Here is a 57,671-nt window from a genome sequence, read left to right on the forward strand (position 1 = left end):
GGCATTTTTTCGAATTGTTCCAAAGCTTTCAAGCGGAATTCCAACATCCATTCCGGCTCATCTTTCATGCGAGAGATTTCCATTACGATCTCTTTGTTCAGTCCTTTACCGGATTGAAAAATAGACTTGTGATCATCACGGAAACCATATTTATATTCTTCCATTTCTGGTGCTGTTTTAGCCATTTGTGTAGCCTCCCCATCTAATTTGTGAAGATTTTAGTTGTCTTCTGTGGCAATTCCCTTGCGTAGGGCATTCCAGGCCAACGTAGCACACTTGATGCGAGCAGGGAATTTATTTACTCCAGATAGGGCTTCGATCTCTTCGTATTCTTCAAATTCCACATCTTCGCCCTTCATGAGAGCAGAGAAGCGGTCTGCAAGTTCAAGTGCTTCTTCATAAGTTCTGCCTTTTACAGCTTCTGTCATCATTGAAGCGGAAGCCATACTGATTGAACAACCGTCTCCAGAAAATTTGGCATCTTTCACTTTGTTATCTTCCACCAAAAGTTGTAGAGATATTCGGTCACCACAGGTTGGGTTGTTCAGTTCAACCGTCATCGCTCCGTCTTCAAAAGCACCGCGGTTACGTTGATTTTTGTAGTGATCCATAATCACACGGCGGTAGAGATCATCAAGTTTCATCGCCAAAATACTCCTTCGTCTGAACCAACGCATCGATCAAACGATCTACGTCTTGTTCATTATTATACAGGTAAAAGCTTGCGCGTGCCGTAGAACTTGCTCCAAGCCATCTCATTAATGGCTGACAGCAATGATGTCCAGCACGAATAGCTACCCCGAACGTATCAAGTACAGTTGCAAGATCGTGAGGATGAACACCATCCAGATTGAACGTTACAATACCGACTTTACGCTTAGCAGGTCCATAAATCGTCAAACCTTCGATCTGAGACATACGTTCCATCGCATAATTGGCAAGATGCGCTTCATGCTTTTCGATTTCATCCATTCCAATTTCAGTCAGGAAATCAATCGCTGCTCCCAGTCCAACCGCTCCAGAGATAATCGGCGTACCGCCTTCAAATCTCCACGGAGCGTCTTTCCAGTCGGATTCGTATAATCCCACATCATTAATCATCTCACCACCGAATTCGATCGGCTCCATTTGAGCAAGCAATTGACGCTTACCATATAGAGCTCCAAATCCAGTAGGTCCACACATTTTATGACTGGAAAATGCGTAAAAATCACAATCCAGATCTTGTACATCGACTTTCATATGCGGTGTACTTTGTGCACCATCTACGACCATAATCGCACCATGACGGTGAGCAATCTCAGCAATTTCTTTGACTGGATTGACGACACCAAGCACGTTAGATACATAGACGACCGAGACAATCTTTGTTTTGCTGTTAATTACTTTTTCCACGTCAGCCAGATCAATATTACCATCTGGTTGTAGTGGAATATATTGAAGTGTTGCTCCTGTTGCCTTGGCTAATTGTTGCCATGGAATCAGATTACTATGATGTTCCATCGGTGTAATCACGATTTCGTCCCCTGGTTGTAGACGAGGACGACCATAAGAAGAAGCCACTAGATTGAGTGCTGTTGTTGTACCACGCGTAAAGATAATTTCTTCACTGCGTCCTGCATTAATAAAGCGAGCAATCTTTTCACGAGCGCCTTCATAAGCGTCAGTCGCCCGTGTTCCCAGTGTATGAACGCCGCGGTGTACATTGGAGTTATCGTGCTCATAATAATGATTGAGCGCATCCAGTACAACCTGTGGCTTCTGAGAGGTTGCTGCATTATCTAGATAGACAAGCGGATGTCCGTTTACTTCCTGATGTAAAATCGGAAACTGCTCGCGGATAGCTGGGTTCACTGACCTAGCTTCCTTTCAACCAGTTCCTGCAAACGAGTCTGCAAACGTTCCAAAGGAATATCCGATACGACTGGAGCCAGGAAACCGTAGATAATCAGTCGCTCTGCTTCTGGACGAGTAATACCACGCGACATCAAGTAATGAACTTGTTCAGGGTTAACCTGACCTACAGATGCTGCGTGTCCTGCCATAACATCATCTTCGTCGATCAAAAGAATCGGGTTCGCGTCACCGCGAGCTTTTGGACTCAACATCAATACTTTTTCAGTCTGCTCACCATTCGAACGAGTTGCACCATGTTCGATTTTGGTAATACCATTAATGATAGCATTCGCAGATTCGCGCATAACAGCACGAGTGATCATTTGGCTTGTTGTATCTTTACCAAAATGAACCGCTTTGGTTGTATAGTTTAAACGTTGAGAACCAGAACCTACAGCAATGATTTTGGCATCAGAAGTTGAACCATTTCCTTTAAGCACTGTTGCTGTATCTGTAACTGTGTTGCCATCGTTCATTTCACCGATGATCCATTCAATAGAAGCATCGTTTTCAGTGATTGCGCGACGGTAACTCATATCTGTCGTACTGCCACCGAATTGGTGAACTGTTGCATAGCGAACTTTAGCGCCTGCTTTAGCAACAATTTCAACTACACCGTTATGGACACGAACATCGTCTCCTGCGGAAATATAGTTATCTACATACGTTACAGAACTGTTTGTATCAGCGACAACTAGAATACGAGGTGCAAAAGTAGCACCAGCATTTTCAGTTAAAAAGATCGCTTGTACAGGAATATTAACTTCTACGTTTTTAGGAACGTACAAGAATGCTCCACCATTCCACATTGCTGCATTAAGAGCTGTCAATTGATGCTCGTCAGGTGCAACGACTGTTGTTAGATAAGGCTTCACCAACTCTTCGTGTTCACGAGCAGCTGTTTCCAAATCTGTAAAAATAACACCTTGTGCTTTCAATTCATCAGATAGACTAGAGAAAATCGCACCTGAATCTTTTTGTACAATCAGGTTATCGGATTCATTGCCTTCAACCAGTGCACTGATCAATGTAGGCAACTCTTCTAATGTTGATACTTTAACAGGTGCCTGATAAGTTCCATAATCCGAAAGATCCCATTTGTCGATCTTGGTTTTTTCCGGTTTAGGAAGTTCAAGTTTGGAAGCAAGTTCAAGTGCTTTCAAACGGTTCTCAGTCAACCATGCTGGTTCGTTCTTTTGTTGAGATAATGATTTAAGAGCTTCCAGATTTAATGGAAGTATCGTTTGCAATGTCATGTTATTAGCTCCTCCTTCCGTACAGTGTTTTACGCTTCTTGACCTACAGTTTCGTCTGTAATACCAAGTTCTTCTTTAACCCAATCGTAACCTTCTGCTTCAAGACGAGCAGCTAATTCAGGGCCACCGGACTTCACGATACGACCTTGCATCATTACGTGTACATAGTCAGGAGTAATATAATCAAGTAGACGTTGATAGTGAGTAATGATTAAGAATCCACGATCTTCATTACGCATTTTGTTTACGCCGTTTGCTACAATTTTAAGAGCATCAATATCAAGACCAGAGTCAATTTCATCTAGGATAACTAATTTTGGCTCAAGCAATAACATTTGCAAAATTTCGTTACGTTTTTTCTCACCACCGGAGAAACCTTCGTTCAAGTAACGGTGTGCGAATTCAGCATTCATGTCTAGCTCTTTCATGCTTCCTTCCATTTGACGGATAAATTTGATCAATGAAATCTCTTTACCTTCTTCACGACGTGCATTGATCGCACTACGCAAAAAGTCAGAGTTTGTTACGCCTGTGATTTCACTTGGATATTGCATCGCCAAGAACAGACCTGCACGAGCACGCTCATCTACTTCCATTTCCAACACATCTTCACCATCTAAAGTGACTGTTCCTTCAGTTACTTCATATTTAGGATGTCCCATCAAAGCAGATGCTAGTGTACTTTTACCTGTACCGTTAGGTCCCATGATTGCGTGGATTTCTCCACCTTTCATTGAAAGGTTAATCCCTTTAAGGATTTCCTTATTGTCGATTGTTGCTTTCAAACCTTCAATGACGAAATTCGTTGCCATAATAGTTTTGACCTCCAGTGAAATAAGTAGTTTGGTTGGATCTATATCTGTCAACAGAGAGTATAGTGACACAACTTCTCTGATGTACGAAACATAAAAAGACATTTAGATAAAGTCTAAGAATAAATCTCTCTTAGAACCATTCTAAACTGATTCTCAACGATTCTCAAGTTATTTTATAATAAATTTGAAGTAGTCGCAATGAAACGCGTAATCTTACACCATGCAAAAAAGACCTGACCGATCACTCAGTCAAGCCTTGTAGAATGTCCCGCCTGTTGCAAAGCTTGCAAAATGACAGTTCTCATTCGCTCAAACTCCGCAGCGTCCAGCACCGGCGTCAATTCGCTCGTCACCAGACCACTTGGTATAGAAATCCATGATTTGCAGCCCAGGTACTGGTCCTGCACAGGGATCTCTATCGGTCGTTCAAGTATATATACCCGCACAATCAGTAAATGAAGCGGACTTTTTCTTTTCCAATGCAAACGTTCTTCGGCAAACGTATCTGTCCAGATATGCTGGTCCAGTAAAGCATCTAGCTGGTCTTGCTCGAATATTTCCAAATCATCGGTCACTTCTGCATACAGACGAATACCAGCTGATCTCGTATCAGGAGACCAGCCGTTAAGTGATTCGTCTACCAAATGATTATATTGAGATTTGAGCAATTCACGACGTTGGTGCTCATAAGTTGGATATAAGTAAAAGGAATGATCTTTCAATTCAAAGTGGCGTGTTTCTTCAACAATGCCACCTTTGCGCATCAAAAGTATCTGTGTTCCTTGCTCCAACGCCTGAATAACCGAAGCCCATTCTTTTAAAGCCAATACTGATTCCGCCATCCATCGTCGCCCTCACTTTCTGTAACGGTTTGTTATCACCTATTATATCGCAGATGTGAAGGACTTCAATGTAGCAGGGTGACACTTATGCAGTACATCTGAGAGGGGATTAGTTACCCAAGAAAGAACGAAGCATCCACATGTGTTTTTCAAGATCTGCTTTGAATGCAATCAACATATCTGCTGTTGGTTGATCATCAGCCTCTTCTGCCAATTCGATTGTTTCTTGGAATTGCTCATTCACTGTAGCGAAGTCTTCGATCAATGTTTGTACCATTGTACGCGCATCTTCTGTTCCGTTCGCTTCTTGAATAGTAGCTAGTTCCAAATATTCTTTTAACGTTGCAGCTGGTGAACCTTTAAGAGTCAATAGACGCTCAGCGATTTCATCCATTTTCAACGTTACTTCGTTGTACAATTCTTCGAATTTGATATGCAATGTATAGAAGTTTTCACCTTTTACATACCAGTGGAAATTATGAATTTTTACATATAATACATTCAGGTTAGCAACCTGTAAATTTAGAAGTTCTTCAACTTTTTTAGTTTGACCTTTGTTAGTTGTATTCGTCATGATTAGTTATCCCTCTTTCTTCATTTAGGTTTAAGTATGGAGACTTTCTATCCTCAGCCTCGTCTGTTTACAAATTACCCTTGTATTTCATTTACGAAACAAATAGATATTGAAAAAAGACTGTGCAAATCCTTTCTTTTCCGATATCCTATATTTTAACGTTTACTATTTAAGTGTTGGTTATGAATAAGATGTATGTTTGACGATATATAGGACAAGGAGTGTTTCTTTATATGAATCCATCATTTTCAACTTCGGATGAGAATCCAGTTAAAGCGCCATTTGAACCTCTATTATCATTGCGTTGGGATAACGATAAATTACTAATGCTTGATCAACGGTTATTGCCGGATGAAATTATAATGCTTGAATTATTTACGTCCGAGCAAGTCTTTGAATCTATTCGCTCGATGAAAGTACGCGGAGCACCTGCTATCGGTATCTCTGCGGCGTATGGCGTTGTTCTAGGCTCATGGGAATATAAAGGCGAAGATGCAGACCACTGGCTCAAACATGTGCTCAAAACGGCTGCTTATCTGGCTGAGTCTCGTCCCACTGCTGTTAACTTGTTCTGGGCTTTAGATCGTATGAACAAAAAAGCTCATCAATTAGCAGAACAAGCCAGTACAACTGCTGATCGCAATGCAGGTCTTTTAGAAGAAGCAATAGCTATTCATGTGGAAGATGAAGAAGTATGCCGGATGATTGGTGAACATGCACTGCCTTTATTTAGCGATGGTATGGGTGTATTGACGCACTGTAATGCAGGTGGACTGGCTACTGCCAAATACGGTACAGCACTTGCTCCTATGTATCTTGCTCATGAAAAAGGAATCAACTTAAAAGTCTATGCCGATGAGACTCGTCCTGTGCTTCAAGGTGCTCGTCTAACAGCATTTGAATTGCAACAAGCAGGTATTGATGTTACGCTTCTCTGTGACAATATGGCAGGTATGGTGATGTCTAAAGGTTGGATTCAAGCGGTTATCGTAGGTGCAGACCGTGTAGCTGCTAATGGTGATGTAGCGAATAAGATCGGTACGTATAGTGTTGCTGTTTTGGCGAAAGCACACAATATTCCATTCTATGTAGCTTGCCCTTTATCTACTATTGACCTATCAACTGCCAGCGGTGCTGAAATTCCGATTGAAGAACGTTCTGCGGAAGAAGTAACTGAAGGATTTGGCAAGCGTACTGCTCCACAAGATATCAAAGTGTTTAACCCGGCATTTGATGTAACACCTAACGAATACGTAACTGCAATTATCACTGAAAAAGGTATTGTTTATCCTTCGTATGAAGAAGGTCTAAGAAATATATTTGAAGTGTAATCCATACTCATATTATGTCCGTATAATGTGATATCTGCTTTGCATCACGTATGATTTTGTTGAGCCGACCGGGTCCGATAGGATACCGGTCTTTTTGCCCCGAAATACAATATATTTTTGTAACATATTTCGACAACCCATCCGATAAAAGGTATAGATAAGGCTTACATTTCTATGGTTCATATGTGTTTGCTTGTTGATACAATAATAATAGGTTCCGAAGTATTTACACATGATATGCTTCATTTTAAAAATGCTAGGTTATAATGAATTGTAAAAAAATTTTAATATTCTGATAGGATAAGTGAGATGGGAGAATCATGGATAAAAAGCCAACTAACGACGAAGCCGAATTTTTATTTAACGTTGACCTGATGATCTCTGGTCGAAACAACGCTGTTGCTCTTCAAAAACTGCTTGAAATTCTCAATAATCACGAAGAATTGGCGGATTTTAGAGTCGTTTCTGGCATCAAACTTGGACAAAAGATTGAAAGTTCTTTGAAAGATAAAACTAAACAACAAACGCCTTTAGATATCTCAAGTATATCTGAAAGCAAACAAACGATTACAGCTCAAACCGCGTCACTGGTCAAAAAACTTGAAAAACAAAAACAAGAAGCGAAATCAGCGGCTATCTTGCATGAAAAAATTGAAAACGATATGAACAGCTGGTTAGCTCTTTACATCAAAGATAATACATTGGTACGCTTAACGATTAACAATCGTGGTGATCGTTTCTCGATACCTTGTCGTATCTTAAATTTTGATAATGAAAATCAAACGATTAGTGTATATCATGTAGATGAAAAACAAGTGTATACTTTCAAATTGAATGAGATTGATGATTTTCAACATACTTAAATCGTTTTCTTGCACATGTATTCTTTTGGTAAAGACAATGATCAAAAAAAAGCGTTCTTCTCTTTTACAGAGAAGAACGCTTTTTTTGATTACTTTATGATTTGACTATCTTACGATTAGAAGTAATTATTTGAAGCAAATGCTAGTATCTATACCTTTTACGCACGTTTGCCGTATTTAGCACCGACTAGCGCTAGCATGAACCAACCGGCGATAAAACATAATCCACCTATAGGTGTAATCGCCCCTAACACTTTGATTCCAGTGATACTCAATACATATAGACTGCCTGAGAAAATAATAACACCGACCGTAAACAATCGACCTGCCCAGCGTAATAGACTCGATTCACCAATCACTCCTGCTAAAATAGCGACCAGAATAATCGCTAATGTATGTACAAAGTGATATTCTACCCCTGTTTTGAATGTCTGCATTAATTGTGCGCCAATAATAGGTTCTAATAAATGAGCACCAAAAGCGCCGATCCCTACTCCAATCATTCCTAGAATAGAGCCGATAATTAAATATGTGCGTTGCATGAATATGCCTCCTGCTAATCTGTTTATTTTGATTATACCTTACTCAAATACTTGCATTTGTGAGGAAATTATGAAAAAGTAACGGTACATACATATACTGTAAAGGAGATTACATTTATGGACCCTTATGATCCAAAACGCAATTCATCATTTCCTAACTTGAAAAAAGATACGGATACGAATTCTGATCCAGCTCAAGATAATGAATTTAGAGATCCATTAGTATCAGAGCCTGTTAGAGAAGATTATGCTTCAACTACCGCTCCACCGCACTATCCTGATTATAACCAGTATAACGTGAATGATCCATATGCGTTGCCACCCGGTCAAAAATGGCCTCATTCCAAATTAGGCGTAGCTTCTTTTGTGATTGGACTATCTACGATTGTGATCAATATTATTTTGGTAGTTATTGCTGTCATTATGGTTGCTTCTGCTGTTGGAAGTACAGGGACTTCTTTGGAAATGTTAGATGAAGAAAATATTACCGCATGGATGTCTGGCATGTTAGGCGGACTGGTTGTACTTATTTTGATCTGGGGATTTATGATCTTTGCTAACTTTACCGGGCTTGTATTAGGTATTGTTGGTTGTTGCATCAAGCAACGTCGCAAAATTTTTGCAATCCTTGGCGTAGTGTTAAATGCTCTTCCAGCCGCATTCCTATTACTTTCGTTGCTTCTTGGTATCTTTTCAGAAGGTAATTATTAAAAGCGGTGTGTGATTAGAGTAAGTGATCAGTACTATTAGTAGCAGGTAGTAACTTCTATTCTTGTGGATAGCAGTCACTATCTGCTTTTTTGTATACTGTGAATCATGATATACTATTAGAATGTATGCTTATAGGTATATAGAATAATTGGATTCGATTGAAAGACAGGAGATTATTATGACATCTATTCGTATGTTTGTAGATAGTACTTGCGATTTGCCGAAAACATGGTTACAGGAAAATCAGATCGGTGTCGTACCTTTATATGTGAATTTTAATGATGAAGTATACAGAGATGGTATAGATATCACCCCAGCCGAATTGTATGAAAAAGTAAAACAGACCGGACAAACACCCAAAACGTCTGCACCTTCCCCGGCTGATTTTATTCAAGCGTTTCAGCCTGTTATTGACAATGGTGACACGATTATTTATATTAGTCTGTCCTCTGCGCTCTCTTCTACGTATGCGAATGCACATCTTGCCGCAAATACATTTCCCGCAGGTGCGGTCACTATCGTTGATTCTTTAAATTTATCCAGCTCGATCGGCTTATTAGTTATGAAAGCTGTTCAAGCGATCCATCAACAGCAATCGGTTACAGAGATCGTACAGTTACTTGAATACATGCGTTCACAAATAGAGACCGAGTTCGCTATCGACTCTTTAGAATATTTGTACAAAGGTGGACGCTGTTCTGGAATGCAAAACTTGATTGGTAGCTTGCTCAAAATTCGTCCGGTTATTCAAGTGACTACACAGGGTACACTTGTGCCAGCTTATAAAATACGAGGCAAGCGTGAAAAAGCAGTCGAACAACTTCTTCGCAATACACTGGCTCATCGACATGCTATCGATCAAGATGTTATTTTTGTAGTTCACTCATTTGCAGAAGCAGAAGCAAGACATATGCAAGCTGTATTGCGTGAACAAACCGATGCTCGTCAAGTTATGATTACTGAAGCTGGATGTGTGATTTCCAGTCATTGTGGCCCTCAGACTATCGCTATTATGTATGCTAGAAAAATGGATTGATTCAGTACTAGACGCTAACTGTTCATTAGTTATATGCAAAAAACCTGTTAAGAAGCATCGTTGATGGTATGCCTCTTAACAGGTTTATTTATATTTAATTCAGTTGTAATGGAATACTAAAATAGAATGTAGATCCATGATGTTCTTGACTTTCGACTCCAATCGTTCCATTCATCAGCTCGATCAGATTTTTGCAAATAAACAATCCTAGTCCTGTTCCTCCATAACGCCGATTCATAACCGGATGTACCTGCGAGAATGAATGAAATAATTCATTTAATTTATCTGCTGGTATGCCTATGCCTGTATCCGTAATGCGGAAGTGCAACATCATTCCATCATCTTGCGACATATAAGAAATGCCAGCGCTAATCCGAATATTTCCTTTTTCTGTAAACTTAATCGCATTACCGATAATATTGACCAGTACCTGCTTAATGCGAGGCATATCGCCGCGAGCGAGTTTGGGAACTTCCTGCTCTATATTTTTTTCGAATCGCAGATGTTTACTTTGGGCTGTAGGTAAAAACCATTGATAAACTTCATTGATTAACTCATGAAGATCGAATACATTTTGTTCCAGTTCTACATTTCCATTTTCCAGTCGATGCACATCCATAATATCATTAATAATCTGCATCAATTCATTACCACTCTGGCGAATAATATGAATATAACTGGCTTGTTCTTCATTGAGATCAAGATCAAGCATCAATTCAGCCATACCGACAATCCCGTTCATCGGTGTACGAATCTCATGGCTCATCATCGAAATAAATTGTGACTTCGCATAAGCAACCCGCTCTGCCGATTCTTTTGCTTCGATAATTGCTTTCTCATTCGTGCGATCGCTAAACACAACCACTACACCTATAATCTGATCTCGATCTCGCAACGCATTGGTCTGATAAGAAGCAAAAAAGCTAGAACCATCGCGGCGAAAAAACACATCTTCTGTTACCCGTCTTGAAATGCTGTCTTGCATCGTTAACTCTACTGGATGATGGGCAAGAGCATACGGCTCTCCATCTGCTCTGGTATGCATTAACACATCGTGTACAGGCGATCCTATAAATTCTTCTTTGGACACGCCTAACATAGAAGATGCTGCTGCATTCAAAAAGATACCATTACCTTCAGTATCTACTCCATAAATGCCCTCTGAGACAGAACTCAAAATTAAATTGTACTCATCACTGATCTTTTTAATCTGTTCGACATACTTTTTGCTTTCTGTAATATCTGTCGCTATTCCGAATACACCTGTAATCTCGCCACTTACGATAATAGGTACATTTGTAATATTCACTTCTATTTGATGACCGGTATGATGTACTAAAGTCGTCTCGTAATTTTGTGGTAATCCCATTTTGGCTTTGTTGAAATGATCTAATGCTTGCTCACGTAGATCAGAATGAATCAACTCGGCAAAGTAGATATTTTTTAGTTCTGTGCGATCATATCCACTTTGAATTTCGGCAACAGGATTAAGATTAAATAAACGACCTTGTAGATCAAATGTATAGACACCCGAAGGATTGTATTCGACAAGTGATTTGTAACGCTGTTCGCTTTCTTGTAGACGCTGTTCAGCTAATTTCCGATCGGTTACATCTCTGGATACAGCGATCACTGTGCCCTTGATTCCTTCAACCTGACTAGGAGTGTACGTTGCTGTACTCTCTAACCAGATATAATGACCTGCTTTGTGTTGAAAACGATAATGTACCGTCTGTTGCTCATTGTGCTCTGTGACCGTTGTAATCCCGTTGATATAATCGCGTACATTTTGAAAATCTTCAGGATGATAAAAAAGATAAGCACTTTTGCCGATCAGTTCTTCGCCTGTATAACCAAGTAACTTTTTCACAGAAGCAGATGTATATACAAAACTCAAATGTTCGTCTGCGGTATGCGAAGAAATCAAGTCCAATGTATTATTGGACAGCATACGATATTGCCGTTCACTTTCACGAATCAGATCTTCCATTAGACGACTTTCTGTTATGTCTTGAATAGTACCTACGATTTGGCGTGTACCATCTTGATCATCGGTCACCAGAGTTCCCTGAATATTCACTGTTTTGATCTGATTAGTGCGATCGACCAGTCTACATTCGATATTGATATGTTCTTGAGCAACCGATTGCCGAAAAGCAGTCCGTACTTTATCACGATCATCATAATGTACCATTGCCAAAAAATGACGATATAACAATTTAGCAGATGGAGATTCTAATCCTAAAATAGCTAGAAATTGCTCTGAACAGATTAATTCCTGTGTGTCCAAATTCCAATCCCAGTATCCAAAGCCTGCGATACTTTGTGCCAGCGCTAATCGTTCTTCACTTTTGCGAAGTTCTTCTTCCGATTGCTTACGGGCAGTAATATCGCGTCCTATCCCCATATATTGACATATTTCTCCATGCTCATCTGTAATCGCTTTGACTGTAAGTTCGATCCATTTATACGTTTTGTCTTTGCATATACAACGAATCTCAACCGCTTTGCGAGATTGAAATGGAGGTTCTAACTGCAAAATATCTTCTGGATAGATTAAATCGGTAGATAACATTTGTATTAATTCTGAAGGTAAATACCCTAGAATCTTTTCTACAGAGGGTGAAATATATGTAATTCTACCTTCTGCATCCGAGCAAGTAATCAAATCATCTGCATTTTCAGAAATTAATCGATACATCCGTTCAGCTTCTTTGAACTTTTGTTCGATATTGTTGCGTGAAGTAATATCTTTGGCAATTCCATAAATCCCTACAATTTCTTCCTGAATTACGATCGGTGTATATGTAACATCTAGATCAATCAAATGCCCTTCTCGATGGTAAATTTGAGTCTGAAATTGAACAGATTTGCCCTCCAATACTTCTGCAACATAGGGAGAACGTATATCAGTACGTTCTTCTCCAAAAATTCTATTGTTATCAACATGTTTTAGCATATCTATGGTATAACCTGAAATCTTCTCTACACCTGGATTGATATAAATGTAATTTCCCTTTTTGTCCATAACGTATATCGCATCAGGGTGGTATTCAAAAAGAGATCGGTACGCACCACTTTCAGATATCAGGTTTTGAAGAATTTCATGTTCATGATTGTCCAATGGTCTATCCCTCTCAATCTTTCTTATGCCCTTAATGTAAAGCAATGATGAACTGTTTGGACTGGTGATGATGGCCTACTTTACTATTAACCTATATTGGTCATGATCCTTTCAAATGTAGCGCAAAAAATTCACTTACAATTTCAAGTACATCATTTCGAGTCATAAAAGTAGTCGAAGAATGACCGACACCTTCCAAAATATATAGATCCACTTCCGCAGACATCGCTGCTAACGCATCATACAAAAACTGACTTTGACGTAGTGGTACCACTTGATCTTGATCTCCATGCATAATCAAAAACGGCGGTACTTGAGCAGGAATATGAGAAGCAAGATGATGAATCGGATTGGATTGATCTGCTGTGTCTATTTTATGTCGTAAAGGTCCACCCATCAGTAACGAGATTACAGGCAATTCGTATTCACTCTGGAAATCTGCCTGAATATCAACCGGACCTGCAAAATCGACTACCGCTTTGACATTACTGGAATAACCTTGCCATTGTCCTTGTTGATCCCATTCGGATTGGTCTCCAGTTACACCTACTAATGCAGATAAATGAGCACCTGCGGAGTGTCCCCAGATGCCGATATGTTCTGGATCGATATGATAATCAAGCGCATGAGCACGTAAAAAACGAATCGCTGTTTTGATATCTTCTAATTGCGCAGGAAAAGGAGCTTTGTTGACTGTTCGGTATTCTACACAAGCGATCACATATCCTTGACGGGCTAATTTGGAAAGAGCAGGAATATGTTTGTAAGGATCGATATCTACCCAAGCTCCACCGACCACCCAGACGATTAATGGCAACGGTAAATGAGAAACCGGACGCAAGATATTCATTTTTAATGATTGTCCATTTGCAAAACGAGCAAATTGAACGTCTGGAATCAACTGAACAAAATAACCGTCCTCGGTCTGATGAGCTAAATGTTTGATTTCTGGCACAATGTTTCCTCCTTGAAAATGATATTGTATAATTTAGACAACAGAACCATTTCTTTATATAGCAATAGAGCCAAACTCGAAAGTGGGGAGACGAGAGATTGATTACAGTGACAGGGATACATCTGCCTGATTTATTATCGTTAGAAGATATGGATAGGTTACGTAGTAAAGTATCATCTGCAAGAAAAGAAGCTTCTTTGAAATTTGTTCGACAGCAAGATGCTCAGCGTGGATTAATAGGAGAACTGCTTATTTTATATAGATTACGTACCCATTATCATTTGCAAGATGATCAGATTCAGTTAGACAAAAATAAGTATGGCAAGCCTTACTTACGCAACTATCCCCATATTCATTTTAATGTATCCCATGCAGGTAACTGGATTGTATGTGTTGATGGTGATGTTCCCGTAGGTATTGATATTGAACAGGTACGTCCGATAGATTTTGGAATAGCCAAGCGATTCTATACTCCTGATGAATATCAATTGGTATTGAATGCACCGGAAGATCGACAGCTACAGACTTTTTATGAATTATGGACATTAAAAGAAAGCTACATCAAATTTGTAGGCAAAGGGCTTTCGATTCCGTTAGATTCATTCTCTATTTTGCAAGATGATATCCAAAACTATCAAGTGACTTCTACGAAACCAATCGACACCCCAAGTTTTTTCCGTCATATTTCTATCGATTCACAGTACAAATTAGCCGTCTGTGCAGCAGAACCGTTAGGTCCTCTTCCGCTCGTGATGCTAGATTGGACTGAACTAATTCCGTAATTTTATACATATGGGAGCATTTAGTTCAAATTTAAGTTTATTTTTATGCAATTTGTATAACTATGTATTATACACTTCTATAATCATAACATCTAATTCCTATGATTTAAAAGGATCTTTGTGATATATCCTCTATAACAAAGGTCTTTTTTTTGTTTTCTATATGTAATCATTTACACTTATATTTACGTATTTATTCTTATATTGTCACTTTATGTAAAAATGATTACGCTGTATAGGTGGTTAGAAAAAAGTACCCGGGCTTTCTTTTTAACCTCATCTGCTTATTCACTTGTCGCGCTTACTATTGTCTTGCTTATGATATTGATACGATTGTATATACTCAAGGAGGAATAAGATGTATGCATAAAAAATGGAGTATAGGATTAGCTACATTATTAATGTTCTCATCAATAGCAGTCTGGAATCCTTCGGTACAAGCGGCTACAGATATAGGCAAAGAAACATTAGGAACTAAAAATGGCTGGGCAGCTTATTCTGGTGGAACTACAGGCGGTGCCAAAGCAACCACTGCGAATATATTCACTGTAACTAATCGCAAACAGTTAGTGGATGCGCTTGGAAGTGCTACTAATACTACTCCTAAAATCATTTATGTAAGCGGTACAATTAATATCAATGTAGATGATAACAACCAACCACTCGGTGCCAATGATTATAAAGACGCTGGCTATGATTTTAATGCTTATCTCAAAGCTTATGATCCGGCAACATGGGGAATGTCTAAAGTTCCTTCCGGTACACAGGAAGACGCTCGTAAAGCTTCGCAAAAAAATCAAGCTAGCCGAATAAGTATTACCATCCCTTCCAACACTACGATTGTAGGTAAAGGTACCAATGCTATCATCAATGGTGTTAATTTTCAGGTGAAAAGCGGTACAGACAATATTATTATTCGTAATATTGAATTTCAAGATGCTTATGATTATTTTCCATCATGGGACCCTACAGATGGCAGTACAGGCAATTGGAATTCTGAATATGATAGTATCACGATCAAAGGGGCTACTCATTTATGGATAGATCATTGTACATTTGACGATGGTGCTCATCCTGATAGTGGCAATGGAGAATATTATGGTCGTGAATATCAACATCATGATGGTGCTGTAGATATGAGTAATGGTGCTGATCTATTAACTCTGTCTTATAACTATTTCCATGATCATGACAAAACTACGATTATCGGTTCAAGCGATAGTACAACCAGTGATGAAGGTAAACTACGTGCTACTTTGCATCATAATTATTATAAAAATACAGTTCAACGTACCCCTCGCGTACGCTATGGACAAATTCATGTGTATAACAATTATTATCAAGGCAGTACTACAGGCGCTTATGCTACCCTGTATATCTGGGGTATTGGCAAATCTTCCAAAATCTACGCTCAAAATAATGTGATTGATGTAACAGGTCTAACCGCAGATCAAGTCGCAAGTCCGCTTAAAGGCACCGCACTGTATGATACAGGCACTTTGTTAAATGGAGTCGCTATTAATGCTGCTACCAGTGCAGGTCTGAGTACAGATGTAGGTTGGACGCCTACGTTGTATGATGCAATTGCTGCTTCTACGACTGTCAAGGCTACTGTGACTGCTCAAGCAGGCGCTGGTAAACTCTAATCTAAGTTGTATCTATCAAATAAGCCGTAGGATTCTCTTAATGATTAGAGAGTCCTACGGCTATTTATGATTTCATGTCAATAATCTGAATTATTCTATACACTTGATGATTTATTGAGAACGAATAGCAGTCATCGTCGTATGCCAGTACTCTAACTGGGCTTTGACTTGCTCATCTTGCGTCACCTTCTGCATTCGCTCTACCACATTACGTAATGTATCATATTGACTGGCTACCCACGGCTTGGTTTGAAGCAATTCACACCAGAAAGCGATCAGACGATCTGTTCGTACTGAATCAGTCTGAGCTAACTGTTCCCATAACTGTTGATCGATAATCAGCATAATTTCTATCCATTCATTAGGATGATCTAGCTTTTCTAATTGATCGAAGATTATCAATCGGTCTTCGACTGTTTTGCGTAGCTGACGATCTACGACACGCCGTTTTAATTCACGAGATTGCTCCAATACAGATACAGGCTGAATACTTTGCTTGAGCACAGTGAGCATCATTTGCAAGGCTACTTCTTCCTCACCACGCATCGTATAGAGCATTTGCGACGCGCGCTCCAAGCTAGCTATATTGTGACTTCGATTGTATTTGAGCAATAGATTACGAATAATCGTTGCTTTACGAGTTAGTTCTTTTAACGCTGGCATCAGTGTAGGATGCTGATCTACGATCGCTTGTAAGCCTGTTACATTTTGCGTCAAATACGTTAATCGTTGCTCCATCGCTTCTTTGTGTTCGTACCAGATATGGAATGCCCGAATATCGGCTTTGATATGATTATCGATAAAGTTCTGAATACTATTTTGTAAAATATCATAGATTTCCATACCATAAAAGTGGGCGCTGGCTTGCTGAATATCATTACGTCTCCAAGATGACGGGCAAGAATCTACATAGTCTTGCAACTGTTCAATCAGACCCTCTAATGTAACAACTACAGCGATCACTTTGGGAGAATGTACAGGTGCTTGCTGATAGCGAATCGTAATAAGACGCTTATGCGATTCTTGAAATGAGAAATGAGCTGCTAGCACTTCTTCGATAGGAATAGAATACTCTCCATATTGAAAATCACGATTGTATCCGCTTGCCCAGAATATACCCTGCTCCAAGTCATATCCGTGTAGCATAATATCATGAGAATAATGCTCTTCTTGATAAAAAGCAGTATGGGACAAATAAAATTCATCAATAAACATCACCAGATACTTTTCTTCATTAATAAGCTGTATCCATGTATGAATCAATTGCTCTGCATTCAGATCTGCACAATCGGTCTCATTCGTCTCCAACCAGGGGTAGTCGCTAAAGTCATGTGGATGGTAAAAATCAACCCACTGGTAATTAGGAGAACTCAACTGGATAAATTGATGATATACCCACGGCAAACACTCTTCATGAGTCATAATAACAGATAGAGCATATCCCAAGTACTGATATCCTTTAACAAAAGGTTTGGCTAAAGGCAAGATTTTCTGCGAATCAGACGGAATAGGTTGACGGGCTAACGATGCTTCGTAATGAGTATAGGAATACGTACTAGAATTCATCATGGCACCGCCGTCCATTCTGTAGAAGGTACGATATTTTGCTGTCGCAGTAACAAATCTTCAGGATCGCCTTGTTCACGAATCAAATACGATTTGCCTTTATAATACAGCACTTCAGCAGGAGTAGCATGCCCTAAAAATTGAATAGGGCTGTATGTTAATCCATACGCACCGGATTGCAGAATACATATGTAATCACCAGCATGGATAACAGGCAACTCTACATTTTTGAATAAACAATCATCCGGCGTACACAGAGGCCCTACAATACTGGTAACCTGCGTCTGCTCTGCATCTGGCGTATGATGTCTTGGAATAATTTCAATCGGATAATTGTTGCGTGGTCGTCTACCTCGAAATGTAGCTCCTGCATGATGATGCATCCCACCGTCCACAATAACAAAATGTTCGCCTTTGGATACTTTGGTATATTGCGCCTGACAGACATAGATTCCCGCAGCGGCTAATAAATAGCGACCACTTTCGATAATAAAAGAACTATGAGGCAAATGAACACTATATTCATCTATGAGCAGTGTCAGTTGTTGCATCACATATTCTATATCCAGTGGACGTTCATGAGAAAAGTAAGGAACTCCAAATCCACCACCCAGATTTACAATATCCAGTTGAACCGGATATCTAGCCTGAAGTTGGGCTGCCAAAGATAAAGTATATCTAAAATTACTCAGCAACACCTCTGCATCCATAATCTGTGTACCCGCATAGACTTGAATACCGATCACTTGAATATGTGACATCTCAGCCGCACGCTGAAATACTTGATCAAGTTGAGACTCATCAATCCCAAATGGTCGGGCTACCCCTGCCATCTGAATGGACGATCCCCCGATCCCTTCTCCATCTGGATTCACCCGGATACCGACTCTTACATGGCAATCATATTCTGTAGCAATCTGATGAATCGTTTCTAACTCTGCTAGTGATTCGATATTGATACAATAAATCTGATGCGCTATCGCTGTCCGTAATTCTTTTTCACTTTTCCCCGGGCCTGTATAAATAATCTCTTCTGGTAAATACCCTGCCGCTTCAGCCAGACGCAATTCTCCTAAAGAAGCAATCTCAATATGACAGCCCCATTCACGTAAAAGGCTAGCTAGCGCTATATTGTTATTGGCTTTTAACGCATAATGCAATTGAACTTTGGGATGTAGCATTTGTTGAAAAGAGTGAATATGATCAGCTAATTGATCTCCATTGTAATAATAAAAAGGCGTTGGATACTGCTGTAACGCTTCATATAAAGGATTATTTTCTGATAAATGACTCATCCATGTTCATCTCCTAACCATTTGGCATTACACATGCAACCACGTTCAACGAGAAAAAGATTTTGATAAGAAAAAGATGTTTGCTAAGCCACATATCTGTACGGATAACTCAAGATATAACACTTTTGGATTTGGCAGTCGCATGAATATGAGATAGCAGGTGGATACGTTCTACCGATTCATCCAACGAATGATGATTGGACGGATGATGAACCGTATCACGAAAAAAGCGTAATTGATTTACATAATAATTCATTGGCTCAAAGGTATGATAACGAACTTCACCTGTTTCTTGCCCATTTTCCAGCAAAGCAATCTTTAACTTCAATTTATAAAAGCCTAGATTACAGCGGAAAAAGTCATTAATCGTTATCGTTGCGTGTTCAAGGTAAACAATATGACGGCTACTATACGGCTTCTCAAATGAGAATATCGCTTCTGCTGTTACTCCATGAGCAAGTCTGGCTTGCGCTTCAAATGTCCAATCGCATCTATTCGGCCCATCAAATAGAGAATGTCCATCAAACTCACCATGTTGTATACCAATCACCTGTTGTAAAAATTGGAGCCAATAACAACCCAAATCCCAAAAACATCCTCCACCTTGCTCTGGATGGCTTCGGTAATTATCCTGATGATTGTCTTTGGCAGGTATCGTAAGCTGGGTCACTGTACTTATCAAGTCTCCATATTCACCAGACTGAATCAACTCACGCAATGTATGTTGCCACGGATGATGTGCTACCATAATCCCTTCGATCAATTGCAATCCATAATGCTGTGCCGCGGCACCCATCATCGGCAATTCTTCTGGATATAAACAAAGTGGTTTTTCGACCAGTACGTGTTTGCCTGCGGATAATGCTTTGCGAATCCATGTTGCATGCAGTTCATTACTCAGCCCTATATAGACAGCATCCAGTTGAGGATCAGCTAACAATTCGTCCAAACTGTTATAAATCGTTGCAATTCCATAATGTTCTGCTAGCGATTCAGCTTTGGATAAAGTGCGATTAGCAACACCTACAATTTCCAGTCCATCGACATAAGGTGCAGGATCAAGAACAGCACGTGGCACAATTCCTGAACAGCCTAGAATACCTAATTTGACAGTTGATTCTGGATGGTGACTCACTTGAGCCGAAAGAATATGTTCATCTGCGTCTGTGGTGGATTGCCTGATACTCATTTCCGAAGATTTCATCATAATGTACCTTTAGCCATCGTAGGATGAAGAAGCTGCATATGACGTTGAATATACTCATCTGCGTACGCTGGAAATTGTTGACGGGCTTGTAGTAACTGCTGATGCATCTGTTCCAAAATATCGGTACCTCCACCATATTCACTCATCCAGCGTTCGTAAGATAATCCAAATCCGTATTTTTCCCATTGAGCTGCATTCTGAGCTTCATGTTCACCAAAAGGATCTAAAAAGATAATCGGCGTACTGAGTGCAAAAGAATCTGCTAATGTCCCTCCACCGGGCTTGCTCACGATCGCTTGTACATTGCGTTCAATCTCGCACAAAATATGATACTCTGCTCGTGATTCATACTGAACAGACTGATCTGCTTGCACTTCTCCTAATGGCGGAAAGGTATGCTTACCCTGTTCATTTTGTTGCCATGTACGCCATTCTGGATTCATTCGATAATAGCGTTGCCCTTGTTCTGAAGTGCCTCGTTCATCTTGATCATATAGAATAATATCCAGTCCATAGCCTACTTGTTCTAATTCGGCAATACGTTCACGATACGTCCCCATTCCCCAGCCACCGCCATGTACCAACAGTCGATGTTGCCTTTGACTATACGGAATCACAGGGTCTGACAAAGGGATATCGATATATGTGTACATCTCTTGTTCTCCATGACCAAATAGCCAGACTTCATGATAACTCTCATGTAGCTGACCTAATCGTTTGCGTACACTTTTCCAGGAAGGAGAATCGACCACATCCAGATACAATAAATCCACATGGATATTGGCTTCACCTACCTGCTCCCGATAGCGATCTAAAATGTATATCCAGTGCCCTGATAAACAAATAAAATGTTGCCTTCCTTCGGATTCCCACTGCTGTAACAATGTTGCAATCTGTTCATCATCCATACTTTTGCGGATATCTTGTGGAATTCGCTGAGACATCAATGCAACTGAAAAATCAGCATGATATGCTTGCCGGCTTTTATCTACTTTTTGCAATTGATCGGATTGCATAACATTTTCAAATACAAGAACGTCTGTCGGAATACCCATACGCTTCAAGCTTGCTTCTACAAGTAGACCGGGTGTATAAAAGCCTAATCCAAAACCAGAACACAATATCGTTACAGTCATGATCATCAAATCCTTCCATGATAGGATGGTGAAGAAAAGAACTATATGTTGAGTGATAAAAATGAATAGAAATGAATATTAAAGTAGAACATTCGCTATTTGATTAATTTAATATGCTAAATTGGTTTGTTTCTAATAGTTGTTCAAATCGAGTCAATAGTTGTTGCTTGATATAGTCATGAGTAGCTACAACCGAAAGGTAGATTCTGCCTTTGTGCTTTTTGTTGTCATTGCGGAAGCGGTGATTCACATGTAAAGCGGCTGATGTTAATGGGATAATACCCTGTTGGCGATTCGGCAGATAGAGCAGATTCTCTTGTTCTAAAAGATGTAGCAATTGCTCATGCGAGACTTCGCCTGTATGGGACACATTATAGTTGGTCATATTACCTACCAGTCCATACGTACGCAGATATTGATCCATCTGGTGCTTGATTAAGCTCATTGATTTGCGAGCGTTAATCTCTACCATTGGCTCAAGACTACCATCTTGCAACACCATAGAATCAATACAGACATGTCCAAAGTAACCATCTTGATACAACTGCTTACCGATCTGCTCCATCAAAGCAAAATAACCTTCTTGTTCCAGTCGCACCATAAAAGCAGGATCAGGAGAAAGTGACTCACGATAAGCAAATTGAGAGTTAGCTAACCATTGAACAGATAACATTTCGATATTTCCTTGTGGATCAATATAGAATTGGCAGGAGAAATCACGTTCTTTTTGCAGATACTTTTCGATTAGAAATTGAACTTTTTTCCCTTTTTCCTCTTGTTTATGCAGACCATGACCAATCCGTACAAGAAGTTCAGGAGAATCGATCAGCATATTACCTTTGCCTGATACACCGTAATTGTCTTTGATTAAAAAAGACCCTTTTTTCAGCCATTCACTTCCTTTTTCAACCAGTTCTTCACTGCTTTCTACAAGTACCCCTACACCGCTCAAGTTGAGCTTTTGTTTCATTTGAGCAGAGTAGTGTTTGGTATTGACCTTTTTGACGACTTCCAGATCAGGAGCATGATAACCGATCCCAAATCGTTGATTCATCTCTTCGATATGAGGAATCCATGCAAATGGAGATAAAGTCATCGTAGATAATGGAAATGGAGCGGTTAGCTGTTCATCTTGTTCTTGCATCCACTGGAAAACAGACACAGGACGTGCAGACATCCCTGCTTGTTTGCCTGCACTCAAGCGATTGATTCCTGCCATCGTCTGATCTTGCCCTGCTAGAATATGATCTTTGATTTTGGCGGCATCCATTTCCAAATCTTGCGTATTTCCATATACGCTAAATCCCAATTGCTGAATATATTGACGCTGTGCTGGCTCGATTGCATAACGGGTAAATAGCAGATCTCCTGGATGGCAAAAAGTAAATAACAGTTCATCCATCGCCGTAACTATTTTCTCTGCTTCTTTATCAGGTAAAGCTGGCAAAGTAGCTAGATCATCTTCACGCCAGTACAATTCGGCTTCAAAAGCACCCATGTGTAGCAATGGCTGGTTACCAACACGTTCACTCATATGTATATTCCTCCTTTAGTTAGTAGCTCATTATTGACTGGCACTGGAATAATGACGCAAAGCATAACTCCAGATCACACGAATAATAATTAACAACCAGACCGGCGCAAGCAATGCCCACCAGATCATACCTGGATTCAAAGCACCCATCACAAACATAGGTGGAAAATTGCAAATTACGAACACAGGCAATAAAAAGGTTCCCAAACGCTGAATAATACGATTATAGACAGCCATCGGGACATAATTCGTTTCAAAAACGCTATTGGACATATCGGTGACTCCTGTCGTCTGTACTGTCCAAAATGCAAGCAATTGAGGCAATAAAAATACCGAATAAGCAATCAACACTCCGATAGCGATAAAAAAGATAAATCCACCCACATGGTAAAAGTCTACCGGTAAGCCCATTCGACTCCAGCCAATCGCAACCATGATAGCGCCACCAACCACATTTGGAATCGTATATCCTAATTCAAATTGGCGTAAAGTCACTGCAAATTGCAACGAGATTGGCTTGGTAATCAACACATCCAGTGAACCGGTACGTACTTTATCCGGTAACTGTGTGAAATTAGTAAAAAACAATCCGCTATACAATCCACTCATAATCGTAAATACACCTACATATAACAAAATCGCATCCGGCGACCAGCCATTAATATCGGTTCCTACCTGATAAGGCAGAATCGCATATAATAGCTTGATCAGTAGATACGCAGTCTCAATCAGAAAAGCTGTAATAAAATTAGTGCGGTATTCCATTTGCGACATCACAGAGAATTTCATAAATCGTCCATAAATACGTGAATATCGCTTTGCTTCTTTCCAGATCATTTGCATATCATTATCCTCCCACCGCTACATAACGGCGCACTCCTGAACTCCATACCCACCTAGCTACTAGCAAAATAACAACGATCCATAACCACTGCATACCAATCCCTGTTACCGCTTCTGTTGGAGTTAATTTGCCTGTAATCATATTGACAGGAAAAAAGACAATATAGGAAAAAGGCAACATGCCTAATAATTTGGCGATAGTCTCTCCGAAAATCGTTAACGGAAATACACTGCCACTAGCAATATAAATAATCAACGATAACGTATAAAATAATCCGGTAGATTCTGTCAGCCAGAAAGCAATACCACTAAGTGCATAATAGATGACAAAATTCAGTAACAGAGCGCCGGGTAATGCAATCAGATAACGTAGCGCACTATCCCAACCGACAGGAACATGTAGACCGATCCGCAACCAGATCAATACGACCGCTGCAAATACAATAACAAGAATAGACTGAACAGCTTTGGCTCCAAGAAATTTCAAAATGCGATATGCAAAATAATTTAATGGCTGTACCAAAAATTTACCTAATCCGCCTTCTTTGATATCGCCAGCGATCTCGTATTCAAATCCGGCTGCGACTAATTTGCCTGTGACTGCCGCCATAATGATATAGATCAGCATTTCTTGAAACGTATATCCTACTATCGTTCCCTGACCGGAGGATTGAAAAATCGCTAACCATAAAAAAAACTGGGTCATCATTGGTACAAAAAAGCTCACCAGTTGAATCCAATAATTAGTCCGGTATTCCATTTCATTCTGGATCCCCATATGTAAAATTTTGCGATACACTTTATTGGGCATGGGGCAATCCACCTTTTTCGTACAGAATCGCAATCCCTTCTTCTAAAGGAATATCTTCTATCGTAAAATCGATCACTGGTAAATGATCCAGTATTTCTTTGGATTTGCGTAATACATCGTGTTTGCTTAATTCAAATACGACTTCCAATTCAGAGCGAGAACGGATTTTGCCATATCCATTTAAAGATAGTTCCGATACTGGGGCTGACAGTTGGATTTTGAGCAATTTCCAGGAACCGATCACATCATTTACACTTTTGAGATCACCATCGTAGACCAGTTGTCCATGATTGATAATCATCGTTCTTGAACACAAATCTTCAATATCACGCATGTAATGGCTGGTTAGCAAAATCGTTGTATTGTACGTCTGATTGTATGTTTTGAAAAACTGTCTAATTTTACTTTGAGAAATAATATCAAGTCCGATAGTCGGCTCATCAAGCAAAATGACTTTCGGGCGATGAAGTAGCGAAGCAATCAATTCCATCTTCATCCGTTCGCCTAGAGACAGACGGCGTACTTGTACATGTAACTGTTCACTTACACCGAGCAATTCTACCAGTTCATCCAGTGTGCGCTTATATTCAGTATCGTCCAGATCGTAGATTAATTTGTTGAGTTCAAATGAATCGCTTGCAGGCAAATCCCACCACAATTGATTTTTTTGACCCATCACAATCGAGAACTGACGTTTAAATTCTTTTTTACGTTCCCACGGAGTATATCCAAGTACAGAAGCTTCTCCATCACTAGGATGTAGAATACCGGATAACATTTTGAGCGTTGTTGTTTTTCCTGCTCCATTGGGTCCAAGAAAGCCTACAATCTCGCCTTCGTTAATATCAAAGCTCAGATCGATCACTGCTTCTTTATGCAGCTTTTCCCGTTTAAATAAATTGGAAAATGATTTGCGTAAGCCGGGTTCTTTTTTGTAATATTCAAATGTTTTGGACAGTTGATTTAATGTGATAGCAGACAGATGACACGACCTCCTTCATGTTGCCTATTCCTATAGACGGACCTGATGTACCGTCATTCTCATGCGTTCTAATACCGCTTTTAATTCTGCTAATAAACGCAGACTATGTTGAATATATTCTGGTAATTTATCACGATTAACACGTAGACCTATTTTGTACAATTGAAGCAGATGTCTTTTCCATGTTTGTCTGAGTTCATACAGATCTGATCGCAATAGATCTGTATAATGCTCACCGCCCATCAATCCTTCATACCGACTAATGAATTGCTCGGTATATTGTAATAAATGCATCAAGCTCTCTATCCGTAACTGGTAATATAACGTATCGCAACTGGCTCGAAATTGTTCATCATCCATATCTAACAAACGATCCAGATCACAGAACAAAACAGCATAGGCAGACCAACTTTCTTGCAAAAATTGCTCTAAATGAAGATCACACGCTTGAATGACTTTTTTTACACTCAATTCTTCTGCTGGATTGCCATTAAGATACGCGTATTCTGATATGCCTTCCAACAATAAAGTGAGATTGGTTTTGCCACTATAACTAAGCACATGCCCTGACTCTTCTAACAAAAAATGATCAGATACATACGCTTCATCTTGCTTCATATCTAACCCGTATAATTGGATCACATGCCCTTTACTCGGGTTATTTTGATACACCGGATGGAAATTCAGACAATGACTTTGTAAATGTAAAAGAATACTTTTTCCATTTTCCAAAGCATTAGACCAATCCTGTAAAATCAAAAAATCGTTTCGCTTTGAAAGCGAAGGATCGATAGTGACATGTTTTACTTCAACCTGTGTATTGGTTGACCATTGAGATAACAAATCCGCCATCGGACGTAGACCAAATGAATCGAAATTCCCTTTGTACGAGATCGACAACCCGTTGCAAAGAAAATACAAATCAGCTTCATCGGTATATACACCTTGACGCAGTAGCAAAGCGTGCAGGCTAGCATAAAAGCAATGCTGTCCTGGCGCTCCTACTGTTTCAGGCAAAACTTGTTTGGCAAGTGACCTTTTAAACATATTGGGCTAATATATTTTCAATTCGGCGTAACGTCGATAATTCTTCCAATAGTAGATTATCATCGTCGATCATGATATTTAGATGGTTTTCCAACTCTACAATTAATTCGACTGCCGATAATGAATTAAGACCGTATTCTCGTAGATCATCGTCTGGCTGTAGATTTTCCAGATCGCCTGGAGCCATTTTTAAAACTTGAGCAAGCAATGGTACAACCTGTTGTTCACTTACTTCCATCGTTGTGCCTCCTTTTAACATATCGTTGACGATCACTTGGTTATAATTCTGCAATAATGTGTTCTAATTGTTCTTCCAGTCGCTGCGCTTCCTTTTGAGTATCTGCAATTACAATCGCAAAAATCCGATTGTTGTACCCGCTGGTGGTTTTACTGGCTGATAATGTACCTGCCGTATAAATCCATACACCAAATGGATGCAAAGACGTATACAACAGATCATGCTCTTCCAACGTCTGACAAAGGGCTTGATAAGTTAAGCGCTCTTTCGTAATATGCCGGAAATAACGAGAACGAAATATTCTAAGTCCAAACACTTGCGGTAATAATGAAATATACGTGGATAACGTAAAACGCCCGTTAATTTCGATAACAGGAATCAACTCACCACTTTCATCAATAAAAGCATCTATCGAAGCGATCCCGCGATACTGCTTTTCATACAAATAGTGCCCTAATTCCATCGCATATTGACGGGATTGTTGCCGAATCGTTTCGCTTACACCTGAAGGCATATACGACCCAATATAGACAGTGCCATCCACAATCTGACGTTTGAGTGAAAAGACTTCTACATCTCCATCAGGATGAATATAAATCTGGTAATTCAGATCCATTTGCTTTTTGTGCCAGCGTTCCACCAACCATGCTTGATCTGGATTATTTTGCTTGCGTGCAAAACGGCTCATTACGCTCAGCGTTGCATCAAGCTTTTGCGTACCCTGTAATAAATACAAGCCTTTGCCAGAAGCGCCATAAGGTTCTTTAATAATAATTTGCGCTTCTGCATCAGCTGTACCTATCGCCAAACACTCACGTCTAATCTCTTCCACCGTCGCACATACGGTTCCGCTACTGACAGGGAATCCTAATTCAATCGCTGCTTGGCGACTGAATATTTTGTCATTGACTAATTTACAGATATCCGAAGGCGCTCCGATATACGGAATCTCACAAGTACGCGCAATTTCTTCTTCCCACTGTGTAACAGCATAAGGAACCAGATACGTTTCTTCATAAGCTGCACGCCCTTGCATACCGTATAACTGCAATCGTTCTAACAGCGCTTCATCTTGCAAAATTAATTGCGATATCGATACAAAAGGATCATCACTTTCCCCTTCAGGAATCTCGATTCGAGGTAACTCAAAACCCAGATTTTCCAACATATCTAGATAATCCGGGTCTGGTTGTTTACGCAAAATCATAATATCCTGCTTACGACAGAGTAAAAGATTCATCTCTTCTATTCGATTGACTACTTCTTGTTCCTGGGGATCACTCACTCCTTTGCTGATATTATGCCAGACCGATTCAGCGCCAATATTAAAAATCCATACTAAGCGACCTTTATCACGCCGATCGGTCAAAGCATCCATTAAAGATAGCTGCTGTCTCATAAACTCCCTCCGCTCTTAAATATAGTCGAGCGAATTGACTGTACCTGCACCATGTAGATACAATACACTGCACTTCGAGCACGCAGGCGTTAGCCCTTCTTTATTAATAATATGTCTTACATTTTCATATTCTTCAGAATCCCAGATTTCTTTCAAGCTTTTCTCTTTCAAGTTCCCTACGGTAAACTCGGAAAAGAATTTACAAGGCATAACACTACCATCCGGTACAATATCTGTACGTGATGTTAACGCTAGACAGTGATTAGAACAACGACTTGTCATTTCATCACCATGAATAAATTTATCAATTTCATCGTAATCTAGACCTGGTTGATAACGAACACGGATTTTCCAGATACGGTCATTGATCTTATGCAAGTCTTCCATCAATGCATCCATACGATCTGGATTGATTTTATATTTAAATGCATGCCAGCTACTGATATGACGCTCATCCAACTGACGCAACCACTGGAATTTTTCTGAGAAATACGTATCCATTTTGAGCGATGTTTCCCGTGAAATATACCAAGGGAAGCACAGCATCACTAGATCTAACTTTTTCGATTCGAAAAATTCTAGCAATTCAGTCATACGTCCAATCATATTGTCATTAATAACTGCATGAACAGAAATTCTGCCTTTGTATAATCCTTGATCACGTAATTCAACTAGGCGATCAATTTGTGCCATTGTTTTTTGAAATGTGCCTTTACCACGAATCAGGTTATGCTCATATTCAAATCCTTCAACAGCAATAAGTAACTCTAAATTTTCAGAGAGATCCAAAATAGGTTCCAAAAATTTGTCGATCAGCAATCCATTAGTACAGATCGTCATCTCACGACGATCGTTTTGAATATATTCTAATATTTGTCCAAATTGACGGTGGAACATCGGTTCTCCGCCCCATAGATACAAGCGAGATTTAGCTTCTTTGGTATCATCCAACAGTTGTTTGAAAATAGCCGGATCCAGATCCATATTCTGTTCCGCTTTATCCATTTGATGATGATATCCATCTTCATTCCATTGGAAACAGTGTGTACACCGTAGATTACAACGGTTGGTTAATTTAATTCCTAGAGATTGAGGGATAGGCGTTTTGTATGTCGGATCTTTAATCTGATTACGGTAAGAGACAGTTGCATTACGAACAGTTCGTTTGATCAGTTGGAATTCTTTGCGGTCAATGGTTACTTCGCTTCTTGGTTGCAAAAAAAACACCTCTTCCTTTGAATTCAATGTTCAAAGCATACTTGAATCTGATGACGCATAGCATCATAAGCCCGATAAGTGTCAGAAAAAGTGATTTTGTACACAATTTGTACATCAATATGTGTTAGCTGTATTCGATAAAATCGGTTTGGAATAAGTACCTAAGCGTGTAATTATGGTTAATAAGTGTTAGCGCTTTAATTTTTATATAAGCGCTTATAACGTGTTGACCTTTTCTTCAGTCAGATTGTCTTGACCTGTCTCATGACTTACAAAATTGCAGAACGCTTGTATAGAGCCCAAATGCTCCATATCAAACTCTTCAAAATCAATTTCGACATTAAAGTCATCTTCTACACGTAAAATAAAATGAATCAATTGGATTGAATCCAGTCCGGCATCGTGAATAATATCAGAATCGCGGTCTAGACGTGTCAAACAGGAAGGGTCTTGTTTTACCTCACTAATCATAGTAATAATTTGCTCTACAGAAACCGGGGATTGCTGCATTCTAATTCCTCCTTCTAGATATAGATGTATCGAGTGGCGAGAATCAGGTAAAGCACAATTACAGATGAAGAATATAATGAACTAAAAATGGTGCTGTACAGCCGATAATCCCATGCACCAATTAATGGAATTATATGCATATATATTCATCTATATTCCAGAAATAGTCAATCCTTATAATAAGAAACTGGTCAAAAGACCCAACGTGCATAATTACCACTAAAAAAAACACTACTCGTATGTGAAAACCACATGAGTAGTGTTTGTTCAATCGTTTTACAACACTTTTTGATCTTTGTTTTACAGAAAGCAAGTAGATACCCTTGTAATTATTTTGTCGAAATCATGCATGAATCTGAATACATTTTGTCCGTTTATTGACAAATTAAGAAGCTTTTCCAGACACAATTTCGTCACTTTCTACTAGAGCATTATTTTGATCCAATGAATGATTTAATATATCGATCAATTGTTTTAACTCATCAATACTGTTTGCGATACTGCTTACTCGTGTGGATTGTTCTTGTAAGCTTGAAGTCATTTGTTCAATAGAAGCACTCGATTGTTCTGTAACGGCAGAGATCGTGCCTGTTTCTAATACAGAATGGCGAATACCTTCGATCAATTCTTTGATCATACCACCGATTTCTACCGAGCGATCTGATACTGTATTAGCTTCTGTCATGATATCTCCAAAAGATGATTCTGTCTGTTCGGCAGAGAGCTGAATCACATCAATCGCTTCTTTGCCTTGCTGAATACGACCGGATACTACTTCTGTCTGATCATGAATACGATGCAAAATATCGGTAATCAAGACGGTCGATTGTTGTGCTTCACTAGCTAGATCACGAATTTCAGTAGCGATAACAGCAAAACCTCGGCCATGTTCTCCAGCGCGTGAAGCTTCGATTCCTGCGTTAAATGACAGCATATTAGTTTGACGAGCTATATTTTCGATAGCTTGAGAAACGGAAGAAATTTCTTGTGCATAATTACGTAAAGTATCCATTGCAGCATGTGTGTTATCAATCGTCTGACCTACTTCATGCACACCTTCACGTAGACGGATCACCTGCTCATTGCCTGAACGTGTTAAGGAAGCGGTTCGTTCAGCAAGCTCTGTCATATGATTAGCAGTATTACCAATATTGCGAATAAATGTTTCTGAATTTTGCATCGATGTATTAATTTCGCCAATACTACTTGCTTGGGAATCAATACCTTTAGCAATTTCATTAAACCCTGTATTTAATTCTTTACCTATACGATCGGTATCTTCTGCATTACGTTGTAATTGTCCACCAAACTCAGTCAATTCTTGTGCAGAACGTTCTACTTCTTGAAGTAAATTATCAATTTGCGTTTTTTGTTGATGCAAGTTGCTCATCATTTTCTGACCCAAAATACAAATCGATACACCAGCAGATCCAACCATGATTGTTACGACTACCAGTACAATAATATCCAATACAGAGATCGTTGTAACGATAGGATCAAATAGTAGCAAGACTGCTTCTAAAACAACAGCATAGATGGTCGCTACAATACTTACACGCATATTCAAGTAAACGACAGAAAGCGTCACATAGATTAGAAAAGCAGACCATGAAGCTTGAGAAGGAAGTACCCAGATCACTGTCGTACAAGCGATAAATGATAATGGTGTTAATAGATATTTACCTATAGATAAATGATTGGTCTTTTTGAAAATAAAGAAAGCAGCTGGTACCAAAATACATACACAAACGATTAAATATAACCATGCATACAAATCGACCAGATGAAGAAAATACATTGCTCCATAAATAGGAATACAACTGGTTAAAATAATAGCCAATGTATATAGCAAAAGCTTAGAAGCTAATCTTTCATAAGGTGTTGCTTTTGTTTTGTCATTTTGTGTTAATACGCTGTTCATAAGCGCCTCCTTCGATGTGTTGAATCTTCATTAGTGAAATAGTTCTATTTTACTATTTCGTCAAAATTCAGCAAAAAGTTTACAGTTAATTTACTAAATTTTTTAGTTATTTTTTTGCATAAATAATCACGTAAAAAAGCAGTAACTCTGAAATCAGAATTACTGCCTTTTTCTTCTATATGAACAGCTTATAACATTGGACTTCTGCGTGCAGGTACTGTTTTTTCAAAAGCATAAGCGATTCGGATCAAGTCAGGTTCTTTGTACGCTGTACTCATAAAGCTGATTCCGAAAGGCATACCGTCTCTACGATATCCTGCGGGTACAATAATCGCTGGATAACCCCCTACTGCTGGTGCATCGGTATGCCAGGATGGCGTAAAGATGGCATCCAACTGATGTTCTTGAAGCAGACGGTCGATTCCTTCTTCACGCGCCTGACGCCAGTTGTTAAGACGTGCTTGAATGTATTTGGCTTCTGTTAATGTACCTGATGTTTCATACTGGGCTTTGATTAAAATCTCCTGACCATATTTAAGAGCGTCTTGATGATGAAGATGATTATAATCAATCATATCTTGCAGTGTACGAATTCTGGAATGTGCTCCTAAAGTGGATAGATAACTATTTAGAGCAGACTTGAATTCGTATAATAATACTGTCATGTCTTCTGATACAATTTCTGGAAGATCGGTATGTTCTATAATCACTGCTCCAGCATGATACATCGCTTCTATGGAAGCTTCGATAATTGACTTTTCTTCGTCACTACATTGCTGTTCAAATGCCCGGTTAATGCCTATTCTTGCTCCACGTAGTCCTTCTGGATCAAGATAAGCGGTATAATCAAGCGCAGGTGTTGGTGAAATTTGTGTCGATACATCTTGTTCATCTTTGCCTGTTAATGCACTTAACAAAATGGCTGCATCTTCTACATTTCTTGCCATCGGCCCGGCTGTATCTTGCGTATACGTAATCGGTACAATTCCTGTGCGGCTAATTAACCCCAGCGTAGGCTTGATACCTACCAGACTGTTTTTACCTGACGGATTCAGAATCGAACCTGATGTCTCTGTACCTACAGCGACTGCACATAGATTGGCTGCTACAGCCGCTCCCGAGCCTGCGCTTGAACCGCCTACATCTAATCGTCCGGGGCCATACGGGTTAAGAGTCTGCCCTCCGCGAGCACTATATCCATTTTGCATATTAAAAGCCATAAAGTTCGCCATTTCAGTTAGATTGGTTTTGCCTAAAATAACCGCTCCAGCGTTGCGTAATTGCTTCACTAAAAAAGCATCTTCCGGTGCAAATGAATCTGCTAATGCCAGCGATCCTGCACTGGTATGCATATGATCACCTGTATTAATATTGTCTTTGATCAATACAGGTATGCCATGCAGTTCACTACGAATATGTCCTTGAGCTCGCTCTTGATCCATTTGAGTAGCCATATAGATAGCATCTGGATTCAGTTCTATTACAGATCGCAACATCGGCCCATCCTGATCTATTTCTGCTATACGCTGCATATATAAAGAGGTTAACGATACAGAAGTCTGTTCTCCTGCCTCCATCCATTGTTGCAGATCTCGAATACGTGCCTCTTGTAAAGGAAAATCGATCATATCTGTGCCCCTTTCAACTTTGCTTACAATCTTCTATCGATTCTATAATTGATTGGTCTGTTGTGCAAATGTTAACCTGTATCTATGTATCATTATAATGTACAAAAAAAGAACCTGACATGTAGATTCAGATTCTTTTGCTCAATGGTATCGTAATCCGTTATCTATTAGCTTAACCATACACCTATCCCTACAACAGCAGCCAGTATACCCACGCCAATCAACAAATTCGTAGCTTCATATAGAAAAGAATACCCTTTGTGTTCTCTGCTTTCTCGTTCTTTATGTTTGAATTGAGCGGCTCTTTGTGTATTTTCATCAAGTGGACGGTCTCCTAGATTAGTAAACATCTCATTCATCTTATTCAACTCCTTCATCTTTTCAATATTTTAACAGACTTTGGTGGATGCTGTAAAATGGGGCGGTTTACATTTATCATCATTTCGTTAAAATATAAAGACAGTCTATTACTTCTTTATCTATACATATTTATTATAGAAGTAATAACAGAAAGCATCACTATAGAATACGAAGTAAAGGATGGAGCCTACAGATGGAACTACTGATTAAGCAAGTCGAAAATGAATATGAATTGGATCATTGCCTGTTTGTTCGCAAAGCCGTATTTGTGAATGAACAGGGTGTACCTTTGGACGAAGAATACGATGAGTGGGATAATGCAAGTACAACTATTCCGCATATTATTGTATATGATGGTGAGACACCTGTGGCGACTTCACGTCTGCGTGTTGTTGAAGGAGTAGCCAAGTTAGAGCGTATCTGTGTATTACAAGAATATCGTAAGTATGGTGTTGGCAAAATGCTTGTTGACCATATGGAACAATTAGCAAGAGAACAAGGGCTAACTCAAGCCAAATTACATGGTCAGACACAAGCAGCAGCTTTTTATGAGCGCTTAGGATATGTACAATCTTCTGATGTATTTTTAGAATCCGATATTCCTCATGTCTTGTTCACCAAATCATTATCATAATAGGTGATTACCCCTATACATGAAATAGTCTGTAATTATACATGATCTACTGACTATAAAATAAAACTTTACACAATCAAGGAGTTGTTGCACTTGTCTATATTATCGTTGTCTCAACAGCAACAACTCCTTATTGTGGAAGAGTTGCGTAGCCGATGCGATGCTCATACAATTATTATTTTTGGTTCGGTTGCCAAAGGTACGATGCGACCTGAAAGTGATATCGATATTGCTTATTTATCTTCTATACGCAGATCGACATACCAACGATTTCGAATTGGACAACAAGTAGCCGACTTATTAGAGCGAGATGTAGATTTGATTGATTTTCAAGAAGCAAGCACTGTATTTCAGATTCAAATCGCTACTACAGGAATTGTATTATATGAAGAAAATCCTTTGCTAAGGCAACTCTCCTATATGCAGGCTTTTCGCGAGTATGTACAATTGAATGATAAGCGACAATATCTACTAGATCACTTTATAGAGAAAAGAGGCACGCTATGAATCAAGATATTTTACTTAACAAAACGGCTACGATTCGTCGCTGTGTTGCCCGTATTCATGAAGAATATGCCGGCGAAGAAGATAATTTATTCAACTATACCAAGCAAGATTCGATTATTTTAAATCTTCAACGGGCTTGCGAAGCTTGTCTTGATCTGGCGATACATATCATTTCTGAACGTAATCTTGGAGTACCACAGAGCAGTCGAGATGTGTTTGATCTGCTTTTTCGCAATGGAATATTGGATAAAGAACTGAACCAAAGTATCAAAGCCATGGTCGGTTTTCGGAATATAGCTATTCATGATTATCAAGGCGTACAGGTAGAAATTATTCAAGGCATTATAGAAGAACAATTGGACGATTTCGAAAAGTTTATTGCTGCGATTAGCGCTTCATGAATCAAAGATACTGTTATCAAAAAAACCGAACACTTTTGATTGAATAAAGATTCAAAAGGTTCGGCTTAATTGATTATGAATTAAATTGTTTTAAGACTACATTTTCAAAAATGGCTTTGCCACCTTCTGCAAATAGACTGATTCCTTGATCTTCTTTGTTCGGGAAAATCAGACTCGAATATGCCACTGTACCATCATCTACAAACACTTCGATACTATTTTTGTCCACTAACACTTTCAAATGAACTTTTTTCTTATCGGTATTAAATGCCGCCTGACTTTCCAGACTTTTTCCATTGGTATCAGGATGTCCGGTGTATGCTCGGTTCACATACGTATACTTGCCTTCTACGAACACTCCTACATCCACATGACGGCTTTTGTCCGCCGACTCTCGTAGACGTAATCCTACATTTTTCAAGTCAGACCATGAAATATCAGCATCTAACTGATAAGAAGCTCCGCTCATAGGGAGTGCTTCCGTGCCTTCAACTTCTATCCGTGGAACGGTCTGCGTAGATGCAGGAATCTGGCTGATTGCTCCGATCGGTTGCGAAGATAGATCATAGGATTGACCATTGAATCGAAGTCGTATTTTACGAACAATCGAATCCATGCCATTAAATCCTTCTTTCATCGTCGGTGTATTGTTCACATAATCCCAATTGTTCATCCAGCCAAAAGCATAACGTTGTTCATACGGATTAGAAGCTCCAGCAATCTCAAATGTTACTGCCGCATACCAATCAAATCCATGATCCAACCATTTCGGTTCTTTGCGGTCAGCTATAAATTTCTTGCCATTAAAGCTTCCTGTCCAGTAAGCATACGTATTTGGATTACCTGCTCCGCGACCATTAGCGCTCGCACCCAGCACCCATTTATAAGCTCCATTGGCGGCTTGCATGAGGTACAGATCAGGACATTCCAGTATCCCTACATTGTCTGTAAGAAATCCACTGGTATACGTCCAATGCTTCAAATTAGTCGATGTGTAAAAGCCTATTTTGTTTCCTTCTGCCATTAACATAATCCAATGTTTGGAACGAGCATCCCATGTTATTTTGGGATCGCGAAAATCCGCAGTTCCGGGATTGGATAAAATAGGTTTTTTTCCATAAGGCGTAAAGGTATTACCTCCATTTTTGCTATACCATAGATACTGTTCTTGTGCTCCACCATTAGCTGAAGGTTGCGTTACGATAGCGATAAAAGCATTTTTACCAAATCCAGCAGTATTGTTCGTATCGACAACGACAGAACCTGACCATGGATCACCATTTTTATTTGTATATTTAGGAATGGCTACTCCATGATCTTGCCAGTGAATCAGATCGGTAGAAGTAGCATGACGCCATTCGGTGCCATTGCCATTCGGATAATCTTTGTTATAGAGATAATAGTAGTGATACTTTCCTTTAAAATAAATAGGACGTTGCGGATCGTTTTTCCATTTGTCCGGTACTGTAAAATGATAATCAGGACGTTCGCTACTAACAGATGTTGCATTTGTATTAGAAGCGCTATAGTTAGGAAGATTGTTCTGAGTACTCTGAGTACTTCCTTTTGCACTAGTCTGTGTAAAAAAGTAGAGTAAGGCACCCAATATAATACATCCGAACACACTGAGAACAACAAGTGTCCGGCGATATTTCGATGCGTGGTTGCTGTTGTTCAAGTGAGCACCTCCATATATTAGTGTTTCCTTTTTGTGACTGCATTTTAATCTACAGATAAAAGCAATAAAGGAAAAGAAAATGCCGCTCTTTGACGGACATTTTCTTTTCCTGTCTCTTTATTGAATCTTCAAGACTTATTGATTTAGAACGTATTTAATTAGAAGTGACTTGACCTTGCTCTAAAATGCTATTAGGAACGACTTTGGTTTCACTACCGTCAATTTCTACTTCAAAGCTTGGTGCAAATGTAGAATGATGATCGGTATAGAATCCTCTGTTGGTCATATAGCTAGTAATTACGACTTTGTTGCCTTTTACTTGTGGAATTGCGAAATGAGCATAATTCCATGTAACATCACGTTTGTTCAAATCTTGGTGCAATACCAGTCCACTACCGTTAAGTGGTTTGTAAGGCCCATCAATTGAATCAGCTACATATCCAAGCATATAGATATCTTCTGCATCAACACCGTCTACGAACATTTTAGCACCGCGTGTATCTGTGAATAGGTACCATTTGCCGTCTTTTTCAAAAATGTTAGCACGTTCGATCTCATCGGTTACTGTATTAGAAGCAATCAATGGTTTCATTACTTTTTTAAGAGAATAATCGTTATTCAATTCAATAATACCTAATGCACCGTTCGCAATCGTCATGTAATTACGACTCGGGTTATTCATTACTTTTTGGTATTCTGATTTGAAAAAGTCGTCATCTCCACCATAGTAAGCTTTGTTTGAGAACATAGATTGACCTTGATAACCTGTTTCAGAACCTGTATTCGCTTCAAATACTAGATATTTGTGTCCATTGTCTTCTACATAATGCGGATCTCTTAATGTGTGGTTATCAGAATAATCACCCGCACGGAATGCTTGATCAACGGTTTGATACATTTTGCCATCACCATCAAAAATAGACTTAAGGTCTTCTACACCGTTGATCTGAAGTGTTCCATTCGAAGGTTCAGATACATTAACTTGAGCAGTTGTTAATGTTTGTTTACCGAAAAATCCTTTGTCTGCATCCCAAGGTTGACGGTTAGTATAGAACAAACGCACTTTGCCGTCTTTGGTCATTGTTGCAGAACCTGACCATTCTTCAGATTGATTATTTAAGATCGTATCATTAGGAACCATTTTGTCGCTGTCTTTAAATACACGACCTGCATTTTTCCATGCATCTAATGATTGATCGCCTACTTTTTTGTAGAACAGATAAATAAATGTATCTGACGATACTTTTGGATCTCCTGCTAGTCCAAAGACGACTTCATATCCATTATAGTTCGCTACTGTACCATCTGCATTTTGCAATGGCCATGTATCCCATACATCAAGATCAATCGTTTTGCCATTTGCATCTTTACCTTTAGCAGACGGAATGTTGCGAATGGTAGATGCATCAAATTGTGGAACTTGATAGCGAGATTCTTTTTGCTGACTAGCTATTTTCAATGCATCAAAGCGTGTAAGATGTGTAAATCCGTAAGTATCATTAAAAACAGATGACGGTGTTTCTACAACAGGTGGTGGAGTTGGCTGTGTACCATTTCCGTAATCTGATTCTGAACCACTTGCAAAAACAGAAGTTCCTCCTGTTAGCATAGTAGCTGCCATCATTATAGCGACTGTTTTTCTTGAGAAATTCTTGATTTTCATTGTGTTCTTCCTCTCTAATTTCAAATTGTGGCTGTTTTGGCGCACAAAAAAGACCTAAAAATTCCTCTGAAGAACGAACGACACTTGTCGCCCGGATTCCTCACGGAGTTTTTAGGTCTTGCCTGCTTTACCAGTAACACACCCGAATATGCTGTTGCTGACATTTATTCTATAGGGCAAATCACTAACACACTATAGACTGAATGAATCAATTTGCAAAAAGAGTAAAAAGGATAATTTTGTAAATTTTCATTAATTTTCATGATATTTAGTCTTATTTTCACTGTTTCAAAGTTTACAATTTTGTAATCTACAATAATTTATACATACTTTGTACCTAGTCAATTGTATATTTATGCTATTAACTGCAACCTATCGACTCGGGTCGTTAGTCTATATGAATAGTTATTTTTGGTATGATTAGCGACTTTTATTCCGCTATCCACAGAATCATAAGCGACTGTATAAGTGAATTCTTTTATATTATCAGGAGCTATGACCCAGTCTTTCCCGTAGACGATTCACTTCGATCGTCATTAATACGCACTGACTCTCTGTAAAAGTATAATCATATTCATCTTCCATATTCTCTGCCATCTCTTCTACTTGCTCATATAATGTTTTGTATTTCTCTACTGCAATCTGAATCAACTCGCGATTAAGCTCACTTCCTGGCTGATCTTTTTCATATTCTTGAAGAATACTTTTCAGTTGGCTGATCAAGCGCTCATAATCGGCTGACTTATGATCCAGTGGTTGGTTCAACATGTATTCGATATCTTTCACCATATCTTTGATCATGGCTGCCATGCTTGTGGCTGTTTCTTGAGCTCCTGCATTCATTCGTGCGGTATGAATATGCATCGCAATATATCCGACTTCATCTTCAGGAATATCGATCTGCAAGTGCTGTGTAATCAACTGCTTCGCATGTAGCCCAATCTCAAACTCTGCGGGATACAGCAATCGAATCTCTTCTAATAAGGTATTATGAATAATCATGCCATTGCGCAGACGTTCTAGAGCAAATGACAAATGATCGGTTAAGGCAATATGAATATGTTCATTAAAAGAAACTTGTAATTCTTGTTCTGCATACGAAATAATCCGTTCAGATACAGCGATCTCTTCTTCAGGCAACTTTTGTAGCATTTCTTGAAGATACCCGTAACGCTCTTGATCTTCCAATACAAATAGTTTTTCAATCCGCTGGGTATCTACGATATCGTTTTTCCCTTTTTCAAAAGAAATACCGCCGCCCATAGCGATCTTTTCTTGTCCATGATCATCGACGACCACAGCATTATTATTGAGAATCTTTTTGATCTTCATAAGCTCCTCCTGTGAATTTACGAACAAAATGTGAGATATTGTATCGAAAAGCTGGCTTTTCTACCCCTAGCAACAGAGTCGTCAAAAACGCAATTCCGGCTGCGAGCACAAAGCCTATCATATAATGAATAAAATTCAGTTCTCCAAAAGGAACAATATAGACTAGCATAGGAATCCCTGTTAATCCAAATGAGCTGGCTACTACGTGATGCAGACCGACATAAGCGCCTCCTACTGCTCCACCGATCGCCGCACTTAGAAAAGGACGACCTAACTTGAGATTTACCCCGAGCGCGATCGGTTCTGTAATACCGAGAAAAGCGGTAATCGATCCAGATAAAGCGACTTTTCTTAATTCAGGATTACGAGTCGCCAAATAGACAGCCAGTCCTGCCCCGCCTTGTGCCATATTCGCCATCGACCAGATAGGCAATAGAAAATTAACACCTACATGAGGATCGGAGATAAGTGCAATCTCAAGCGCTTGTATGCCTTGATGTAGACCGGTTAATACAATCGTGCTATAAATACCACCAAGAATAAATCCGAACAATGTTCCGCCGTACGTGAAGAGATATTCTAGCCACTGACCTATCCATTCTCCAAGCCAGATCGCGATTGGACTGATTAATAAAATAGCAAGCGTACCGCCTGTAATTAGACTGATCGCTGGAGCGAGAAGTGTAGATGCAGAGGGTGGCAGAATACGACGGATTCCTTTTTCTATCCATGCCATCACTAAGGAAGCTAAAATAATCGGCATCATTGCACCTTGATAACTAAATTGAGGTGCTACCATTGTATTCACGCCCTGCATCGTTGTATGACCAATTAAGATCGCCAGATCAGGCTGAGACATCGCAATACCCAGTACTGCTCCTATCGCCGGAGTACCTCCAAATCGTTTTACTGCATGATAACCGAATAGCACACTAATCACTTGAAAAGCAGAACTTGTCAGCAATCCAAGTAATCGGAACCATACTGCATCTTCTGCTACCCAACTCGAAGATTGTAAAATGGTAACGAGTCCTAATAAAATACCTGCTGCTATAAACAGCGGTAATATAGGAATCAAAATATCTGAAAACACTGTCGCTACCTGTATAATACGCCCGGCTATTCCCCGTCTGCGATAAGGATGCTGGGATTCTGATAACTGATCGACTTGCGATGCTGTACCAGCTTGACCTTCTGCAGATGTCTGTAGATGCGCTGAGTTTTCATACTGGCGAAGCACAATATTCATTTTCCGATGCAGTTTGTAGACAAGTTCAGGGCCGACAATAATCTGCAATTGCCCGGGCAATCTATTAATATTTTGCACTTCTTTGATCTGTTGCAGTTCAGCCTCGTTGATTGGATGATCATTTTTTAATTTCAATCGGATACGTGTTGTACAGTGCATCACTTCTACTAGATTATCAGGTCCACCGGATAAATGGATAAGACGTCGAGCAAGCTCTTCGGTCGGGTTGCCCTGCGCATATCGTTTACGAGAAGATGGCAGATTTTTTTGATCTGACAACGCTATTCCTCCTTTATCAGGTTGAATCCAGAACGCATAAGCCTACTTATCTTTGAATCGTAGCGTAGTTTTGGAATATTCTGAAATGTTCATAAGATGTATAAAGTAACAACTTTGTAGTATAGGATAGTTTACGGATTATGACAATCTTTCGTGTAAATTACTGAAGGGATAATGAAGATCGTATACGATGATTTATTTGTATATATACCAAAAAGTGTTGCTATACACCTCTGGACTAATAGAGTCAGGTATATAGCAACACTCCGGTTTACTTACAATAAAGGATCATGTATATATTTAGGATAAGTTCATAACGATACGACGAATATCTTCGAGCGGCACTTTGGGCTTACGATCATACGTAACTAGACCATTGATCTCCTGCTCTACATCGGTGAGCTGGGTATAACAGAATCCTTGCACGATCGGAGAGCGATGTAGTGGACGAATAACAGCGGCTAAGCGTTGTAGATAATCTTCATCATTGTCTGCGCCCGAGTATCCCCAGCCTTCCCACTCACTTTTTTTATATGCGATTCCGCCAAATTCTGTGATCAGAATCGGTTGCCCTTGATACGTTGCTCCGCCGACAAAAATCTCACGATTACCTGGTAGACTATGTACAGCCTTTTCAATCGAAGCATAACGTTCATCTAACACTTCTTCTTGCCATGCATAATCATGAATTGCTACCAGATCAGTCTCCATCATTTCCCAGCCATCGTTATAAATAACAGGACGTGTGTCATCGAGTGACTTGGTTAAATGATACAGTGTTAGTCCATGCTGTTGTTGCCGCTGATCATTTTTCACATTCGGGATGCCCCAGCTTTCATTCATCGGTACCCAGACCACAATCGATGGATGATTATAATCACGCTCAAGCACTTCTTGCCATTCCTGTGTAAAACGGCGTACGTATTCTTCCGAATAATTATAAGCATTCGCCGCTTCTCCCCATACTAGCAGACCTTTGCGATCACACCAGTATAGAAAGCGTGGATCTTCCATTTTCTGATGCTTACGCACTCCATTAAAGCCCATTGCTTGTGTTAATTCGATATCTTGAATAAATGCTTCATCCGACGGTGCAGTTAAAATTCCATCAGGGAAATAACCTTGATCGAGTACTAGACGTAGAAAGTACGGACGATTATTTAAATGAAGCTTTCCATTTTCTATCGAAATTTTACGCATCCCAAAGTACGATTGCACAGAATCAATAACAACATCCTGCTCTACTAACTCTAGCTGAATATCGTATAGATGTGGTTTTTCCGGTGACCACCATCGTCCCAATTCATGATCGTTAAAATCATGTAAACCGATCGAACGTGTATGTTCTGTATGGGTCACTACAAATTCATCCTGTGCGACAAACTCCCCTGCAAATGTAATCGTTAATCGTGTCCGTAATTTTTTTTGCATCGTTGCTGAAGAATAAAATAACCGCACTTTGATTTCATTCTGATCAATATCAGCCGTAAATTTAGCTTTGCGAATATGAGCAGGGTCAACCGCTTCGAGCCATACCGTCTGCCAGATGCCAGTAGTACGGGTATAGAAAATGCTAGCCGAGTCTTCTTTCCAGTATTGCTTGCCCCGCGGTAATGTCACATCTTGACTATAATCTTCTACACGCAATACGATTTCGTTATGATCTGCTTCTAATAGTTCGGTAATATCCGCTTGAAAAGGAGTATGTCCACCTTCATGAAATGCTGCCCATTTTCCATTGATCCAGACAGTCGCTGTATAATCCACCGCTCCAAAATGTAAAATTGTGCGCTTGCCTTTCCAATCCGATGGCACTTCTATAGATTTGCGATACCAGACCAGATCATGAAATCCTGTATCCCCGATACCACTCAATTCACTTTGAAAAGTAAACGGAACTTGAATACTCTGATCAAATACATCTTGTCGATCCAGATGCCATTTCTGCTGATCACCGACACGATCATCGTCAAATGCAAATTCCCATGTTCCATTTAGATTGATCCAGTCTGCTCGTTCAAATTGTGGTCTTGGATATTCAGAGCGAGTTGTTGTTGCAGTCATAATCGTAATTCCTCCTTTGAATGGTAAACGCTTGTATAATGATGCTTCAACTATATGCTTATTTATCAACTACTCAAATTACTGATTTTATAACTCTTTGCCACCTGTAAAAGCAATTCCTTTAATAATCTGCTTCTGGAAAATCAAAAATACAATCAATACCGGAATCGCTGCCAGCGCATTAGCAGTCATTGGAAGTGCATACTGCTGTACATAAGAACTCTGGAACATCGGCAATCCTAAAGTAATCGTCATATACGCTTTGTCCGAAATCGAGATCAGTGGCCATACATAATCATTCCATGCACCGATAAAGCTAAAAATACCTAAAGCCGCTAAGGCAGGACGAGACAATGGTAAAAAGATGCTATACCAGACTTTAAAAAATCCGGCTCCATCAATCCGAGCTGCTTCTTCAAGGTCTTTCGGTAATCCATCAAAAAATTGCTTGAGGATAAAAATACCCATCGGTCCCGCAACCGCAGGCAAAATAAGAGAAGTTCGTGTGCCAAGCAGACCTAGATCTCTCATAAAAAGATACAGCGGAATCAATGTCGCTTCTGCTGGAATCATCAGTCCGGATAAAAACAAAAGAAACATAAATTTACTACCCGGAAACGTAATCCGAGAAAATGCATAAGCCGCCATCGAAGATAAGATCAGTACAAGCGCTGTGGTGATCACAGACACCATTAAGCTGTTGCCCATCCAACCGAAGATGGGAGCTTGACTCAATACTTTCTCATAGTTTGCAAACGAAAGGTGAAATCCATTACCAAATACATTTTCTCCTTCTGGTGTAAACGATAAAGCTAGCATCCAGACAACAGGAATTAGAAAAAATATCGCCAGTACTACAGCTACAATACGAATAAAATAATAATAGATGCGATCCATCATAGATGACTCTCTCCTTTCTAAGATTCCAGTCTCCGTAAAATAAAGGTCTGCACTAAAGAGATCACTAGAATAACAATCATAAGTACAAAAGCAATCGCTGACGCATATCCCATCTGGAACGTCTGAAATCCATTTTCATAAATCGAAAATACGACCGTTTTGGTTGCTCCTGCTGGTCCTCCGCCTGTAATCAATTTGGATTGACCAAAGATTTTGAACGAAGCGATAGTTTGAAGCACAATCACCAGTATCGTAATACGTGATAATGATGGCAAAGTGATATACCAGAACGTCTGCCAGCGATTTGCGCCTTCGATCTGCCCTGCTTCATAAAAAGAGGCTGGAATATCTTGAAGCCCTGCTAGAAATAAAATAAATACAAATCCTACTGTCCACCAGATGGTAGACATAATAATAGCCGCCCAAGCCAGAGTGGGTTGTGACAACCAGAAAATTTCTTCATGAATCAGTCCTAATGCACGCAAAATCTGATTAAACAATCCTGTATACGGTTGTAAAAAAATCACCCAGATACTAGAGATCACAGAAACAGATAATACATATGGCATAAAAACAGAAATGCGGAAAAAAGACTGTCCACGACGTATCCCATGAACCAGAATAGCTAACAGTAGACCAATTCCACTGACTAATGGCACACTGATGATTGTAAATATTACGGTATGCATCAAATTACTACGGAACTCTTCATCTGCGATTAAATTGGTATAGTTTTGAAATCCTACAAACACTTTATCTCCTAACAAAGACCAATCATAAAAGCTAATACGTAACCCGTACAAAATCGGAAATAAAGAAAAGAGCGCAAAGAAAATCGTATACGGCAAAATCATTAATATGCCTGTTATCCATCCTTGATGCGCTAAAGATTTGGTGCCCATAATCGTCTACTCCTTTCCAAAGTAAGATCAAACAAAAGAAGCGGTATGATCTTGATATCGCTCCGCTTCTTTTGTTATGACTTATTGTTCCCTCTTGCTATCTTTATTTGCCGGTAATTTTGTTTGTCGAAGCATCTGCTTTTTGAAGGGTAGTCGCTGGATCTTGCTGACCTGCTAACATTTTTTCAAATTCTTTCACAACATTATCGTTGACCTGTCCTTGTTTTTCGTTACGAGGCCAGTATTTTACAAAGTCAGCCGATTGAGCATAATCGCTACGATATGGCATATCTTTGAACTCTTTAGAATCGAGTACTTTGGTGACACTTGGAATATGCCCTGCTTTTGCCCACATATCTCCATGCTCTGCTAACCAATTCACAAACGTTAATGCTGCTTGTTGTTTGGCTGGATCTTCCTGACTGTGTTTGGGCAAAGCTAATGTATGCGAATCGCCCCATGTAGCAGGTTGATCATAGATTTGTGGCATCGGTACAACCGCAAAGTCTAATCCTTTAATATTTTCAAATGAACCGGTACTCCATACTCCTGTAATCAATACAGCCGCTCGTTGATCTTGGAATAACTTCACCGCATCATTCACATTCGGCGGAATTAATTTGGATGTATATAAGCTGTTCACGTATTCTAATGCTTGCTGCGCTTGTGGATTGTTAAGCGCTGCTTGGCCATTGTCATCATAGAACTTACCGCCACCGGTTAACTGGTTATAGAATCCCCAGAACATCCAGTAAGCATCAATCCGTACGCTAGGTTGTGCTAGTGGAGCCACATCTGCTGGAACAGCCTCTTTAATTTTGGTTAGAAATGCAGTGAATCCTTCTGGTGATGGGTCGTATACGGGTTTACCATCTTTCAACACACCTGCTTTTTCCAGATATGTTTTGTTGTAATACATTACGATAGCATGGGTATCTAATGGAATCGAGTAATGCTTACCATCATAGATCGTAGATTCTAGAATTGTAGGATTAAATTCATCCCAGTTGACTTTGGAACCTGCAGCAAGATCATCCAGTGGAGTCACATAACCAGCAGGGACAAATTGAGGCATCCGCGAGGAGTGCAATACCGCTAGATCAGGTGCTTGATCGGAAGCTAAAGACGTTTGTAATTTGGTATAATAATCTTCTGAGCGATTACTCAGTTGTTCGACTTGAATATCCGGATTTTCCTGATTGAACTTATCCACCATAGCCGTCATAAATTCTCCATCGCCACCACTGAATGGTGTCCAGAATGAGATTTGTGTTTTACCGCCTGTTTTACCACTTTCCGAACTGCTGGCAGGTGCGCTCCCTCCAGCACAAGCAGATAAGATTAACATCGCCATCAGCAATATACATCCGGCTTGAATACCTTTTGTTTTTCTCATTAATACAACCCCCTTATCGAATAAATAAGTATGTGCGTTTTTAGATAACGCTTACATTTAGAATCTTAATTCATTCTTTAAGGGGGAACCATGACGCTTTTTTCGATGCTATAGACATATATTTAGGTCTGTCTAGTGAGGCAGTTCTTTATTGCAGATCATAACTAGAGAATCTATTTGTAAATTACACAGGATGTTGGTAATGACGACGACTATCCCGATACTGCTTGGGTGTAGTACCCGTTTCTGTTTTGAATACTCGATTAAAATGGCGAATATTCACAAATCCTGTATCATAAGCAATCGTAGCAATTTTCTCATCGGTATGAATCAATCGCTTGATCGCTTCTCGAATCCGTATCTCTGTCAGTACTTCGACAAATGAATGCCCTAATCGATGTTTGAACAGACTACTGAGATAAGAAGCATTCAAGTAGACTTTTTCTGCCATTAGACTTAGAGTGATCGGCTCTGCATAATGTTCTTCAAGATAACGTACCACCTGATCAACGGCATGGATCACATGCCCTTCTTTGCGCTGAATGAGATCATATAACGAATACAATAATTCTCCGCAATATTGTGCGAGTTGCTGACGCTCATTAATCAACAACACATGTTGCAAAATCATACCCATATCCTGCTTATTTAGCCATTCGCTAAGTACTTTGTAATCCAGTGCAATCTCATAACACTCTAATAATATTTTGCATATTTGTTGTTGGATCACTTCTGGATGATTCATTTGTCTGCATAATCGTTCGATAAAAGCTTGCACTTGTCTTGTTAATTCTTGTCCATTTTCCTGTGCTAATAACTGTTCCAAAAAGTGTCTGTCTGCTGCTTGCAATCGAGATAAAGGCATCGTATTCGTCGCTGAAGATTCATAGACTAGCACTTGATCTCCTCCCGAAATTAAGCGATATAACAGAGCAGTCTCTGCTTCACGATAAGATTTCGGTACCGATTCTAGATCATCTACTCCGCCACCGATCCCAATCGTAACGGTCATTTGAGAGATGCGCTTAATAGTGCGAATTAATTGTCCTGACAATGATTTGATTTGCTGTGCTGTAGCTTCGTTTCGATCACTATTGATCAGAGCAATCACTTTATGATGATCTATAAATGTGTATCCTTGTAAAGGTTCTATGATCATCTCACGCACAAATTGCTGAATATACAAAAAGAATAACTCAGGATCATTCTGACGATAACGCTGTTCTGTAACCGAATCTCGATCCAATTGCACGATTAGACAATATATTCCGTTATGAGGAAAAGAAATACTCGCTTGATCGAATAATTCACCTTCATCATAAGCTATATTGCCATGAATCAGACTACTCAATAACTGCTGTCTAATCACTTGCTGACTGGGCATATGTTCTACTACAGATTGAGATTCACTTTCTTTGCTCAGTTCTGCTTCTACTTTGCATAATGCGGTATACAGTTCTTCTTTATTCACCGGCTTGAGCAAATAATCTCTAGCGCCGCTACGAATCGAACTGCGAGCATACTCAAAATCATTATGTCCACTTAGCACAATACAGCGAATAGTAGGATACTGTTCTGCCAGTGTTGCTTGCAGTTGAATACCATCCATACGAGGCATCCGTATATCGGTAATTACCAGATGAGGACGTTGAGACTGAATCATTTCCAACGCTTCCAATCCATCTCTGGCTTCACCAATAACTGTCCATTCCAGATTAGATTCATGAATTAAATGAGTTATTCCTTTGCGAAAAATCATCTCATCATCAACAATTAAAACGTTATACATAAGAAGAGTCTCCTTTCTTCAAGTCATCTTAATAGATCATGTCAGATGCAGGCATCACAACAGTAACGCGCAATCCTCCTTCGTCCCGATTATGCAACGTAATGCCATAATCATTGCCATACTTGAGAGCAATTCTGCGATGAACATTAACCAACCCATGACCTCCCGGGCCTTCTGGCAAAATACCGGCTTCCATATGAAGATGTTGCTCTTCGATCCATTCTTGCTCCATCCCCGGGCCGTTATCAATCACATCTATCTGAACCTGCTCCTGCTCTACATGAACGTTTATCTGAATATAAATATCACCACGACCTCGTTCTAAGCCATGAATAATTGCATTTTCTACTAATGGTTGTAGTGTCAGACGAATAATAGGGCTGGATAACAGCGATGGGTCTGCATGAATCGTATACGTTAAGCGCTCATCATACCGAATACGCTGAATCGAAAGGTATCCTCGGACATGATCCAATTCTTGCTCGATCGTTACTTCACTATGATCACTGCCGATACTATACCGGAGTAATGCACTAAGATGATTGGTCATTTGAACCACTTCACGATTGCCTTCAAGCTCCGCATACATACTGATCGAACCGAGTGTATTGTACAAAAAATGAGGATTGATCTGGCTTTGAAGTGAAGCAATCTGTGCATTTTTTTCCCGAATCTCTGTTTCATACAATCGATAAGTTAAGGTTCCTAGACGGGATACCATAATATTAAAAGTACGACTCAAATGACCGATCTCATCTGTTTGATGAACAGGTAACGTAATATCAAACTCTCCACGTTCTACAAGTTTCATAGAATCGCGTAATACACTGAGCGGTCTTGTAATTCGCATCGCATGAAATATAGATACAATCACCGAGATAATCAGACAGATTCCGCCTAACCAGATCATTTGCCGATTAACCTGCTCGGCATCTTGTACCAGTACTGCTACAGGAACTGCTTGCAGTACGGTCCAATGAGTTACAGGTGAGGTCTGATACGTGAGCAGTACCGATTGCTTGCCATTATGAATCGTTAACGTACCTTCTCCTCCATACTGCTGTAGCGTAGGATCGTCGACAGGAAAAGAAGGGCTTTTATAAATCAATTGCTTATGCTGATCGATCATTGCAAATAACGATGTAGGCGAACCTGCCAGATGTGTAATCCGATCGGTCAATGCCTCGGCAGGCACATCAATCACCAGCACGCCTAACTCTTTGCCGTTATCCAGACTACGAATTTTACGAGCAATCGAAAACACTTGATACACCGTTCCGTTATCCGACAATACTGCGTGAGGAGCGATAAAATACCCTTTGCCTGACAATTCAGTATCTAACGCTAATAATCGTTCTCGATCACCTGATTCTGCAAATCTGCCCGGACTATCCGGTAATTCTACATATGAAGAATGCGTATGATTCGTAAATAAAGCGACTCCTGCAATATCGACACGTCCATTCACCCGAATACGCCGTACAAAGCTTTCTAACAATAAGCGATCTTCATATCGATCAATCACTTGATCTTGTGTATCCTGTTCTAGATAATCCATAATTTCTGGCGACTGATAAGGCAATACAGATAATAAGACTAATTCATTCATATACGCATCCAAATTCGATGTGAATTCGCGCACTACATCTGCCTGATATTGACCTGCATTGGTTTGAATCGAATCCGAGTACCCTATACTAGAAATCCATGAAGAAATAATCAATGGAATCGAAATTAATGTAATATTCATAATAATCAGCCGGGTAACTAATCGCATATTTTTCCAGCGACGAATCCAATTTTTGATAGATATCTGCATGACTTACTCCTTCAAAATCTGGTTAATCAAAGGCTCTAAATGATCAAGCATCTGATCTACACTTTGCTTACCGTACCAGATTTTCTCCAATTCATTAATCAGTGCATCGCTGATCATAATTTGCTTCGGATTGCTGGGGAAATATTCAACATGATTGGCTTCATCTACATACTCTTTTCGCAAAGGTAGTGAAAGATAAGCTTGTGATAATGCTTCCGATTGTACCGCAGGTACATGCCCTGCTTCTCCCCATACTGCTCCATGCTTGGCTAACCAGTGTGCAAATTTGACAGCCGCCAGTACTTTTTCTGGATCTTGTTCATGATGGGTTGGAAAAGCAAGCGTATGTGCATCTCCCCATGATCCTGCATGGTCATAAATTTGCGGAAATGGCATTACACCAAAATCCAAATCAGGTACTTTTTCAAAAGAGCCGATAGACCATACACCTAGAAAAAGCATTGCTGCTTTCCCTTGAGCAAATTCATTCGAAGCATCATTAATATTAGGCGGAATTAACTGTTGCTCATACAGGGAAGTGACTAATTCTAAAGAGCGCTTAGCAGCTGGCATATCAACAGCCGCACGTTGTCCGTCAGCTGTATACAATTGTCCTCCCCCTTCGATCTGTGCATACAATGACCACCACAACCATAACGAATCGATCCGTACGTTCGGTACAGCAAGTGGTGCTACATCCTGTGGAATATGCTTTTGTAATGTCTGCAAAAAGTCTACAAACCCTTTTTCTCCTGACTGTATCTGCACCTGTCCATCACGATACAATCCTGCTTTGGCTAACCACTTTTTGTTATAATACAATACGCTAAAATGTGTATCTAAAGGAATCGCATAATGATTGGTCTGCATCATCGTTCTTGCCAGAATAGACGGATTGAAGTCTTGCCAGTTCACACCTGCTTGAGAAGCAACAGTATTTATATTTTGGATAAAATCGGCGGGTATATATTGAGCGAACATCGACGCATGTATGATCGCTACATCCGGCGCTTCTTCAGTAACGATAGCTGTCGATAATTTGGTATAGTAATCATCTGATTTATTATTTTTCATCGTGACGACAATATGATCGGTATTTTCTTGGTTGTACCGTTGTACCAGTTCATTCATAAAAGAAATATCCCCACCGCTAAAAGGCGTCCAAAATGATATCTGAATAGGATCTGTAGTCGATAGATTAGCTACTGACTGTGGATGAGAACGATCACCTATAAACGATGATATTCCGCTTCGATATAGACTGTAACCGAGTATGCCAATGATGACTATTATCACCACAAGCAACCCATATAATTTTAACCTTGTCATAGGCAACCAATATTGCTTGATCCATCTCACCATATAACCTAACCTCACTTTGCAGATGTACTCGATATAAAGCAAAACAAAGCATATGAATTACGCCTAATGTACCTGTTTGATCTCAAAGTGTAAACGGTTAAACTCTTCATTCAGACCTTCACGTTCATATCTCCAATAGAATGTCTATCCATCCAAAATATCGTCCTGTTCCCCGACATTATTCTGCGTTACAGTTCGTATTGTAAGCGTTATCTATTTACTATACTGAAAGGGGCTGAATCAATGAAACGTCATCGCTTGATCATTAAAGGAGGAGTTTTATTTTTGCTATTCACTTTACTTATGAGCACCAGTATTAGTATCGCTTCTGCGGCATCTGTCCAAAAACAGTTTTATAATGTCATTATGCAGGATGGTGCAGATCCATGGATGTATAAACATACTGATGGATTCTATTATTTCACAAAAACGACAGGTAACAATGTCACGATCTGGAAATCTTCCACATTAACCGGTATTGATGCTGCTGAAAAGCGTGAAATTACAACAGGTGGGCAAAATGTATGGGCTCCTGAAATTCATTTTCTAAATGGAGCATGGTACATTTACTATGCCAAAGACGACGGTGATAATGCGAATCATCGTATGTATGTGATGCAGAATACTAGCAGTAACCCGATGCAAGGCACTTGGGTAGATAAAGGTCAGATCACAGATACTACCAATCGCTGGGCAATCGATGGGACTCCATTATCGGTGAACGGGCAGTTGTATTTTATCTGGTCAGGCTGGGAAGGTTCAGAAAATGTACGACAAAACCTATATATCGCTCATATGAGTAACCCATGGACAATCGATTCAGCACGTGTTGAGATTGCCCGCCCTACGTATGCATGGGAGACCAATCACCAACCGAATGTCAACGAAGGCCCTCAAGTGGTGATCAAAAATAACAAAATCAATCTAATTTATTCAGCTAGTGGAAGCTGGACAAATGATTATGCGCTAGGTCTAATTACAGCACAGACCAATAGCAATTTGTTAAGCCCTTCGGCATGGAGCAAACGCGCTCAACCTGTATTTGCTTCTGCTAATGGCGTATATGGACCCGGTCATGCTTCATTTACTACTTCTCCTGATGGGAAAGAAGATTGGATCGTTTATCATTCTGCCAAATTTAATAATGCAGGGTGGAATCGGGAAATTCGTACACAGAAATTTAGCTGGAATACAGACAATACGCCTCAATTCGGTCAACCTCTTAATCCTAATGTGCAGATCTCTATTCCATCCGGTGAACCGGATCGTACCCGTTATGAAGGGGAACAAGGAACATTCGGTGGAGCGGCTTATGCTTCTTCAAGCCCTAATGGTTCAGGACTATCCAAAGCAGGTCATATTGATACAGACGGTAGTTATGTACAATATACGGTAAATATCCCGACTACAGGAACGTATATGCTAGCTGCACGTACAGGTAATGGCACAGATGGACTGGATTGGTCTACTCTTCGACTATCGGTCGATAGCGGCAATCCAACAGACTTTTTTATTACCAATAAAGGTTGGGAAAATTGGGGATTATCGACGCAACGTCTATCGTTGACAGCAGGTAATCATACGATTCGTTTTAGCAAAGGAAATGGTTACGGAGAGTTAGATTTTTTCGATCTTGTACCTATCAAATAAAAACAATATACTTTTCGATTTAGATTAAAAGCTACTTCATATTCGATATATCATTACATCGATATCTTGTCCAAACTAAAAATCCTGTCTACTCAAGCGATATTCCGCTAGATAGACAGGATTTTTTTATATAAAAGTTAGTATTTATAGATTATAGAATCTATGATTTCTTGATAACAAAGAAATGGTTATGCAGAAGGTACGGCTGTTTTGGCATCAGATGGTTGCTGACGTCTAGAAATAAAGAACAATGCTACCCAGATCAACAAAAATCCGACCAATTGAGCCCATGTTAATAATTGTCCAAATACGATCCAGTTAATAACTACACCGACTAATGGGAAGCTTAGTTCTGCTAGTGTAGCTACAGAAGCTTTGGTTGTAGACAAACCTTTGTAGTACATTAATAGACTTAGCAAGCCTGGCAACAATGCTTGACCTAGCAAATTCAGAGATACGGCTGCAATTCCACCAGAATCAGCAGATAAGCTCCAAGCTGCACCTTCATGCCATGTTAATACAAGCAACAACGGTAAAGCCATAATAAAGCGTAATGATGTTACGGTCTCATATTTCATCTGACCTACCATTAAACGTCCCATTACTGTAGATCCACCCCATAATGTTGCTGCACCTAGAGCAAATAGACTACCAACTTGTACAAATTCACTCATATGTCCGATAGGAATAGCGAATCCAAATGTTAAAATATACGTTCCTACTAATGCCAAAGCAAATAACCAACCAAATCCACGCGGTAACACTTCTTTTAAAATAATTCGAGCTAATACAATCGCAAAGATCGGTTGTAATTTCTGTAATAACAAGACAGCATTGAGATTACCATGAGCCAGTCCCATCGTGAATAGAATCGTAGCAATCGCCGATCCACCCCAGGATAAGAACAACAATGCTCCGATATGACGCATTTTCAATCCTTTTAATTCAGCACGGTTGACCCATAATACAGGAGCCGCCGCTAGAAAAACAATCAAATGCTCCAACAATACCAATTGAGTTGAAGTCATTGTTTTGAGTAAAATAATTCGAAACAGTGGATCAACGCCCCATAACGCTGCTCCTACAAAAACGAGCCAAAATCCACTTTTAATATGACGCTGTCTAGCTGATGATGCTGTTTTGATGTTATAACTTGCATTTTCCATGATTCAAACTCCCTACGTGATTAGAATTTGAATATGAGATCTCATACGGAAAGCCCCCGTTATCAACGTACAATAAACGGGGGCTTGATCAAATAAACGTGCAACTGTATTTTACAATACACTGGCAAGCTTATTGGTTGATCTTCTCCCATCCGGACTGTACCGTCGGCTCTGGATTCTCACCAGATCAGTCATTTTTCAAAAAAGAAAAATGAGTCGCGGGCTACCCTCTCTTTCAGTTATAAAAGAAACGTTCACCGCCGGTCGGGAATTGCACCCTACCCCGAAGATCTCTATTCGATTTTGGTTTGTTAGTATAAAGAAGCCACTCTCATGTTTAACCATGAAAATAAGATTTGAAAACTTTCTTGTATCAAACATTCAATATATCTCATTATAAAGATACTTTTAGTAACTTGCAATAGTTTCGTACAAATAAATAGTTTGCAATATATTTAAATCCTTAATTCCGATCAATTAACTATACTATACAATAAATAGAATGAATGTCTAGTAGCTATCAAATGTTTCTATAGATACATTGATTTTGTAAATGAGAGTAGTCTACAACCCTAGTTATTTATATTACTCTATTGTCACATATCTGTAACAGTTGTATAATCATAGAGGATTTACATCTTTACACAATAAGTAGTACATAACTGAGAGGGGTAGAAAAATTTGGATTACAATTCGCAAAACAATGGTTACCCGCCTGCGCAACCGGATCAACGCACAGGAGTATTAACATTCAAAGATTGGATGCTTACGATTTTATTAATAATTATTCCGTTCGTAAATATCGTAATGTTATTTGTATGGGCATTCGGTGCAAATACCAATGTATCTAAAGCTAACTTTGCTAAAGCTTACTTGATCTGGTTGGCTATCGGTATTGTTGTATCTATTATTTTCTCTATTTTATTTGGTTCTTTAATGGCTGCAACAATGAGCAATATGGACCGTAGCGGATATTAATAGCAAAACAAAAAGAAGCACCTCGCAGGGTGCTTCTTTTTTGTCTACTTTTAAGTAGATGCTTTTAATAACGATCTAAAACTAACTGTGTTTTCAACGAATCTTGAGGCACTAACCAACCTTCTTGATTCAAATAGTTCATCAATTGCTGACGATCAGTTGCAGCGGTGTTGTAATCATCGGTTTTGAACGAAATCTCAATCACAGGCTCAGTACCTGTACCGGAAGCATTACGAATCGGCCAAATTTCTACGTCTACATCGATTCCGTTCCAGCTACCTTCATATTTACTCGCCATCACCGGGCCATACGAGCGCGATGCTTTTAACTGCTTTTCACCCCAGCTTGATCCATCTTTCCACTTTTTCAATTTACCTGGCAGATTATCGATAAGCAAAGATAATGCTTTACTATCCGCAGGCAATGTTGCTCCTGATGTTGTTGCTTTTGATTTTTTATCGTTAGACAGGCTTAATGTCTGCTTGCTGTATCCCCAATCGACTTCTGCTTCATAGTTCGTATCGGAAGCATCAAATCCTTGTTGATTAGCCAGTGTTAATGCTGCATCAATATTTCCATTTGCAATACTGTAACGTTTTTTATACGTCATTTCAAAATTGTCTTTATCTTCTTTTTTGCGGAAACGTACATTCCAGCCTTCGCTGTCCAATTGCTTATCACTTGTATCGAAATACTCTACAGCAATTTTTTGCGCTTTGGCAGGTAGATCAAACGCATCTTGTACCTCAGATTGAATCGTCAGGTCGCTGTTCAAAATATCATCGTCCAGCATAAATTTAACCTCATACGTTGGTGTGAGATTGGCGGCTTTGGCATCAACAACAGATGTAGATTGTGGAATATACAACCCTGCGAACAATACACTGCTTAACAACACCAATGGAGCTTTTTTACCTAATTTCAATCCTAAATTCATTTGCAAATTCTCCCCTATCTGTGGAATATCATTTGACTACTATTCCAATGTAACAGTGAAAAATGATAGCGGAATCAACATATCTAATTGATTTCGTAAAACATATCTATAGTTTCTATATGCTATTCATCACTTTTTCGATGCTTTTTGGGTTTTTGATACAAAAAATAAACGATGCTGACAGTTAATAACACAATACTACTTATAGCAATTATCCCATGATATGAAGGCAGAGATTGATCTGTTACAGATTGCTGGGCAGGCAATGCTAATTCTTTATTCTGTAAAAACTTGTAATCTACTGAAGTAAGCTCGCTCACTTTTTTAGAAGTTCCGCAAAGTGGATTTGCCCATTCACCATCTTTTTGATTTAGAAAAAAGATATATTGATTTCCAACTTCGCTTGGACCGTTCAAAGCTCCCCATGTACTATTTTCTTGTATTATTAATTGCCGTTGCTGAATATTTTTATAACTTTTTAGAATAGTTAATACCACTTGGTGATTTTCACTATTTTGTCTATTTAACTGCTGGATTTCTTTTACTTGAGCAATCACTACCCCATCATATTTAGCATAAGCATCTTCTACAGTTAAAATATAAGCACAAGAAAGAGCAGATACAGAGGAAGTACCTCCCCATCCTATTAACGTTATACTGAACATCAATATGATACTCCATCTTAGTATAGTATTCATCTACACCATGCTCCCTTTTCAGATCGTTTATGTTTGATATTCATTATTGCCAGAATAAAGCTATATCTAACAAACGTTCGGAAAGCTATGATGTTGCATTATAATTTATTTTCTATTACATCGATCTAACCAAACGATTTTACAAACTGATGAATCAGCCCTGAATAATGACGTTGACTGTTGTATACATAATAAATGT

At 39.4% G+C, this 57,671-nt stretch carries 52 protein-coding genes and 1 riboswitch (2 of these 53 only partly in view); of the genes, 11 read left to right on the top strand and 41 right to left on the bottom strand.

The annotated features are described in order from the left end of the window. From sufB to PQ460_RS16595, 7 genes are all read right to left on the bottom strand, one after another. Window positions 1-185, bottom strand: the 5' end (the start) of a protein-coding gene (sufB, locus tag PQ460_RS16565; protein WP_204824849.1) for a Fe-S cluster assembly protein SufB. The gene continues 1,213 nt to the left of window position 1, outside the view; the window shows 185 of its 1,398 coding nt (coding positions 1-185); it begins with the start codon at window positions 183-185; its stop codon lies off the left edge, out of view. A 33-nt stretch (window positions 186-218) separates the two neighbouring features. Continuing rightward, window positions 219-644 carry a Fe-S cluster assembly sulfur transfer protein SufU gene (gene sufU / locus PQ460_RS16570; RefSeq protein WP_273615513.1) on the bottom strand — a complete coding sequence of 142 codons (426 nt, stop codon included), beginning with the start codon at window positions 642-644 and terminating at the stop codon, window positions 219-221. Beyond that, window positions 634-1,854: a cysteine desulfurase gene (locus PQ460_RS16575; protein WP_274170493.1), complete on the bottom strand. Its 1,221-nt coding sequence runs from the start codon at window positions 1,852-1,854 to the stop codon at window positions 634-636. Before PQ460_RS16575 ends, sufU begins: the two co-directional genes overlap by 11 nt. Continuing rightward, on the bottom strand, window positions 1,851-3,152 hold the full coding sequence (gene sufD, locus PQ460_RS16580; RefSeq protein ID WP_273615511.1) for a Fe-S cluster assembly protein SufD: 1,302 nt from the start codon (window positions 3,150-3,152) through the stop codon (window positions 1,851-1,853). The genes PQ460_RS16575 and sufD overlap by 4 nt, the downstream gene beginning before the upstream one ends. A gap of 29 nt (window positions 3,153-3,181) precedes the next feature. Then, window positions 3,182-3,964, bottom strand: a complete 783-nt coding sequence (gene sufC, locus PQ460_RS16585) for a Fe-S cluster assembly ATPase SufC (RefSeq protein ID WP_069326962.1) — start codon at window positions 3,962-3,964, stop codon at window positions 3,182-3,184. 248 nt (window positions 3,965-4,212) lie between these two features. Further along, window positions 4,213-4,809: a DUF1802 family protein gene (locus tag PQ460_RS16590; RefSeq protein WP_274170494.1), complete on the bottom strand. Its 597-nt coding sequence runs from the start codon at window positions 4,807-4,809 to the stop codon at window positions 4,213-4,215. A gap of 109 nt (window positions 4,810-4,918) precedes the next feature. Further along, window positions 4,919-5,383 (bottom strand): Dps family protein, encoded by a 465-nt coding sequence (locus PQ460_RS16595; RefSeq protein ID WP_204824853.1) that lies wholly within the window; start codon window positions 5,381-5,383, stop codon window positions 4,919-4,921. Between the two features lie 233 nt (window positions 5,384-5,616). Between PQ460_RS16595 and mtnA the strand changes: the two genes are divergently transcribed. Continuing rightward, window positions 5,617-6,714 (top strand): S-methyl-5-thioribose-1-phosphate isomerase, encoded by a 1,098-nt coding sequence (gene mtnA / locus PQ460_RS16600; protein ID WP_274170495.1) that lies wholly within the window; start codon window positions 5,617-5,619, stop codon window positions 6,712-6,714. Window positions 6,715-7,034: 320 nt separating this feature from the next. Then, on the top strand, window positions 7,035-7,577 hold the full coding sequence (locus PQ460_RS16605) for a hypothetical protein (RefSeq protein ID WP_274170496.1): 543 nt from the start codon (window positions 7,035-7,037) through the stop codon (window positions 7,575-7,577). Window positions 7,578-7,735: 158 nt separating this feature from the next. Here the strand turns inward: PQ460_RS16605 and PQ460_RS16610 are convergent, their stop codons facing one another. Continuing rightward, entirely contained in the window at window positions 7,736-8,119 is a 384-nt protein-coding gene (locus PQ460_RS16610) for a DUF423 domain-containing protein (RefSeq protein ID WP_274170497.1), read from the bottom strand. A 117-nt stretch (window positions 8,120-8,236) separates the two neighbouring features. Between PQ460_RS16610 and PQ460_RS16615 the strand changes: the two genes are divergently transcribed. Beyond that, window positions 8,237-8,830, top strand: a complete 594-nt coding sequence (locus tag PQ460_RS16615) for a hypothetical protein (RefSeq protein ID WP_274170498.1) — start codon at window positions 8,237-8,239, stop codon at window positions 8,828-8,830. A gap of 178 nt (window positions 8,831-9,008) precedes the next feature. Continuing rightward, window positions 9,009-9,866, top strand: a complete 858-nt coding sequence (locus PQ460_RS16620; protein WP_273615505.1) for a DegV family protein — start codon at window positions 9,009-9,011, stop codon at window positions 9,864-9,866. 94 nt (window positions 9,867-9,960) lie between these two features. On the opposite strand, the gene PQ460_RS16625 is transcribed toward PQ460_RS16620, so the two are convergent. Continuing rightward, complete coding sequence (locus PQ460_RS16625; RefSeq protein WP_274170499.1) at window positions 9,961-12,894, bottom strand: PAS domain S-box protein; 2,934 nt, start codon at window positions 12,892-12,894, stop codon at window positions 9,961-9,963. 196 nt (window positions 12,895-13,090) lie between these two features. After that, window positions 13,091-13,945 carry an alpha/beta hydrolase gene (locus PQ460_RS16630; RefSeq protein ID WP_274170500.1) on the bottom strand — a complete coding sequence of 285 codons (855 nt, stop codon included), beginning with the start codon at window positions 13,943-13,945 and terminating at the stop codon, window positions 13,091-13,093. A gap of 107 nt (window positions 13,946-14,052) precedes the next feature. On the opposite strand from PQ460_RS16630, the gene PQ460_RS16635 reads away from it, so the two are divergent. Both PQ460_RS16635 and PQ460_RS16640 read left to right on the top strand, forming a co-directional pair. After that, window positions 14,053-14,727, top strand: a complete 675-nt coding sequence (locus PQ460_RS16635; protein WP_274172949.1) for a 4'-phosphopantetheinyl transferase family protein — start codon at window positions 14,053-14,055, stop codon at window positions 14,725-14,727. Window positions 14,728-15,128: 401 nt separating this feature from the next. Beyond that, window positions 15,129-16,373 carry a pectate lyase family protein gene (locus tag PQ460_RS16640; protein ID WP_274172950.1) on the top strand — a complete coding sequence of 415 codons (1,245 nt, stop codon included), beginning with the start codon at window positions 15,129-15,131 and terminating at the stop codon, window positions 16,371-16,373. 111 nt (window positions 16,374-16,484) lie between these two features. Here the strand turns inward: PQ460_RS16640 and PQ460_RS16645 are convergent, their stop codons facing one another. The 16 genes from PQ460_RS16645 to PQ460_RS16720 form a co-directional block, all read right to left on the bottom strand. Continuing rightward, window positions 16,485-17,942 carry a hypothetical protein gene (locus PQ460_RS16645; protein WP_274170501.1) on the bottom strand — a complete coding sequence of 486 codons (1,458 nt, stop codon included), beginning with the start codon at window positions 17,940-17,942 and terminating at the stop codon, window positions 16,485-16,487. Then, a complete protein-coding gene (locus tag PQ460_RS16650; RefSeq protein ID WP_274170502.1) occupies window positions 17,939-19,234 on the bottom strand; it encodes a type III PLP-dependent enzyme in 1,296 nt (431 codons plus the stop codon). Before PQ460_RS16650 ends, PQ460_RS16645 begins: the two co-directional genes overlap by 4 nt. Before the next feature lie 109 nt (window positions 19,235-19,343). Beyond that, a complete protein-coding gene (locus tag PQ460_RS16655; protein ID WP_274170503.1) occupies window positions 19,344-20,423 on the bottom strand; it encodes a Gfo/Idh/MocA family protein in 1,080 nt (359 codons plus the stop codon). 14 nt (window positions 20,424-20,437) lie between these two features. Next, complete coding sequence (locus PQ460_RS16660; protein ID WP_273615499.1) at window positions 20,438-21,577, bottom strand: UDP-glucuronosyltransferase; 1,140 nt, start codon at window positions 21,575-21,577, stop codon at window positions 20,438-20,440. Window positions 21,578-21,680: 103 nt separating this feature from the next. Then, window positions 21,681-23,111 carry an ATP-binding protein gene (locus PQ460_RS16665; protein ID WP_274170504.1) on the bottom strand — a complete coding sequence of 477 codons (1,431 nt, stop codon included), beginning with the start codon at window positions 23,109-23,111 and terminating at the stop codon, window positions 21,681-21,683. A gap of 30 nt (window positions 23,112-23,141) precedes the next feature. Beyond that, a complete protein-coding gene (locus PQ460_RS16670) occupies window positions 23,142-23,954 on the bottom strand; it encodes an ABC transporter permease (protein ID WP_273615497.1) in 813 nt (270 codons plus the stop codon). Window positions 23,955-23,958: 4 nt separating this feature from the next. Next, window positions 23,959-24,765, bottom strand: coding sequence for an ABC transporter permease (locus PQ460_RS16675; protein WP_273615496.1), 807 nt, complete (start codon window positions 24,763-24,765; stop codon window positions 23,959-23,961). Continuing rightward, window positions 24,755-25,747 (bottom strand): ABC transporter ATP-binding protein, encoded by a 993-nt coding sequence (locus PQ460_RS16680; RefSeq protein WP_274172951.1) that lies wholly within the window; start codon window positions 25,745-25,747, stop codon window positions 24,755-24,757. The genes PQ460_RS16675 and PQ460_RS16680 overlap by 11 nt, the downstream gene beginning before the upstream one ends. 30 nt (window positions 25,748-25,777) lie before the next feature. Further along, entirely contained in the window at window positions 25,778-26,794 is a 1,017-nt protein-coding gene (locus tag PQ460_RS16685; RefSeq protein ID WP_273615495.1) for a BtrH N-terminal domain-containing protein, read from the bottom strand. After that, window positions 26,787-27,032 (bottom strand): acyl carrier protein, encoded by a 246-nt coding sequence (locus PQ460_RS16690; protein WP_204824870.1) that lies wholly within the window; start codon window positions 27,030-27,032, stop codon window positions 26,787-26,789. The genes PQ460_RS16685 and PQ460_RS16690 overlap by 8 nt, the downstream gene beginning before the upstream one ends. Before the next feature lie 40 nt (window positions 27,033-27,072). Further along, window positions 27,073-28,431 (bottom strand): preATP grasp domain-containing protein, encoded by a 1,359-nt coding sequence (locus tag PQ460_RS16695; RefSeq protein WP_273615494.1) that lies wholly within the window; start codon window positions 28,429-28,431, stop codon window positions 27,073-27,075. Window positions 28,432-28,446: 15 nt separating this feature from the next. Next, window positions 28,447-29,649, bottom strand: coding sequence for a radical SAM/SPASM domain-containing protein (locus PQ460_RS16700; protein ID WP_204824872.1), 1,203 nt, complete (start codon window positions 29,647-29,649; stop codon window positions 28,447-28,449). Window positions 29,650-29,865: 216 nt separating this feature from the next. Beyond that, a complete protein-coding gene (locus PQ460_RS16705; RefSeq protein WP_204824873.1) occupies window positions 29,866-30,159 on the bottom strand; it encodes an acyl carrier protein in 294 nt (97 codons plus the stop codon). 385 nt (window positions 30,160-30,544) lie between these two features. Further along, the gene (locus PQ460_RS16710; RefSeq protein WP_274170505.1) at window positions 30,545-32,080 is read right to left on the bottom strand and encodes a methyl-accepting chemotaxis protein; all 1,536 of its coding nucleotides are present in this window, start codon (window positions 32,078-32,080) and stop codon (window positions 30,545-30,547) included. Between the two features lie 188 nt (window positions 32,081-32,268). Continuing rightward, window positions 32,269-33,708, bottom strand: coding sequence for an amidase (locus PQ460_RS16715; protein ID WP_274170506.1), 1,440 nt, complete (start codon window positions 33,706-33,708; stop codon window positions 32,269-32,271). 167 nt (window positions 33,709-33,875) lie between these two features. Then, complete coding sequence (locus tag PQ460_RS16720) at window positions 33,876-34,067, bottom strand: hypothetical protein (protein ID WP_273615491.1); 192 nt, start codon at window positions 34,065-34,067, stop codon at window positions 33,876-33,878. Window positions 34,068-34,261: 194 nt separating this feature from the next. Between PQ460_RS16720 and PQ460_RS16725 the strand changes: the two genes are divergently transcribed. From PQ460_RS16725 to hepT, 3 genes are all read left to right on the top strand, one after another. Beyond that, complete coding sequence (locus PQ460_RS16725; protein WP_273615490.1) at window positions 34,262-34,702, top strand: GNAT family N-acetyltransferase; 441 nt, start codon at window positions 34,262-34,264, stop codon at window positions 34,700-34,702. Between the two features lie 93 nt (window positions 34,703-34,795). Next, window positions 34,796-35,209, top strand: coding sequence for a type VII toxin-antitoxin system MntA family adenylyltransferase antitoxin (gene mntA, locus PQ460_RS16730; RefSeq protein WP_274170507.1), 414 nt, complete (start codon window positions 34,796-34,798; stop codon window positions 35,207-35,209). After that, window positions 35,206-35,610, top strand: coding sequence for a type VII toxin-antitoxin system HepT family RNase toxin (gene hepT / locus PQ460_RS16735; protein WP_274170508.1), 405 nt, complete (start codon window positions 35,206-35,208; stop codon window positions 35,608-35,610). The genes mntA and hepT overlap by 4 nt, the downstream gene beginning before the upstream one ends. Window positions 35,611-35,683: 73 nt before the next feature. Here the strand turns inward: hepT and PQ460_RS16740 are convergent, their stop codons facing one another. The 11 genes from PQ460_RS16740 to PQ460_RS16790 all read right to left on the bottom strand — a co-directional run bounded on the left by PQ460_RS16740 (window position 35,684) and on the right by PQ460_RS16790 (window position 52,010). Further along, window positions 35,684-37,288 (bottom strand): glycoside hydrolase family 32 protein, encoded by a 1,605-nt coding sequence (locus PQ460_RS16740; protein ID WP_274170509.1) that lies wholly within the window; start codon window positions 37,286-37,288, stop codon window positions 35,684-35,686. Window positions 37,289-37,442: 154 nt separating this feature from the next. Further along, complete coding sequence (locus tag PQ460_RS16745; RefSeq protein ID WP_274170510.1) at window positions 37,443-38,951, bottom strand: glycoside hydrolase family 68 protein; 1,509 nt, start codon at window positions 38,949-38,951, stop codon at window positions 37,443-37,445. Between the two features lie 486 nt (window positions 38,952-39,437). Continuing rightward, on the bottom strand, window positions 39,438-40,283 hold the full coding sequence (locus tag PQ460_RS16750) for a PRD domain-containing protein (protein ID WP_274170511.1): 846 nt from the start codon (window positions 40,281-40,283) through the stop codon (window positions 39,438-39,440). Next, the gene (locus tag PQ460_RS16755) at window positions 40,258-41,811 is read right to left on the bottom strand and encodes a PTS transporter subunit EIIC (protein WP_274170512.1); all 1,554 of its coding nucleotides are present in this window, start codon (window positions 41,809-41,811) and stop codon (window positions 40,258-40,260) included. The genes PQ460_RS16750 and PQ460_RS16755 overlap by 26 nt, the downstream gene beginning before the upstream one ends. A 300-nt stretch (window positions 41,812-42,111) precedes the next feature. After that, entirely contained in the window at window positions 42,112-43,875 is a 1,764-nt protein-coding gene (locus tag PQ460_RS16760; RefSeq protein ID WP_274170513.1) for a glycoside hydrolase family 2 protein, read from the bottom strand. Between the two features lie 87 nt (window positions 43,876-43,962). After that, on the bottom strand, window positions 43,963-44,775 hold the full coding sequence (locus tag PQ460_RS16765; protein WP_273615482.1) for a carbohydrate ABC transporter permease: 813 nt from the start codon (window positions 44,773-44,775) through the stop codon (window positions 43,963-43,965). A 17-nt stretch (window positions 44,776-44,792) separates the two neighbouring features. Continuing rightward, on the bottom strand, window positions 44,793-45,677 hold the full coding sequence (locus PQ460_RS16770) for a carbohydrate ABC transporter permease (protein WP_273615481.1): 885 nt from the start codon (window positions 45,675-45,677) through the stop codon (window positions 44,793-44,795). Between the two features lie 103 nt (window positions 45,678-45,780). Continuing rightward, entirely contained in the window at window positions 45,781-47,073 is a 1,293-nt protein-coding gene (locus tag PQ460_RS16775) for an ABC transporter substrate-binding protein (protein WP_274170514.1), read from the bottom strand. Between the two features lie 184 nt (window positions 47,074-47,257). Then, entirely contained in the window at window positions 47,258-48,862 is a 1,605-nt protein-coding gene (locus PQ460_RS16780) for a response regulator (RefSeq protein WP_274170515.1), read from the bottom strand. Window positions 48,863-48,890: 28 nt separating this feature from the next. Next, window positions 48,891-50,681, bottom strand: a complete 1,791-nt coding sequence (locus tag PQ460_RS16785; protein ID WP_274170516.1) for a cache domain-containing sensor histidine kinase — start codon at window positions 50,679-50,681, stop codon at window positions 48,891-48,893. Window positions 50,682-50,684: 3 nt separating this feature from the next. Next, window positions 50,685-52,010 carry an extracellular solute-binding protein gene (locus PQ460_RS16790; RefSeq protein WP_274170517.1) on the bottom strand — a complete coding sequence of 442 codons (1,326 nt, stop codon included), beginning with the start codon at window positions 52,008-52,010 and terminating at the stop codon, window positions 50,685-50,687. A gap of 336 nt (window positions 52,011-52,346) precedes the next feature. On the opposite strand from PQ460_RS16790, the gene PQ460_RS16795 reads away from it, so the two are divergent. Next, window positions 52,347-53,693, top strand: coding sequence for a family 43 glycosylhydrolase (locus PQ460_RS16795; protein WP_274172952.1), 1,347 nt, complete (start codon window positions 52,347-52,349; stop codon window positions 53,691-53,693). Window positions 53,694-53,881: 188 nt separating this feature from the next. On the opposite strand, the gene PQ460_RS16800 is transcribed toward PQ460_RS16795, so the two are convergent. After that, on the bottom strand, window positions 53,882-54,859 hold the full coding sequence (locus PQ460_RS16800; RefSeq protein WP_274170518.1) for a DMT family transporter: 978 nt from the start codon (window positions 54,857-54,859) through the stop codon (window positions 53,882-53,884). A 136-nt stretch (window positions 54,860-54,995) separates the two neighbouring features. Then, window positions 54,996-55,154, bottom strand: a riboswitch (FMN riboswitch). Between the two features lie 386 nt (window positions 55,155-55,540). On the opposite strand from PQ460_RS16800, the gene PQ460_RS16805 reads away from it, so the two are divergent. After that, a complete protein-coding gene (locus tag PQ460_RS16805) occupies window positions 55,541-55,837 on the top strand; it encodes a hypothetical protein (protein ID WP_274170519.1) in 297 nt (98 codons plus the stop codon). Window positions 55,838-55,901: 64 nt separating this feature from the next. Here PQ460_RS16805 and PQ460_RS16810 read toward each other — a convergent pair whose 3' ends face one another. The 3 genes from PQ460_RS16810 to PQ460_RS16820 form a co-directional block, all read right to left on the bottom strand. Next, a complete protein-coding gene (locus tag PQ460_RS16810) occupies window positions 55,902-56,774 on the bottom strand; it encodes a hypothetical protein (protein ID WP_274170520.1) in 873 nt (290 codons plus the stop codon). 122 nt (window positions 56,775-56,896) lie between these two features. After that, the gene (locus PQ460_RS16815; protein ID WP_274170521.1) at window positions 56,897-57,472 is read right to left on the bottom strand and encodes a hypothetical protein; all 576 of its coding nucleotides are present in this window, start codon (window positions 57,470-57,472) and stop codon (window positions 56,897-56,899) included. A 125-nt stretch (window positions 57,473-57,597) separates the two neighbouring features. Further along, on the bottom strand, window positions 57,598-57,671 hold the 3' portion of the coding sequence (locus PQ460_RS16820; protein WP_274170522.1) for a LysR family transcriptional regulator. The gene runs 802 nt beyond the window's last position; only the last 74 of its 876 coding nucleotides appear in the window; the start codon falls outside the window, past its right edge; the stop codon is at window positions 57,598-57,600.

The organism is Paenibacillus sp. KACC 21273 (genome assembly GCF_028736095.1).
Lineage (GTDB): Bacteria > Bacillota > Bacilli > Paenibacillales > Paenibacillaceae > Saccharibacillus > Saccharibacillus kyungheensis.

Coding starts and splice junctions, on each gene's coding strand:
- PQ460_RS16655 (WP_274170503.1), bottom strand. CDS start 20,423: ATGAGTATCAGGCAATCCACCACAGACGCAGATGAACATATTCTTTCG.
- PQ460_RS16610 (WP_274170497.1), bottom strand. CDS start 8,119: ATGCAACGCACATATTTAATTATCGGCTCTATTCTAGGAATGATTGGA.
- mtnA (WP_274170495.1), top strand. CDS start 5,617: ATGAATCCATCATTTTCAACTTCGGATGAGAATCCAGTTAAAGCGCCA.
- PQ460_RS16720 (WP_273615491.1), bottom strand. CDS start 34,067: ATGAATGAGATGTTTACTAATCTAGGAGACCGTCCACTTGATGAAAAT.
- PQ460_RS16595 (WP_204824853.1), bottom strand. CDS start 5,383: ATGACGAATACAACTAACAAAGGTCAAACTAAAAAAGTTGAAGAACTT.
- PQ460_RS16715 (WP_274170506.1), bottom strand. CDS start 33,708: ATGATCGATTTTCCTTTACAAGAGGCACGTATTCGAGATCTGCAACAA.
- PQ460_RS16675 (WP_273615496.1), bottom strand. CDS start 24,765: ATGCCCAATAAAGTGTATCGCAAAATTTTACATATGGGGATCCAGAAT.
- PQ460_RS16785 (WP_274170516.1), bottom strand. CDS start 50,681: ATGCAGATATCTATCAAAAATTGGATTCGTCGCTGGAAAAATATGCGA.
- PQ460_RS16800 (WP_274170518.1), bottom strand. CDS start 54,859: ATGGAAAATGCAAGTTATAACATCAAAACAGCATCATCAGCTAGACAG.
- PQ460_RS16670 (WP_273615497.1), bottom strand. CDS start 23,954: ATGCAAATGATCTGGAAAGAAGCAAAGCGATATTCACGTATTTATGGA.
- PQ460_RS16790 (WP_274170517.1), bottom strand. CDS start 52,010: ATGACAAGGTTAAAATTATATGGGTTGCTTGTGGTGATAATAGTCATC.
- PQ460_RS16815 (WP_274170521.1), bottom strand. CDS start 57,472: ATGAATACTATACTAAGATGGAGTATCATATTGATGTTCAGTATAACG.
- PQ460_RS16725 (WP_273615490.1), top strand. CDS start 34,262: ATGGAACTACTGATTAAGCAAGTCGAAAATGAATATGAATTGGATCAT.
- PQ460_RS16640 (WP_274172950.1), top strand. CDS start 15,129: ATGTTCTCATCAATAGCAGTCTGGAATCCTTCGGTACAAGCGGCTACA.
- PQ460_RS16615 (WP_274170498.1), top strand. CDS start 8,237: ATGGACCCTTATGATCCAAAACGCAATTCATCATTTCCTAACTTGAAA.
- PQ460_RS16665 (WP_274170504.1), bottom strand. CDS start 23,111: ATGAGTGAACGTGTTGGTAACCAGCCATTGCTACACATGGGTGCTTTT.
- hepT (WP_274170508.1), top strand. CDS start 35,206: ATGAATCAAGATATTTTACTTAACAAAACGGCTACGATTCGTCGCTGT.
- PQ460_RS16605 (WP_274170496.1), top strand. CDS start 7,035: ATGGATAAAAAGCCAACTAACGACGAAGCCGAATTTTTATTTAACGTT.
- PQ460_RS16810 (WP_274170520.1), bottom strand. CDS start 56,774: ATGAATTTAGGATTGAAATTAGGTAAAAAAGCTCCATTGGTGTTGTTA.
- PQ460_RS16625 (WP_274170499.1), bottom strand. CDS start 12,894: ATGGACAAAAAGGGAAATTACATTTATATCAATCCAGGTGTAGAGAAG.
- PQ460_RS16620 (WP_273615505.1), top strand. CDS start 9,009: ATGACATCTATTCGTATGTTTGTAGATAGTACTTGCGATTTGCCGAAA.
- PQ460_RS16645 (WP_274170501.1), bottom strand. CDS start 17,942: ATGATGAATTCTAGTACGTATTCCTATACTCATTACGAAGCATCGTTA.
- PQ460_RS16590 (WP_274170494.1), bottom strand. CDS start 4,809: ATGGCGGAATCAGTATTGGCTTTAAAAGAATGGGCTTCGGTTATTCAG.
- PQ460_RS16695 (WP_273615494.1), bottom strand. CDS start 28,431: ATGAGACAGCAGCTATCTTTAATGGATGCTTTGACCGATCGGCGTGAT.
- sufD (WP_273615511.1), bottom strand. CDS start 3,152: ATGACATTGCAAACGATACTTCCATTAAATCTGGAAGCTCTTAAATCA.
- PQ460_RS16760 (WP_274170513.1), bottom strand. CDS start 43,875: ATGACTGCAACAACAACTCGCTCTGAATATCCAAGACCACAATTTGAA.
- PQ460_RS16650 (WP_274170502.1), bottom strand. CDS start 19,234: ATGAGTCATTTATCAGAAAATAATCCTTTATATGAAGCGTTACAGCAG.
- PQ460_RS16710 (WP_274170505.1), bottom strand. CDS start 32,080: ATGAACAGCGTATTAACACAAAATGACAAAACAAAAGCAACACCTTAT.
- PQ460_RS16660 (WP_273615499.1), bottom strand. CDS start 21,577: ATGACTGTAACGATATTGTGTTCTGGTTTTGGATTAGGCTTTTATACA.
- PQ460_RS16770 (WP_273615481.1), bottom strand. CDS start 45,677: ATGGGCACCAAATCTTTAGCGCATCAAGGATGGATAACAGGCATATTA.
- PQ460_RS16795 (WP_274172952.1), top strand. CDS start 52,347: ATGAGCACCAGTATTAGTATCGCTTCTGCGGCATCTGTCCAAAAACAG.
- PQ460_RS16775 (WP_274170514.1), bottom strand. CDS start 47,073: ATGAGAAAAACAAAAGGTATTCAAGCCGGATGTATATTGCTGATGGCG.
- sufU (WP_273615513.1), bottom strand. CDS start 644: ATGAAACTTGATGATCTCTACCGCCGTGTGATTATGGATCACTACAAA.
- sufC (WP_069326962.1), bottom strand. CDS start 3,964: ATGGCAACGAATTTCGTCATTGAAGGTTTGAAAGCAACAATCGACAAT.
- PQ460_RS16765 (WP_273615482.1), bottom strand. CDS start 44,775: ATGATGGATCGCATCTATTATTATTTTATTCGTATTGTAGCTGTAGTA.
- PQ460_RS16705 (WP_204824873.1), bottom strand. CDS start 30,159: ATGCAGCAATCCCCGGTTTCTGTAGAGCAAATTATTACTATGATTAGT.
- PQ460_RS16685 (WP_273615495.1), bottom strand. CDS start 26,794: ATGTTTAAAAGGTCACTTGCCAAACAAGTTTTGCCTGAAACAGTAGGA.
- PQ460_RS16690 (WP_204824870.1), bottom strand. CDS start 27,032: ATGGAAGTAAGTGAACAACAGGTTGTACCATTGCTTGCTCAAGTTTTA.
- PQ460_RS16745 (WP_274170510.1), bottom strand. CDS start 38,951: ATGAAAATCAAGAATTTCTCAAGAAAAACAGTCGCTATAATGATGGCA.
- PQ460_RS16750 (WP_274170511.1), bottom strand. CDS start 40,283: ATGAAGATCAAAAAGATTCTCAATAATAATGCTGTGGTCGTCGATGAT.
- PQ460_RS16780 (WP_274170515.1), bottom strand. CDS start 48,862: ATGTATAACGTTTTAATTGTTGATGATGAGATGATTTTTCGCAAAGGA.